This window comes from Streptomyces sp. NPDC088794, assembly GCF_044750545.1.
GTDB lineage: Bacteria > Actinomycetota > Actinomycetes > Streptomycetales > Streptomycetaceae > Streptomyces.
The window spans coordinates 170,735-228,405 of sequence record NZ_JBIVKB010000015.1 but is presented as its reverse complement, the minus strand read 5'-3'; the positions used below and the strand labels follow the sequence as shown (position 1 = coordinate 228,405).

At 71.8% G+C, this 57,671-nt stretch carries 47 protein-coding genes (1 of these 47 cut by a window edge); 22 read left to right on the top strand and 25 right to left on the bottom strand.

Annotated features, from left to right (window positions below; translation table 11 throughout):
- The 4 genes from ACIP6U_RS35685 to ACIP6U_RS35670 form a co-directional block, all read right to left on the bottom strand.
- On the bottom strand, positions 1-598 hold the beginning of the coding sequence (locus ACIP6U_RS35685; RefSeq protein ID WP_401726754.1) for a PP2C family protein-serine/threonine phosphatase. 668 nt of this gene lie to the left of the window's left edge; the window shows 598 of its 1,266 coding nt (coding positions 1-598); it begins with the start codon at positions 596-598; its stop codon lies off the left edge, out of view.
- Positions 598-1,407, bottom strand: coding sequence for an alpha/beta fold hydrolase (locus tag ACIP6U_RS35680; RefSeq protein ID WP_401726543.1), 810 nt, complete (start codon positions 1,405-1,407; stop codon positions 598-600). The genes ACIP6U_RS35685 and ACIP6U_RS35680 overlap by 1 nt, the downstream gene beginning before the upstream one ends.
- 27 nt (positions 1,408-1,434) lie before the next feature.
- Positions 1,435-2,511 (bottom strand): AI-2E family transporter, encoded by a 1,077-nt coding sequence (locus ACIP6U_RS35675; RefSeq protein ID WP_401726752.1) that lies wholly within the window; start codon positions 2,509-2,511, stop codon positions 1,435-1,437.
- Positions 2,512-2,576: 65 nt separating this feature from the next.
- Positions 2,577-2,783 (bottom strand): hypothetical protein, encoded by a 207-nt coding sequence (locus ACIP6U_RS35670; protein WP_401726541.1) that lies wholly within the window; start codon positions 2,781-2,783, stop codon positions 2,577-2,579.
- Between the two features lie 224 nt (positions 2,784-3,007).
- On the opposite strand from ACIP6U_RS35670, the gene ACIP6U_RS35665 reads away from it, so the two are divergent.
- The 4 genes from ACIP6U_RS35665 to ACIP6U_RS35650 all read left to right on the top strand — a co-directional run bounded on the left by ACIP6U_RS35665 (position 3,008) and on the right by ACIP6U_RS35650 (position 8,222).
- Complete coding sequence (locus tag ACIP6U_RS35665) at positions 3,008-3,745, top strand: SAM-dependent methyltransferase (RefSeq protein ID WP_401726539.1); 738 nt, start codon at positions 3,008-3,010, stop codon at positions 3,743-3,745.
- 181 nt (positions 3,746-3,926) lie between these two features.
- A complete protein-coding gene (locus tag ACIP6U_RS35660) occupies positions 3,927-6,056 on the top strand; it encodes an MMPL family transporter (protein WP_401726537.1) in 2,130 nt (709 codons plus the stop codon).
- A 136-nt stretch (positions 6,057-6,192) separates the two neighbouring features.
- Entirely contained in the window at positions 6,193-7,554 is a 1,362-nt protein-coding gene (locus tag ACIP6U_RS35655) for a sensor histidine kinase (RefSeq protein WP_401726535.1), read from the top strand.
- Entirely contained in the window at positions 7,551-8,222 is a 672-nt protein-coding gene (locus tag ACIP6U_RS35650; protein ID WP_401726533.1) for a response regulator, read from the top strand. Before ACIP6U_RS35655 ends, ACIP6U_RS35650 begins: the two co-directional genes overlap by 4 nt.
- Before the next feature lie 52 nt (positions 8,223-8,274).
- Here ACIP6U_RS35650 and ACIP6U_RS35645 read toward each other — a convergent pair whose 3' ends face one another.
- The 3 genes from ACIP6U_RS35645 to ACIP6U_RS35635 all read right to left on the bottom strand — a co-directional run bounded on the left by ACIP6U_RS35645 (position 8,275) and on the right by ACIP6U_RS35635 (position 12,357).
- Positions 8,275-9,840 carry an MFS transporter gene (locus ACIP6U_RS35645; RefSeq protein WP_401726531.1) on the bottom strand — a complete coding sequence of 522 codons (1,566 nt, stop codon included), beginning with the start codon at positions 9,838-9,840 and terminating at the stop codon, positions 8,275-8,277.
- Between the two features lie 62 nt (positions 9,841-9,902).
- Positions 9,903-11,267: an alpha/beta hydrolase gene (locus ACIP6U_RS35640; protein WP_401726529.1), complete on the bottom strand. Its 1,365-nt coding sequence runs from the start codon at positions 11,265-11,267 to the stop codon at positions 9,903-9,905.
- 229 nt (positions 11,268-11,496) lie between these two features.
- Positions 11,497-12,357, bottom strand: a complete 861-nt coding sequence (locus ACIP6U_RS35635) for a PaaX family transcriptional regulator C-terminal domain-containing protein (protein ID WP_401726527.1) — start codon at positions 12,355-12,357, stop codon at positions 11,497-11,499.
- Positions 12,358-12,513: 156 nt separating this feature from the next.
- Between ACIP6U_RS35635 and ACIP6U_RS35630 the strand changes: the two genes are divergently transcribed.
- The 6 genes from ACIP6U_RS35630 to ACIP6U_RS35605 all read left to right on the top strand — a co-directional run bounded on the left by ACIP6U_RS35630 (position 12,514) and on the right by ACIP6U_RS35605 (position 18,296).
- Positions 12,514-13,179, top strand: coding sequence for a response regulator transcription factor (locus ACIP6U_RS35630; RefSeq protein WP_401726525.1), 666 nt, complete (start codon positions 12,514-12,516; stop codon positions 13,177-13,179).
- The gene (locus ACIP6U_RS35625; protein ID WP_401726523.1) at positions 13,172-14,629 is read left to right on the top strand and encodes a sensor histidine kinase; all 1,458 of its coding nucleotides are present in this window, start codon (positions 13,172-13,174) and stop codon (positions 14,627-14,629) included. The genes ACIP6U_RS35630 and ACIP6U_RS35625 overlap by 8 nt, the downstream gene beginning before the upstream one ends.
- A gap of 52 nt (positions 14,630-14,681) precedes the next feature.
- Positions 14,682-15,203: a hypothetical protein gene (locus tag ACIP6U_RS35620; protein ID WP_401726521.1), complete on the top strand. Its 522-nt coding sequence runs from the start codon at positions 14,682-14,684 to the stop codon at positions 15,201-15,203.
- On the top strand, positions 15,200-16,303 hold the full coding sequence (locus tag ACIP6U_RS35615; protein WP_401726519.1) for a peptidoglycan-binding protein: 1,104 nt from the start codon (positions 15,200-15,202) through the stop codon (positions 16,301-16,303). The genes ACIP6U_RS35620 and ACIP6U_RS35615 overlap by 4 nt, the downstream gene beginning before the upstream one ends.
- Positions 16,300-17,022, top strand: a complete 723-nt coding sequence (locus tag ACIP6U_RS35610) for an ABC transporter ATP-binding protein (RefSeq protein WP_401726517.1) — start codon at positions 16,300-16,302, stop codon at positions 17,020-17,022. Before ACIP6U_RS35615 ends, ACIP6U_RS35610 begins: the two co-directional genes overlap by 4 nt.
- Before the next feature lie 89 nt (positions 17,023-17,111).
- Positions 17,112-18,296, top strand: coding sequence for an ABC transporter permease (locus ACIP6U_RS35605; protein ID WP_401726515.1), 1,185 nt, complete (start codon positions 17,112-17,114; stop codon positions 18,294-18,296).
- Between the two features lie 84 nt (positions 18,297-18,380).
- Here the strand turns inward: ACIP6U_RS35605 and ACIP6U_RS35600 are convergent, their stop codons facing one another.
- The gene (locus ACIP6U_RS35600; protein ID WP_401726513.1) at positions 18,381-19,535 is read right to left on the bottom strand and encodes a hypothetical protein; all 1,155 of its coding nucleotides are present in this window, start codon (positions 19,533-19,535) and stop codon (positions 18,381-18,383) included.
- Positions 19,536-19,612: 77 nt separating this feature from the next.
- Between ACIP6U_RS35600 and ACIP6U_RS35595 the strand changes: the two genes are divergently transcribed.
- Positions 19,613-20,467: an alpha/beta fold hydrolase gene (locus tag ACIP6U_RS35595; RefSeq protein ID WP_401726511.1), complete on the top strand. Its 855-nt coding sequence runs from the start codon at positions 19,613-19,615 to the stop codon at positions 20,465-20,467.
- A gap of 41 nt (positions 20,468-20,508) precedes the next feature.
- Here the strand turns inward: ACIP6U_RS35595 and ACIP6U_RS35590 are convergent, their stop codons facing one another.
- Positions 20,509-22,251 (bottom strand): SulP family inorganic anion transporter, encoded by a 1,743-nt coding sequence (locus tag ACIP6U_RS35590; RefSeq protein WP_401726509.1) that lies wholly within the window; start codon positions 22,249-22,251, stop codon positions 20,509-20,511.
- A 102-nt stretch (positions 22,252-22,353) separates the two neighbouring features.
- Positions 22,354-23,157: a polyphosphate kinase 2 gene (ppk2, locus tag ACIP6U_RS35585; protein WP_401726507.1), complete on the bottom strand. Its 804-nt coding sequence runs from the start codon at positions 23,155-23,157 to the stop codon at positions 22,354-22,356.
- A gap of 48 nt (positions 23,158-23,205) precedes the next feature.
- On the opposite strand from ppk2, the gene ACIP6U_RS35580 reads away from it, so the two are divergent.
- Together ACIP6U_RS35580 and ACIP6U_RS35575 are read left to right on the top strand one after the other, a co-directional pair.
- Entirely contained in the window at positions 23,206-23,409 is a 204-nt protein-coding gene (locus ACIP6U_RS35580) for a hypothetical protein (protein WP_401726505.1), read from the top strand.
- A 32-nt stretch (positions 23,410-23,441) separates the two neighbouring features.
- Positions 23,442-25,163, top strand: coding sequence for a hypothetical protein (locus tag ACIP6U_RS35575; protein ID WP_401726503.1), 1,722 nt, complete (start codon positions 23,442-23,444; stop codon positions 25,161-25,163).
- A 78-nt stretch (positions 25,164-25,241) separates the two neighbouring features.
- Here ACIP6U_RS35575 and ACIP6U_RS35570 read toward each other — a convergent pair whose 3' ends face one another.
- The 7 genes from ACIP6U_RS35570 to ACIP6U_RS35540 all read right to left on the bottom strand — a co-directional run bounded on the left by ACIP6U_RS35570 (position 25,242) and on the right by ACIP6U_RS35540 (position 37,297).
- On the bottom strand, positions 25,242-25,883 hold the full coding sequence (locus ACIP6U_RS35570; RefSeq protein ID WP_401726501.1) for a cutinase family protein: 642 nt from the start codon (positions 25,881-25,883) through the stop codon (positions 25,242-25,244).
- A 95-nt stretch (positions 25,884-25,978) separates the two neighbouring features.
- Positions 25,979-27,235: a PucR family transcriptional regulator gene (locus ACIP6U_RS35565; RefSeq protein WP_401726499.1), complete on the bottom strand. Its 1,257-nt coding sequence runs from the start codon at positions 27,233-27,235 to the stop codon at positions 25,979-25,981.
- Positions 27,236-27,357: 122 nt separating this feature from the next.
- On the bottom strand, positions 27,358-28,338 hold the full coding sequence (locus ACIP6U_RS35560) for an alpha/beta hydrolase (RefSeq protein ID WP_401726497.1): 981 nt from the start codon (positions 28,336-28,338) through the stop codon (positions 27,358-27,360).
- 9 nt (positions 28,339-28,347) lie between these two features.
- Entirely contained in the window at positions 28,348-32,592 is a 4,245-nt protein-coding gene (locus tag ACIP6U_RS35555) for a beta-ketoacyl synthase N-terminal-like domain-containing protein (protein WP_401726495.1), read from the bottom strand.
- Positions 32,589-34,331: a fatty acyl-AMP ligase gene (locus ACIP6U_RS35550; RefSeq protein WP_401726493.1), complete on the bottom strand. Its 1,743-nt coding sequence runs from the start codon at positions 34,329-34,331 to the stop codon at positions 32,589-32,591. The genes ACIP6U_RS35555 and ACIP6U_RS35550 overlap by 4 nt, the downstream gene beginning before the upstream one ends.
- A gap of 103 nt (positions 34,332-34,434) precedes the next feature.
- Entirely contained in the window at positions 34,435-36,003 is a 1,569-nt protein-coding gene (locus ACIP6U_RS35545; protein WP_401726750.1) for an acyl-CoA carboxylase subunit beta, read from the bottom strand.
- Between the two features lie 127 nt (positions 36,004-36,130).
- On the bottom strand, positions 36,131-37,297 hold the full coding sequence (locus ACIP6U_RS35540; RefSeq protein WP_401726491.1) for a diaminopropionate ammonia-lyase: 1,167 nt from the start codon (positions 37,295-37,297) through the stop codon (positions 36,131-36,133).
- Positions 37,298-37,456: 159 nt separating this feature from the next.
- Between ACIP6U_RS35540 and ACIP6U_RS35535 the strand changes: the two genes are divergently transcribed.
- Entirely contained in the window at positions 37,457-38,056 is a 600-nt protein-coding gene (locus ACIP6U_RS35535) for a GNAT family N-acetyltransferase (protein WP_401726489.1), read from the top strand.
- Positions 38,057-38,106: 50 nt separating this feature from the next.
- Here ACIP6U_RS35535 and ACIP6U_RS35530 read toward each other — a convergent pair whose 3' ends face one another.
- Together ACIP6U_RS35530 and ACIP6U_RS35525 are read right to left on the bottom strand one after the other, a co-directional pair.
- Positions 38,107-41,490 carry a S8 family peptidase gene (locus tag ACIP6U_RS35530; protein ID WP_401726487.1) on the bottom strand — a complete coding sequence of 1,128 codons (3,384 nt, stop codon included), beginning with the start codon at positions 41,488-41,490 and terminating at the stop codon, positions 38,107-38,109.
- A 53-nt stretch (positions 41,491-41,543) separates the two neighbouring features.
- A complete protein-coding gene (locus tag ACIP6U_RS35525) occupies positions 41,544-42,323 on the bottom strand; it encodes a DUF3152 domain-containing protein (RefSeq protein ID WP_401726485.1) in 780 nt (259 codons plus the stop codon).
- A gap of 200 nt (positions 42,324-42,523) precedes the next feature.
- On the opposite strand from ACIP6U_RS35525, the gene ACIP6U_RS35520 reads away from it, so the two are divergent.
- From ACIP6U_RS35520 to ACIP6U_RS35510, 3 genes are read left to right on the top strand one after another with little or no spacing between them, the layout of a single operon-like run.
- Positions 42,524-43,216 (top strand): response regulator, encoded by a 693-nt coding sequence (locus ACIP6U_RS35520; protein WP_401726483.1) that lies wholly within the window; start codon positions 42,524-42,526, stop codon positions 43,214-43,216.
- Positions 43,213-44,706, top strand: coding sequence for a sensor histidine kinase (locus tag ACIP6U_RS35515; RefSeq protein WP_401726481.1), 1,494 nt, complete (start codon positions 43,213-43,215; stop codon positions 44,704-44,706). Before ACIP6U_RS35520 ends, ACIP6U_RS35515 begins: the two co-directional genes overlap by 4 nt.
- Positions 44,703-45,287 (top strand): hypothetical protein, encoded by a 585-nt coding sequence (locus ACIP6U_RS35510; protein ID WP_401726479.1) that lies wholly within the window; start codon positions 44,703-44,705, stop codon positions 45,285-45,287. The genes ACIP6U_RS35515 and ACIP6U_RS35510 overlap by 4 nt, the downstream gene beginning before the upstream one ends.
- Positions 45,288-45,326: 39 nt before the next feature.
- Here the strand turns inward: ACIP6U_RS35510 and meaB are convergent, their stop codons facing one another.
- From meaB to ACIP6U_RS35490, 4 genes are all read right to left on the bottom strand, one after another.
- Positions 45,327-46,316: a methylmalonyl Co-A mutase-associated GTPase MeaB gene (gene meaB / locus ACIP6U_RS35505; protein WP_401726477.1), complete on the bottom strand. Its 990-nt coding sequence runs from the start codon at positions 46,314-46,316 to the stop codon at positions 45,327-45,329.
- A 7-nt stretch (positions 46,317-46,323) separates the two neighbouring features.
- Complete coding sequence (gene scpA, locus ACIP6U_RS35500; RefSeq protein ID WP_401726475.1) at positions 46,324-48,498, bottom strand: methylmalonyl-CoA mutase; 2,175 nt, start codon at positions 48,496-48,498, stop codon at positions 46,324-46,326.
- Complete coding sequence (locus ACIP6U_RS35495; protein WP_401726473.1) at positions 48,498-50,306, bottom strand: methylmalonyl-CoA mutase family protein; 1,809 nt, start codon at positions 50,304-50,306, stop codon at positions 48,498-48,500. The genes scpA and ACIP6U_RS35495 overlap by 1 nt, the downstream gene beginning before the upstream one ends.
- Positions 50,307-50,405: 99 nt before the next feature.
- Positions 50,406-51,107 carry a hypothetical protein gene (locus ACIP6U_RS35490; protein WP_401726471.1) on the bottom strand — a complete coding sequence of 234 codons (702 nt, stop codon included), beginning with the start codon at positions 51,105-51,107 and terminating at the stop codon, positions 50,406-50,408.
- 256 nt (positions 51,108-51,363) lie between these two features.
- Here ACIP6U_RS35490 and ACIP6U_RS35485 point away from each other — a divergent pair, with 256 nt between their 5' ends.
- Positions 51,364-52,737: an ABC transporter substrate-binding protein gene (locus ACIP6U_RS35485; RefSeq protein ID WP_401726469.1), complete on the top strand. Its 1,374-nt coding sequence runs from the start codon at positions 51,364-51,366 to the stop codon at positions 52,735-52,737.
- 27 nt (positions 52,738-52,764) lie between these two features.
- On the opposite strand, the gene ACIP6U_RS35480 is transcribed toward ACIP6U_RS35485, so the two are convergent.
- On the bottom strand, positions 52,765-53,349 hold the full coding sequence (locus tag ACIP6U_RS35480; protein ID WP_401726467.1) for a TetR/AcrR family transcriptional regulator: 585 nt from the start codon (positions 53,347-53,349) through the stop codon (positions 52,765-52,767).
- A 119-nt stretch (positions 53,350-53,468) separates the two neighbouring features.
- On the opposite strand from ACIP6U_RS35480, the gene ACIP6U_RS35475 reads away from it, so the two are divergent.
- From ACIP6U_RS35475 to ACIP6U_RS35460, 4 genes are all read left to right on the top strand, one after another.
- Entirely contained in the window at positions 53,469-54,488 is a 1,020-nt protein-coding gene (locus ACIP6U_RS35475) for a zinc-binding dehydrogenase (protein WP_401726465.1), read from the top strand.
- A 22-nt stretch (positions 54,489-54,510) separates the two neighbouring features.
- On the top strand, positions 54,511-55,131 hold the full coding sequence (locus ACIP6U_RS35470; protein ID WP_401726463.1) for a nuclear transport factor 2 family protein: 621 nt from the start codon (positions 54,511-54,513) through the stop codon (positions 55,129-55,131).
- Positions 55,128-55,967 carry an NAD(P)-dependent oxidoreductase gene (locus ACIP6U_RS35465; RefSeq protein WP_401726461.1) on the top strand — a complete coding sequence of 280 codons (840 nt, stop codon included), beginning with the start codon at positions 55,128-55,130 and terminating at the stop codon, positions 55,965-55,967. The genes ACIP6U_RS35470 and ACIP6U_RS35465 overlap by 4 nt, the downstream gene beginning before the upstream one ends.
- A gap of 66 nt (positions 55,968-56,033) precedes the next feature.
- Entirely contained in the window at positions 56,034-56,774 is a 741-nt protein-coding gene (locus tag ACIP6U_RS35460) for an SDR family NAD(P)-dependent oxidoreductase (protein WP_401726749.1), read from the top strand.
- 125 nt (positions 56,775-56,899) lie between these two features.
- Here the strand turns inward: ACIP6U_RS35460 and ACIP6U_RS35455 are convergent, their stop codons facing one another.
- Positions 56,900-57,457 carry a DUF3455 domain-containing protein gene (locus tag ACIP6U_RS35455; RefSeq protein ID WP_401726459.1) on the bottom strand — a complete coding sequence of 186 codons (558 nt, stop codon included), beginning with the start codon at positions 57,455-57,457 and terminating at the stop codon, positions 56,900-56,902.
- Positions 57,458-57,671: the final 214 nt, after the last annotated feature.

The window sequence follows — 57,671 nt, the reverse complement described above, 5'->3', positions numbered from 1 at the left end:
ACGCGATGTGGTAGTACGCGGCCACGTCCAGGCCCGGAACGTTCGCCAGGGTGGGCGGCAGCAGCGTCTTCTGGAGGGTGGCGTTGAGGCGCTTGAGGCGGTCGCGTTCCAGGTCGGCTTCCTTGCGGGCGCGCAGCAGTTCCGTCTCGTAGGCGCGGCGCTCGCGGGCGTCGAAGAGGGTGGTGCGGATCAGGAGCGGCTGCCCGTCGCTGCCCGTCTTGACCGTCGAGGTGACCAGCACCGGCAGGCGCGAGCCGTCGGCGGCCTTGAGCTCCAGGGCGATGCCGCTGACCTCGCCCTGCATCATGAGCAGCGGGGCGAAGTGGGTCTCGTGGTAGAGCCGGCCGCCGACGGTCAGCAGGTCGGAGAAGTGCCTGCGGCCCACGAGGTCGTCGTGCTCGTAGCCGAGCCAGTCCAGCAGCGTGGTGTTGACCTTGGCGATCCGGCCGTCCAGCAACGTGGAGAGGTAGCCGCAGGGCGCGTGCTCGTACAGGTCCTCGGCGCTGTCCTCCAGCAGTGCGGAGAACTGCGCCTGCTCATCGCGCGGTTCGCGCTGTTCGTTCGGGCTGCCCTCCTCCGCGTCGCTGGTCCCGCACATCATCCGCCCGCTCTGACGAACCCGGCGATCGCCGCGGCGGTCTCCTCCGGGGCGGCGAGCTGGGGGCAGTGTCCCGTCGCGTCCAGCGTGACCAGGCGGCTGCCCGGGATCTGCGCGTGCACGAACGCGCCGACCTCGGGCGGGGCGATCGCGTCCCTGGAGCACTGGGCGACCAGCGTGGGCACGCTCACCCGGGCCAGGTCCCGGCGGTTGTCGGACAGGAACGTCACCCGGGCGAAGACCCGGGCGATCTCCGGATCGGTACGGCAGAAGCTGTTGGTCAGCTCCTCGCCCAGCTCGGGCCGCTCCGGGTTTCCCATGATCACCGGTGCCATGGCGCCCGACCAGCCGAGATAGTTCGCGTCCAGCGACTCGAGCAGCTCGTCGATGTCCTCGGCGCTGAACCCGCCCCGGTAACCGGTGTCCGGATCGTCGACGAAACACGGTGAAGGAGCCAGCAGCACCAGCCCGGCGAACGCCTCGGGCTCCCGCGCGGCGGCCAGCACGCCCATCATCGCGCTCACCGAATGCCCCACGAACGTGACCGGGCCGAGGGCGAGTTCGCGGCACAGCTCCAGCACGTCGTCGGCGTACCCGTCGAGCGACGAATAGCGCTCCCGGGTCCATGCCGACGGGTCCGACTTCCCCGACCCCACGTGGTCGAAGAGGACCACGGTGAAGTCCTTCTCCAGCGTCGGTACGACCAGCCGCCACATGTTCTGGTCGCATCCGAAGCCGTGCGCCAGCACCACCACCGGCCCGTCGACCACGCCGGTCACGGTCACATGGTTCCTGCCGCGCACATTCATGCGGCACATCCTCGCAGACGGCACGGATCAGCCTTCGGGCGTCGGCTCCTGTGCCGGCTCGCTGAGCTCCTCGCGCACGTAGTTCCACACCACCGCGATGAGTGCCGCGACCGGTACGGCGAGCAGGCTGCCCACGATGCCGGCCAGACTGCCTCCCAGCGTCACCGCCAGCAGGATCACCGCCGCGTGGAGGCCGAGCCCACGACTCTGGATCATGGGCTGGAACACGTTCCCCTCCAGCTGCTGCACCACCACGATGATGGCCAGCACGATCAGCGCGTCCGTCAGACCGTTGGAGACCAACGCGATGAGGACCGCGACGAAACCGGCGAACAGGGCGCCGATGATCGGCACGAACGCGGAGACGAAGGTGAGCACCGCCAGCGGGAGCACCAGCGGCACGCCCACGATCCACAGGCCCAGGCCGATCAGCACGGCGTCGAGCAGACCGACGGCCGCCTGGGACCGTACGAAGGAGCCCAGGGTGGTCCAGCCGCGCGTGGCCACGGTGGGGATGTCGGTGGCGAGCCGGCCGGGCAGCTGACGGGCGAGCCACGGCAGGAAGCGCGGGCCGTCCTTGAGGAAGAAGAACATCAGGAAGAGCGCCAGTACGGCGGTGACCAGGCCGTTGACGATGGTGCTCACCCCCGTGATCACCGTGGTGACCATGCTGCCGACGCTGTCCTGGGCGCTGGCGACCGCGTTGTCCAGGGCCTTGGTGATCTGGTCGTCGCCGATGTTCAACGGCGGTCCGGACGCCCACTCGCGCAGCTTCTGGATGCCGTCGACCACGCCGTCGGTCAGCTCACCGGACTGGGACGCCACCGGTACGGCGATCAGCGCCACGACGCCGAGCGCGACCAGCAGGAAGAGCACGGTCACGGCCGATGCGGCGAGCGCGGGCTTCCACCCGTGACGTCGTAGGAAACGGGCGACCGGCCAGGTCAGGGTCGTCAGCAGCAGGCCGACGACGAGCGGCCACACCACCGACCACATCCGGCCCAGAAGCCACAGGGTGACTGCGAGCATCGCGAAGATCAGCAGCAGCTCCGCGGAAAAGCGCGCGGAGGTGCGGATCGCGGCACGGGCCTTCGTGGAACTCAGGGTGGCAGTCACGGGGGAACCCTATGGGTAGGGCCTGCGGCCACGGGATCTGGGTTGTGGAGTGCCTACGGCAGCAGGGGCAGGGGCGGGAACTCGTGGTGCTCCCAGAGCCGTCGGGAGTTCTCCTCGGGGTGGGCCGCGACGGTGGGCCGCGCGCCGAACACCTGGGTGAGGCGGTGTTCGGGGTCGAAGGCGGGCCAGCCCGGGTCGCCGGTGCCGGCGAAGGCGGTCCATGCCGTGCGGAAGCGGGCCGAGATTGGTGTCGGTGGCATGGGCGGTCGTGGAGCTCGCCTTTGTCCTCTGTCACGGAACTTCTCTGTCACGGAACTTCTCGCAGCGAGGTCGCCACACGCATAAGTGGAGAGCTCTTGTCCAGGAGAATTGATGTTTTTTACGACGGTGGCAAGAGCGCGATGTGACTTCACAGGTTCGGGCCCGTGCCGTTCGCGACGGAAAATGAGATGTGCGGGGCCTGCGCCGCTGGCAGGCTGCGCCGGTGAACCGTGAACAGATGTCCCGCATCGCCCACGCCGGCCACCCGATCAAGTCCCCGCTCGACGACGATTCCGTACGCCGGCTGCTGGAACGCGGCGCCCCGCGTGGCGACGAACGCGTGCTCGACCTCGGCTGCGGCGGCGGGGAGTGGCTCCTGCGCGCCCTGGCCATGGGCCCGCATCTGCACGCCGAGGGCGTCGACATCTCCGAGGACGCCCTGACACAGGCACGCCAGGCAGCGAGCCATCTCGGTGTCGAGGAGCGGCTCGTCCTCCACCATCAGGAGGCCGCGGGCTTCGCCTCCCCGCAACCGTTCGACCTGGTGCTCAGCGTCGGTGCCGCGCATGCCTTCGGCGGTCTGCTCCCGACCCTCGCGGCGGCACGCAAGCACCTCGCTCCCGGCGGCCGTGTCCTGGTCGGTGACGGATTCTGGGAGTGCGAACCCACCCCGGAAGCCATCGAGATGCTCGGGGACTTCACCGACCTCGCGACCACCGTGGACCGTGTCGTCGCCGACGGTTGGACCCCGGTCGACGGACACGTCAGCACGCGCCGCGAGCTGGACGACTACGAGTGGGCGTGCTGGGGGTCGCTGGCCGAATGGGCCCTGGACCATCCCACCGACCCCGACAGCACGGACGTACTCGCGACAGCCGGTACCCGCCGCTCCGAATGGCTGCGCGGCTACCGGGACAGCTTTGGCTTCGTCTCGCTGATCCTGCGCCGGACGTCCGACTGACGGACCGGGCCGCGTGCCCCTCGCGCGGCACGCCGTCCGCGGATTACTCCCCAGGGAGTAATCCGCACCCGCGGTCGCCCCCGGCAGTACGCGTCACCTCGCCCTCCCGCCCGACGAAAGCCGTGATTCTCGGCGGAAGTCTGGGGACCGAAGCAGACGTCACCCGGAGGGAGATCGGTCGATGAGGGCCGGAGAGACAACCACTACGACGAGGCTGGGGCCGGGGCGCGGGCGAGCCGTTCCATGGGCGGTGCTCGGGCTGTGGATTGCCGTGATCGCGCTCGTCGGGCCGTTCGCGGCGAAGCTCGCCGACGTGCAGCACGACAAGGTCACCGACTACCTGCCGGCGAGCGCGGACTCGACGCAAGTGGCGAAGATCGAGGAGAAGTTGCCCGGGGGCGAGACCACCGAGATGGTGCTCGTCTACCACCGGGACGGCGGGCTCAGCGCCGCCGACCGGAAGACCGCGGCCGGGCAGGTCGCGGAGATCACCCGGCAGCACGAGCTGATCGGCGGCGCTCCCAAGGGGATTCCGTCCAAGGACGGCACGACCCTGATGTACCCCGTCGCGAGCAACGAGCCCGGGGCGAACGAGGAGGAGCAGGACAAGCTCGTCACCGACATCCGCGAAGTCGTCCGGGGCGAAGGCGGGTTGAGCGTCGACGTGGGCGGCACCGGCGCGCTGGCCACCGACTCCGGCGCGGTCTACGACTCGCTCGGCGGACCGCTGCTCTACACCACCGTCGCCGTCGTCGCCGTACTGCTGATCCTGATCTACCGCAGCCCCGTGCTGTGGCTCGTGCCCCTCGTCGTCGCCGGCATCGCCGACTACATGTCGATGGGTGTCGCCTACGGCCTCAACCAGGCCTTCGGCACGACCGTCTCGGGACAGAGTTCGGGGGTGATGACGATCCTCGTGTTCGGGGCGGGCACGGACTACGCGCTGCTGCTCGTCTCGCGCTACCGGGAAGAGCTGCGGCGCTTCGAGCGACCGTACGAGGCCATGGTCGCCGCCCTGCGCGGCTGCGGGCCCGCCGTGCTCGCCTCCTCCGGCACCGTCGCCGCCGGACTGCTGTGCCTGCTCGCCGCCGATCTCAACAGCAGCCGGGGCATGGGCCCGCTCGGCGCCGTCGGCGTGCTGTGTGCGCTGATCGCGATGATGACCCTGCTCCCCGCCCTCCTCGTAGTGGTCGGACGGCGGGTGTTCTGGCCGCTCGTGCCCGCCTTCGGGAGCACGCCCAAGCAGCGGCGGAGCCTGTTCTCGGCGATGGGCAGCTCTGCCGGACGCAGGCCGCTGACCGTACTCGCGAGCGGTGCCGTACTGCTCGGCGCCCTGGCCCTGGGCTCGCTCAACCTGCCGGGAGCGCTCAAGCAGGAGGACTCCTTCGTCAACAAGCCGGAAGCCGTCGTCGCGATGGAGACCCTTGCCAAGGCCTATCCGGGGCAGGGCAGCCAGCCCATCGACGTGATCACCCCCCAGGGGCGCGCCGACGAGACCCTCGCGGCCGTCCGCGGCACACCGGGCGTCGACAGCGCGGAGAAGGGGCGTACGGGAGACGGCTGGACCGAGATCTCCGTCTTCGCCAAGAGCGCACCCCAGTCGGCGGGGGAGACCGCCACCATCAAGTCCCTGCGGGACGAACTGAAGGGCTCCTATGTCGGCGGGGACAGCGCCCAGCAGATCGACCTGGAGGTCACCAACGCCCGGGACACGAAGATCGTCGTACCGCTCGTCCTCGTCTTCGTGATGCTCATCCTGATCGGGCTGCTGCGGAGTCTGGTCGCACCGCTGCTCCTGGTGGTCGCGGTCGTCGCGGTGTGGGGCGCCTCCCTCGGGATCGGCGGACTGGTCTTCGAACCGCTCCTCGGCCTCAAGGGCACCGATCCGGGGCTCGGACTGCTGTCCTTCGTGTTCCTGGTCGCCCTCGGCGTCGACTACGGCATCTTCCTCATGCACCGGATGAGGGAGGAGTCCCTGGCGGGAGCGGAACCGGCCACGGCGGCACTCACCGCGCTGCGCACCACCGGCGGCGTCATCGCCTCCGCCGGACTCGTCCTCGCCGCGACCTTCGCCGTGCTGACGAACATGGGCCTGGTGCAGCTGGTCCAGCTCGGCTTCGTGATTGCCGTCGGCGTCCTGCTCGACACCTTCCTCGTACGGACGTACTTGGTGACCAGCGCCAGCGTCGCTCTGGGCCGGAAGGTGTGGTGGCCGGGCGTGCTCTCACGGGAGCCCGACCCGGCCGAACGGACCGGACCGGCCGGACCGACCGAGCCGCCGCGGCGGACGGAAACCGTCGGCGCACCCTGAGCACACTGATCGAACGCGTCGATCGAGCACACTGATCGAGCACGCTGATCGAGCCCCTTGATCGGGCGGGCCCGCCCGGGTGCCTCTCCTTCCGGAAGGCACCCGGGTTCCCGTACGAGTACCGGAAGATGGAGCCGTGGACGAACGGGGAACGACCACAGAGGTACGCGACCGGGCGGCGGCGGAGACGGCGGCCGGTGGCGGCGGGCGGTCCCGTCGCGTCGAGCGCGTCATGTCCGCCATCAACCGCGACCCGCTGACCGCACCGCACCGCACCCGCAACGACGCGGTCCTCGCACTGGGTGTCGCCGTGCTGGCCGTGGCCATCACCCTGATGGGCGGCGAAGGGATCCGGCCCGACCATCTCGGCTGGACGCTGCTGCTCGCCGGGCACGTGCCCCTCGTCTGGCGGCGCCGCCGTCCGGTGATGGCCCTGCTCGGTGTGGTGGCCTGCATGGCTCCGTACTACGCCTTCGACTACAACCCCGCCCCACCCGTCCCCGCGATCGTCCTGGCGCTCTACACCGTCGCGGCGACCGGCGCCGTACGCCGCACGCTGCTCACCGGTGTCGCCGTCCTCGGCTCGACAGTGATCAGCAACGGCATCACCGACCAGGACGAGGCGCTGGACTCCCTGGAGATCTCCGGCTGGATCATCTCGGTGCTGGTCGTCGGTATCGCCGTCCGCTACTACCGCTTGTACGTCGCCTCCATCGTCGAGCGGGCCGAACGGGCCGAACGCACCCGGGAGGAGGAGGCCAGGCGCCGCGTCGCCGAGGAACGGCTGCGGATCGCCCGTGACCTGCACGACCTGCTCGCCCACAGCATCACGCTCATCGGCGTGCAGACGTCCGTGGCGGCGCACGTCCTCACCGCCGACCCCGAGCGCCTCGACCGCAAAGCCGTCGCCCAGGCACTGGACGACATCGCGGGGACCTGCCGGACCGCCCGGGGGGAACTGCGCACGACGCTGGAGGTGCTGAGGGCGCATGACACGGTCGCGGTCGCGGATCCGGGAGCGGGGGCCGGCTCCGTGTTCGGTTCTGTTTCCGGGGCCGAGGACATGCGGGGGCCGCTGCCCGGGATCGACGGACTGGCCGGTCTCGCGGAGACCGGCCGGGTGGCCGGAGCCAAGGTCGAACTGTCCGTCCGCGCGGACGGCATCCCGCCCTCCGTGGGCGCCGCCGCGTATCGGATCGTGCAGGAGGCGCTCACCAACGCCGTACGTCACGGTGGCCGCGAGGACCTCACCGTGCGGGTGGGTCTGTGGACCGCGGACGGCACACTGCGGGTGAGTGTCAGGGACGACGGGACGGGCGGGGACGCCGGCTCGGGCGGCGGGGCGGGCCCGTCCGACGGCGGGCCGGGGTTCGGGCTCGTCGGAATGCGGGAGCGGGCCCGTAGCGTGGGCGGCACACTGGACGCCGGTCCGGGGCCCGCCGGGGGCTTCGAGGTGACCGCCACACTGCCGCTGTCCCGGGAGGACGAGGTCCGATGACCATCCGCGTACTGCTGGCCGACGACCAGAACCTCGTACGGGCCTCCTTCGCGATGCTCGTTTCGTCGGCCAAGGACATGGAGGTCGTCGCCGAGGCGGGCACCGGGCGGGAGGCCGTGGCGCTGGCCCGGTCGGCGCGGGCCGATCTCGTCGTGATGGACATCCGCATGCCCGACCTCGACGGGATCGAGGCGACCCGGCTCATCGCCGCCGACGAGGATCTCGCGGGGGTGAAGGTGCTCGTCCTGACGACGTACGAGACCGACGAGCACATCGTCGAGGCACTGCGGGCCGGGGCGTCCGGCTTCCTCGTGAAGGACATCAGGCCGGCCGAACTCCTCGACGCTATCCGGACGGTGGCCGCGGGGGAGTCCCTCCTCTCGCCCGGTCCCACCTCGCGGCTGATCGCCCGTTTTCTGCGCGCGCCCAACACCGGGACGACCTCCGCGGTGGGCGGGCCGAGCGGGCTGTCCGAACGGGAACGGCAGGTGCTCGCGCTGGTCGCGCGCGGTCTCAACAACACCGAGATCGGCGACGCGTTGGGACTCAGCCCGCTGACCGCGAAGACCCATGTCAGCCGGATCATGGGCAAGTTGGGGGCGCGGGACCGGACACAGCTGGTGATCGTGGCGTACGAGTCGGGGCTTGTGGTACCTGGGACCGTCTGAGTTCGGGCCGACTCCGGGGCATGCGCCACCAGGTCTTTCTCACCGACACTCCCTACGGCGAGTCCTCGCGTGAGGCGGCTCGGCCGCGGAGTGCGACGAGGGCCAGCAGGGCCGAGAACAGTGCGGCCGAGCCGCAGACCACGAAGCCGATCGAGTAACCGTGCCCGAGCGCGTCCAGGGCCAGCGGGTGCAGGTCGGCCAGCTTCGGTGACGACTCCGCGGCGCCGTTCACCGCGAGCGGACCGCCCTCTTCCAGTACGGCCGTGCCCGCGCCCTTGAGCGCCCCCGGCAGGGCGGAGTCGTGCAACGACTCGGAGAAGCTGCTCGCCGCGCGGCTGAGGGCGACCGCGCCGATGACCGCCGGGCCGAGGGTGAAGCCGAAGTCGCGCAGCAGGTTGGTGGTGGCGCTGGCCATGCCGGCCAGCTGAACCGGCACGGTGTTGACGGCAGTTGCCGTGATCGATGAGACGGTGACGGCGAAGCCGAGGCCGACGAGACCGAGCGGCAGGATCAGCGACGTGAAGGCGGTGTCGGTGATCGGCAGGGTGGCCGCCAGGTAGTCGCCCGCCGCGATCAGCAGCAGTCCCGCGCCCAGCAACAGCCCCGGTGCCACCGTGCGCAGCAGGCGTTCCGTCACGGGCAGCATCGCCAGCGCGATGCCGTTGAGCAGGACGAAGGCCAGGCCCGTCCGCATGGGTGCCTGGTCCTGGACCGGGCCGAGGCGGATGCTCACGGAGTAGGCGGTGCCCAGGAAGGCGAACATGCCGACCACGGCCACGATCGAGGCCACCGCGAAGGCGCGGTTGCGGAACAGATCGAGGCGCAGCAGTGGGGACCTGGCGTGCTTCTCGGCCAGGACGAAGGCGGCGAGGAACACGGCCGCCAGGACGAACGCGATGACGATCGACGGCGAGGCCCAGCCGTCCGTCGGCCCCTGGATGATGGCGTAGAGCAGGGCGAACAGACCCAGACCGATGGTGACCTGGCCCGCCAGGTCCAGTGAACGTCCTTCGGGCGCACTGGAGTTGACGGCGAACCGGGCGCTGACGACGGCGCTGGCCGCGGCGACGACCGTGACGACGACGAAGGACCAGCGCCACGAGCCGTAGGTGGCGGTGACACCGCCGAGCAGGGGCGCGAGGAAACCGCCGGTGGACAGCAGGGCCGCCCACATCGCGATGACCCGGGCGCGTTGTGCGGGCGAGGTGGTGCCGGCGGCCAGGATCGCCAGCGAAGTGGGGAAGAGGGCGGCCGCGCCCAGGCCGGCCAGGGCCTGGCCCGCCCAGAGCTGGTGGACGCCGGACGCGGTGGCGCTGACCACCTCGCCGACGGCGAGCAGTGCCGCGCCGCCGACCAGGAGCCGCTTGCGGCCGAAGAGGTCGCCGAGCAGACCGAAGGTCAACTCCAGTACGGCGACCGGGAGCAGGAACGCGTCGGAGATCCAGGTGAGTTGTGAACCGACGGGGTGCAGGTCGGACTGGAACAGGCCGTTGAGGGTGGCCGGTATGGCCAGACCGATCTGGGCGAGACAGACGGCGAGGAGTCCGGCGACGAGAGTGCCGGTGGTGAGGCCGGGGCCGGTGGCCGTTGTCGCTGTGGGCTTGGTCGTCGTTGACACGAAGGGCTCCTGAGGGCGCGGGAGGCGTGGGGAGGTTCAGGCAGGAGAAGGGTGGTTCGCGGTCAGCGGGTGCCGGTCAGCTGGCTCGGCCGGTAGTCGGTGAAGGCCGCGCCGTCGAGGCCCAACTCGTCGGCACTGCGCTGGAGTTCGGCAGCCGTGGTGGAGTCGCCCCAGTGCCCCGTGTTCAGCCGGTGCTCCACGGCGTGCAGGCCGGCGACCACCTCGGCGGTGGTGAAGTTGCAGTGGCTCGGGCGTGCGACGTAGGCCTGACGCAGCAGTGCGGAGTCGCCGGCCCTGTGCACCCGCCCGGCGAAGGCCGACTCCTGCTCGACGGGAACGAGTTGGTCGGCGGTGTTGTGGATGTCCAGCAACGGCACGGCCAGGCCCTGTCCGGCGGTCGAGGTCTGCTTCAGATGGGCCACCGCGGCCGGGTCGGCCGTGATGTCGGCGCCGTGAGTGAGGTGGTTCAGGTCGGACCGCAGGTCGAGTCCGGCGTCGCGGTAGAGCGCCTCGACCTGCTTGGCGTGCGCGGACCCGCGCAGCAGCCCGGCGTAGTCGACCCCCTTGTTCCACGAGGTGTTGCCGCCCGCGGACTGCTCCACCGACCAGCGCGCCGGAACGATGAAGCCGAGCAGCCCCTGCGCGAGCCACGCGTACTGCTGCTGCTCCTGCCCCGCGAAGTCCTCACGCGTGGGCGGGAGTTGGCCGGGCGCCCAGTCGGCAAGGTTGAGGAAGGCGGCGGCCAGCGCGATCCGGGCGCGCCCGGCAGTGGTCTGCTGCGCCGCCGTGACCGCCTGCGTGAGCCGGGCGGCGAGCGCGGCGCCGTCGGCCTGGCTGTCCAGGTTCACCAGTCGGTCGGCGTCGGCCGGGTCGAAGAACGTGGCGAGGGCGTACTCGGCGTCCAGTTGGTAGTTGTCCAGGTCGACACCGCCCGCGACAAGACCGCAGAGGCCGAGTGCGCCGTCGATGCGACCCGCGCCGTCCCGGGCGAGCCGCGCGTTGACCAGGCCGCCCATGGACTGGCCCACCGAGATGACCCGGCTCGGGGTGCCGACCTGGCGGCGGAACGCCTCGAGCGCGGCGAACTGGTCCCGCTCGGCCGAATCGAGCGCCCACATCGAGCCGTTCGGATCGTAGGAGGAGCCGGCGAGGGCGTACCCGCCGTCGAGCAGGGCCTGTTGCACGGCGGCGGACGGGGCGTCGGCGGCGGTGGTCGGGCCGAAGCCGTGGCTGAACAACAGCAGGGTGCCGTTCCACTGCGCGGGCTTGTCCGCGATCCAGGTGGCGCCGTCGGACAGCGTGCCGGTGAAGTGCTCGGCGGTGGTGGCCTGCGCGGCGGTCGCCGGTCCGAGAAGAGCGGCCGCGAGGGCGGTCGCGCAGGCGGCGGCGAGGATCGAAAGACGGGGACGGAGAAGGGGACGGGACATGGCGGCGGCTCCGCGGGTCGGGTGGGGACCAGGTGAGGACCGAGTGGGGGAGCGTGCGGGATGAGCGCTGCGAATGTAGGTCTCTTTTTTCATCGCCGTCAAGAGACTGACCAATAACGAAGCAGACGGGTCCCCGTACGGACGCGCGGCATCGAGGTGCGGAACGGCCCGGTGCCGGTCGGGTCGGCCCAGTGTCGGTCGGGTCGGCCCAGCATCGGAGCCGCTTGGGTCAGCTCAGCGTCAGCGTGTCCAGCAGTCGTGCCGCCGCCCGCGCGGCCGGCCGCTCCCAGCGGCTCGCCAGGCCGCGGAAGACGGTCTCCGCCTGCCCGGCGGGCCAGTCGCCCGGCAGGTGCTCGGCGGGCAGATGCGGGTCCCGTCGCACCAGGTCGAGCCAGTCGGTGTGCACCAGGAGCTGGCCCGCGAGCTCATCGCCGGAGGCGGTGGCGGGCAGCGGGTCGGTACGGTCCCAGCGCTCCAGGAAGGCCCGGTACCGCGCGCCGATCGCCGGCACGTCGAAAGCCTGCTCGAGCACCTCGCGGACATCGGTGGGTGACTCCACCTCGGCCCGGAACACCCTCAGATACGACTCCAGGCCGAGCCCCGCCACCATCGCGCGGACGTCGACGCGGGACGGGGCCACCCACAGGCCGTTCTGCAACGGGCCGAAGCCCGCCCAGATGAGACGGGAGCGCAGATCGTGCCGTTCCCGGCTCCACGCCTCGGGCAGCGAGAAGCCGACCATCGTCCACCGGCCGTCCCAGTCCCGGTTGACGGCGCCGGTGCGCCAGATCCGGTCCTTGCCGTCCGTCAGTACCTGGACCGCGTGCGGCGTCAGCCCGAAGTAGGTCTTCCGGCCCTGCCGGGTGCGCTCCAGCAGACCCCGTTTGACCATCCGGTTCAGCGTGGTCCGTACCGCCTCCTCGGTGCTGCCCACCCTGCCGAGCGCGGCGATCACACTGCCCGTCGACACGGCGACGGACCGTCCCAGCACATGTGCGCCGAAGAAGGTCAGCATCAGGGACTGGGTACGTGGTTCGGGGCCGCTCTCGGCGGTCGGTCCGGCGGCGACATCGACACTGGTCACGGGCACAGCGTAGGCCCGGGGCGAGCGGGCCCCGCCTTCGCCGCGCCAAGTGTGTCATTTCTGTGACGGCAATCTCAGAATGGCCTGATGTCGGCGTGACGTACCGATGTGCGGGCGGCGCCACTCAGGACGCGTTCAGGGTCGTGTGCCACCGTGGGCGCGATGCGGGTACTGGTGGTCGAGGACGATGCGCGGTTGGCGGACGTGCTGTTCGCCGGGCTGGTGGCCGAGGGGTTCGGAGTCGATGTCGTGCACGACGGCCTGGAGGGGTACTGGCAGGCGTGCGAGGGAGCGCACGACGTCATCGTGCTGGACATCTTGCTGCCTTCCCTCAACGGGTACGACGTCGCACGCCGGTTGCGGGCGGAGCGGGTCTGGACGCCGGTGCTGATGCTCACCGCGAAGGACGGCGAGTACGACGAGGCGGACGGCTTGGACGTGGGGGCGGACGACTACCTGCGCAAGCCGTTCTCGTTCGTCGTGCTGGTCGCCCGGTTGCGGGCGCTGGCGCGCAGGGGAGCCACACCCAGGCCGCGGCTGCTCAGCCACGGGGGCCTCACGCTCGATCCCGAGTCGGGGGACTGCACGGCGGGCGGGCAGGCGCTCGTGCTCCAGCCGCGCGAACGGGCCGTCCTGGAGGTCCTGTTGCGCAACCGGGACCGCGTGCTGTCGAAGGAACGGCTGCTCAAGGCGGTCTGGGGGCTGGACGCACCCGGGGACGCGAACCTCATCGAGGTGTATGTGTCGGGACTGCGGCGGAAGATCGGCGCGGCACGGATCGACACGGTGCGGGGGCTCGGGTATCGGCTGGTCGATCCCGATGCGTGAGCGTCGGTGGTCAAGTCTGCGGTACGCACCACGGGTTCGCCTGCGGCCCACTCCACGGGTTCGCCCGCGGCCCACTCCGCGGTTCGGGCTGCGGCCCACACCGCGGGTCCGACGGCGCCCCACCCTTCGCGTCACCCTCACCGCGCTCGTCACCCTGGCCGTAGGGCTCGCGCTCGCGCTCGCCTCGGTCGCGCTGGTCGCCGGCATGTCGCACACCCTCGTCGGCGATGTGAAAGCGGCGGCCGTTCGTGAAGTCGACCGGGTGGCCGCCGAGTTGGCGACCGGGAAGCCCGCGACCGAACAGCGGTACAGCCCGGCGGACGTGGTCACCGTGATCCGGGTCGAGGACGAGCACGGACGGGTCGTCCAGACACTGCCCGAGCTGCCGACCGAGCCGTCCCCCGACCGCCCGACCACCCCTCCCTCCGGGCAGGTTGTGCGCGTCCCCGACCGGGATCTGGTGGTCGCGTCCCGCACCGTCGGCACGCCCGACGGCGTACGGACCGTGTCCGCGGTGTCCCGGCTCGGGCCGATCAGCCGGAGCATCGACCTGGTGGTCCGGGCGCTGTGGATCGCAACGCCCTTGCTCACGGCGTTCGTCGGACTGCTGACCTGGTTCGCGGTGGACCGTGCGCTGCGGCCGGTCGAGGCCATCCGCGAGCGCGCCGAGGCGATCAGCCACTCGACGCTCGGCGAACGGCTGCCCAGGCCGCGGACCGGCGACGAGGTGGAACGGCTGACCACCACGCTGAACGCCATGCTGGACCGCCTCGACGAAGGCGCCCGCAGGCAGCGGGAGTTCGTGTCGGACGCCTCGCACGAGCTGCGTACCCCGCTCGCCGCGATCCGGGCGGAGCTGGAGGTGTCGCTGGCCCACCGGGGCGCCGCCGACTGGCAGGACGTCGCGGGACGCCTGCTGGCGGATCACCGGCGGCTCGACCGGCTCACCGGCGACCTGCTGATGCTGGCCCGCACCGACGACCCGACGGTGTCCCGGCGGGCCGAGTCCGTGCGGCTGGACGAGATCGTGGCGGGCGAGCTGCGTGCCGTGCGCGGGGCCGAGGTCGTCCCCTCGCTCGGCGAATCCGTCGAGGTCACCGGAGTGGTCGCCGAACTCGCTCGACTGGCCCGCAATCTGCTCGACAACGCCGACCGGCACGCGGCCAGCCGGGTGGAGGTACGCGTCGCGACGGCCGGTGGCCGTGCCGTGCTCAGCGTGGACGACGACGGACCGGGGATCCCCGAGGAGCAACGGGCGCGGGTGTTCGAGAGGTTCGTGCGGCTGGGGGGACGGCAGCCGGGCCAGGGGCGACGGGGGAGTCGGCCTCGGCCTCGCCAGGTGCGCGGCATCGCGCGCCGGCACGGCGGAGACGTCACGGTCATCGCGTCGCCGCTGGGCGGCGCCCGCTTCGAGGTTCAGCTGCCGCTCAGCCCGGCTCAGGTCGTCTGAAGGTTCCCTCGCCACCGTGGTCGTCCTCACACGACCACGGAGGTGAACGGCCATGTCGCGTTCGGTACGCGGTGGTTCGGCGGTGCTCCTGCTCGCCGGCGCCCTGCTTCTCGCAGGGTGCGGCTCGGGCGGAGGCACACAGTCCCAGCAGTCCGAGAAGTCGGGCCAGTCGGGCCAGTCGGGCCAGTCGGAGCAGTCCCAGCAGGACAAGACGCAGGACGTGATGCTGGCGTACGCCCAGTGCATGCGGAAGAACGGCGTCCAGGTGCCCGACCCGCGGGCCGACGATCCCGGCTCGCTGTACGACGGGGTCGACACCGGGTCGGCGGCGTTCAAGGCGGCCGACAAGAACTGCGCCCACCTCATCGCCGGGATCGTCCAGGACCGGGAGAAGCAGGATCCCGAGCAGGCGCAGCAGACCCAGGAGGAACTGCTCGCGCTCGCCAAGTGCCTTCGTGCGCACGGGATCGACGTCTCCGACCCCGTTCCGGGACAGACCGCAGGACCGTTCGGCAAGAGCCTGGACCGCACCGACCCGGCCGTGTCCAAGGCGCTGAAGGCGTGCCAGAAGTGAGGACGAGGAAGCAGGGCGAGAAGCCCGGGAAGACGGGGAAGCGACGTGTCGTCATGGCCGTACTCGGCGCCTCCGCCGCGATAACAGGCCTGTCGGTACTGCTCGTTGGGACACTGTCCGCGACGGACTCGTCGGACGGCGGCGACAGCGGCCAGGGCGCGCACACCACCGCCGAGGCCGCAGTCCGCGATCTGACCCTGACCCAGACGCTGAACGGCGTCGTCGCCTACCAGAACCTGCGGGCCCTGTCGCCGGGTCGGAGCGGCGTGGTCACCCAACTGCCTCAGGTGGACGCACAGTTCGGCTCGGGCGAGGTGCTCATGCGGATCGACGACCGTCCCGTGGTCCTGCTGACGGGCAAGGTGCCCGCGTGGCGCGACCTGCGGCCGGGGATGTCCGACGGCACCGATGTACAGGAGCTGGAGACGGCCCTGCTCGCGCTCGGGTACGGCACGAAGGGCGACGGATTTCCGGACGGCCACTGGGACGCGCGTACGACGAAGGCGGTCGAGGAGTTCCAGGGGAAGACCGGCGCGGTGGTCGACGGTGTGGTCTCCCTGGGCGATGTGGTCTTCGCGCCCGGCCCGATCCGGGTCGCCAAGCTCGACGCCCACCCGGGTGGTCCGGCCGTACCCGGCACGTCGGCGATGAAGGTCTCCGACACGGTACGGGTGGTGATGCTCGACCTCGATCCCCTCGACCGGAACCTGATGAAGCAAGGAGCCCCGCTGGAGGTCGAGTTCCCCTCCGGGGACAAGGTCGCCGCGACGGTGCGGTCCATCAGTACGACGCTGGAGATGAACGCCGACAACAAGGGGGTCTACAAGGTCACGGCGAGCCTGAGGAAGCCGTCGGCGGACACGGACCTCGTGCTGGCGCCGGTGACGGTGCACTACACGACGGTCGTCGCCAAGGACGTGCTCTCCGTCCCGGCCACGGCGATCATCGGGACACCCGGGGGCGGCTACGCGGTGGACGTGGTCTCGGGGAACGGCGGCGCCCACAAGAGGACTTCGGTGCAGCTCGGGGCATGGGGCGACGGCTTCGTCGCGATCACCGGGGGCGTCCCGGCCGGCACCGAGGTGGAGGTACCGAAGTGACCGGGCCGACCGCACCGACCGCCCCGGGATCGGACCCCGGGCCGGTGCTCGAACTCGTCGATGTCGTCCACCAGTACCAGGGATCCCCGCCCGTACGGGCCCTCGACGGCGTCAACCTGACCGTCACGGCCGGGGATTGGGTCGCGATCGTCGGCCCGTCCGGCTCCGGCAAGTCCACGCTGCTCAACCTGATGGGCGCGCTCTCCACGCCCACCTCCGGTGTCGTACGCGTCGACGGCCACGACGTGACCCGACTGAGCGACGGCCAACTCTCCGCGCTGCGCGGGCGGGCGCTCGGCTTCGTCTTCCAGTCCTTCCACCTGCTCCAAGGACTCACGGCGCTCGACAACGTGGCGACCGCCCTCCTGTACCGGGGGATCCCGGCCGGGCAACGGCGGGAGCGGGCGGCGCGGGCGCTGGAGCGGGTGGGGCTCGGCCGGCGGCTCGGGCACCGCCCCTCCCAACTGTCCGGCGGCGAGTGCCAACGGGTCGCCATCGCCCGGGCGTTGGTGGGGGAACCGGCCCTGATCCTCGCCGACGAACCGACCGGCAACCTCGACTCGCGCACCGGTGAGGACATCATGAACCTGTTCGGCGAACTGCACACCGCAGGCGCGACCCTCGCGCTCATCACCCACGACGAGGACATCGCCCGCGCGGCCCCGCGCCGACTCCACGTCCGGGACGGCCGGATCGTCGCGCAGGGGGTGACGGCGTGAGGCCGGTGGATGGCGGCTCAAGGTCCGCGGACGGCGGCTTGAGGTCCGTGGACGGCGGCCCGAGGTCCGCGGACACAGGCTTGAGGTCCGTGCTCCGGCCCCGAGACGCGCTGGCCCTCGGTCTGCTCGGGGTGGTCGGCGGGAGCGGCCGACGGGGGCGGGCGTTGTTGACGGCCGTCGGCATCGCGATCGGCATCGCCGCCATCGTGGCCGTCGTCGGCATCTCGGCGTCCTCGAAGGCGAACGTCCTCGCCGTCCTCGACCGGCTCGGCACCAACTATCTGACGGTCACCCCGGGCCAGTCCCTGACCGGAGGCAGTGCCCACCTGCCGGCCCAGGCACCAGGCAGGCTGTCACTCCTCGACCAGGTCCAGGCCGTCGCCACGACCGCCCAACTGGACGTGACCGTACGGCGCAGCGACCGGCTGCCCGCGACCGACACCAGGGGGACGGCCGTACTGGCCGCCGACGACGGGCTGTTGAGCACCCTGGGCGGTGAACTCGCCACCGGACACTGGCTGGACCAGGGGGCGAGCGGATACCCCACGGTCGTGCTCGGCACAACAGCGGCGCGACTCCAGGGAGTCGACCCGAGCAGAGGCGATCAGTTGGTCTGGCTCGGGGACCAGTGGTTCACGGTCGTCGGCGTGCTCAAAGCGATGCCGCTGGCGCCCGAACTCGACAACACGGCGATGATCAGCACCGAGATCGCCGAGCAGAAGTTCGGCTACGAGGGCTCACCCACGACGGTGTATCTCAGGACCGACCCGCGGCACGTCGACTCCGTGTACGAGGTGGCCGCCGGCACGGCCGACCCGCGCGGCCCGGAGGAGGTCGAGGTCACCCGGCCGTCGGACGCGCTGGAGGCACGGGCCGCCGCGGACACGTCGTTCACGGCACTGCTGCTCGGGCTCGGCGGGGTCGCGTTGCTGGTCGGCGGGGTCGGCATCGGCAACGTCATGGTCATCTCGGTGCTGGAGCGGCGCGGCGAGATCGGGGTACGCCGCGCGCTCGGCGCCTCACGACGGCACATCAGGGCGCAGTTCCTGGTGGAGGCGCTGGCCCAGGCGGGAGCGGGCGGACTCGTCGGGGTGGCACTGGGGGCCGCGATCACCGTCGGGTACGACGTCGGCGCGGACTGGCCGGTCGTGCTGCCCGCCCAGGGGCTGGCCGGTGGCGTACTGGCCGCGCTCACGGTCGGCGGCCTCGCCGGCCTCTACCCGGCGAGTCGCGCGGCCCGCCTCCAGCCGGCGGAGGCGGTGCGGCCGGTCTGACCCCACACTCCGGTCCGGCCTCACACTCCGGTGCGGCCGGTCCGGCCTCGCGGACACCTTCCCGCCGCCACCCGGATACCGCCGCTAACCGCGCTGCTCGTACCGCTGCCACTCACGTCCGCCGTCGCGCGACGTCCACAGCCCTTCGCCCTTGACCAGGTCGTACGAGGGGGTCGTCGCGTCGGCGATGCCGTAGAGCGTCGTGCCGTGGACGGCGAACGACGTGAAGGTCGCCGGCGTCTTCAGCTCATGGAAGGCGCCGGCGGTGCGGTCGTCGGCGAGCCAGTACCGGCCGCCTTCCTCGCCGACCAACAGCCGCCCGTCCGTGAGCAGTTCCAGGACCCCGAGGTCCGAGAAGTCCTTGAGCTTCTTCCAGGGAATGCCGCCGCCGAGGACCGTCCGCCAGTGCTCGCCGTCGTCCGTGGTCACCAACAGGCCACGCACGCTCTGGCCTACGTCCTCGCCTTGGAGGAGTGCCAACGCCGCGGTGCCGCCCCGCGCGGTGAGGACGCCTCCGAAGTACGGCTCGGGGACGGCCGTGGAGCCGAGGGTGCGACCGTCGCGCTGCCGTACGACGCTTTCGGGGACGTCGGTCAGGGGCTGGCGCAGACTCCAGACCGTGCCCCGCTCGTCGACGACGACTTGGTTGACGTCGTCCAGCGCTCCGGACACGGGAGCGACGGTGTGCGTGGCGGGGCGGTAGACGAGGGTCGGGTACGGGTCGCCGAGCAGGATGTCCCCGGGGCGGGTGCCCTCCGGGGTCTTGCTCACCACGACCTTCATGCGCTTCCCGCGCACGTCGAGGGCGTACATCCCGTCGCCCGACTCGTCCGACGGCATCAGCACGAAACCCCCGGGCACCCCCTGATACCTGGGCGGCACATTCTCGGCGTCGGCGTGTTCCGCGTGCTCGGCGACGGTACGGCCGTCCGGGCCGACGATGCGCCAGGCGGTGGCGGCCGGACCCTCGTCGTCCTCGACATTGCCGGCGTTGTACGTCAGCAGCAGCGAGCCGTCGTCCGCGCGGACCACATCGTAGGGCGCACCGGCCGCCTCGATGACGTCGGCGGGGCTGGGGTGCGGATCCTTGAGAACACGCATGTACTTCGCCTCACGGCCGCCGGAACTCCCGTCGCCCGAACTTCCGTCCTCCGTGCCGCAGGCGCTCAGCGTCAACGCGGCACTCGCCACTGCCGCGAGCCCGACCGTCCGCCACCTGCGTCTCCTCAGCCACCCCATGGCCCCATCCTCACATGAGCGCGAAGCGGCCGGACGTCATCGGATGGACAATGGGCGGCCTCGGAAGGAGGACGGCGATGGCTGAGCGCATGATCGAGGTGGACGGCGTCGAGCTGTGCACCGAGTCCTTCGGTGACCCGTCGGATCCGCCGGTCCTTCTCATCATGGGCACCGGAGCCTCGATGCTCTGGTGGGAGGAGGGCTTCTGTCGGCTGCTCGCTGCGGGTGGGCGCCGCGCGATCCGCTACGACCACCGGGACACCGGCCGATCGACCACCTACGCACAGGGCCGGCCCGGCTACACCGGCGCGGACCTGGCCGGTGACGCCCTGCGCGTGCTCAACGCGTACGAGATCCCGGCCGCCCATGTCGTAGGCGTCTCGGCAGGCGGAGGGATGGCGCAACTGCTCGCGCTCGAACGCCCCGACCGTGTTCTTTCGCTCGTCCTGATCAGTACGTCCCCCGCCGTGTCCGTCGACCGCGAACTGCCGCCGCCGACCGAGGAGTTCATGACCTTCGTCTCGACCGCGCAGGCCGATTGGTCCGACACCGAGTCGGTGATCGACTATCTGGTCGACTGCGCACGGGTGCTCGCGGGTGGCCGGCGCCCGTTCGACGAGGCCGCCGCGCGCGACCTTGTCCGCCGCGATGTCGAGCGCGCACGCGATGTCGCCGCGGCGACGAACCACGACGTGATCGACACGGGCAAGCTGCCGGAACAGCCTCTGTCGTCGATCGCCGTACCCACGCTGGTCGTGCACGGCACGGCGGATCCGATGTTCCCGCTCGCGCACGGCGAGGCGTTGGCCCAGGAGATCCCGGACGCGAGGCTGCTGGTCCTGGAGGGGGCCGGCCACGGGGTCGAGCGCGCGGACTGGGACGCGATCGCCGGCGCGATCGTCGAGCACGGCGCAGGGGACGGGACCGGTTAGCGCTGCGGCAGGAACGTATCGGTCGGACGGCGTCCGCCGGTCTATTGATCGCGGGACCACGCGCGGTACGCGGCCACGGCCGTCGGCAGGGTGGGGAAGATCAGGTCCGAACCGACGGAGGCCGCCAGGCCGTACACCTTGAGGTCGTCCATGAGGTCCTGCTTGACGCGTGCGAGGGCGAACACGATGCCGCGGCCGGTGAGTTCGCGGCGCAGTTCGTCGACCGCGTCGAGGGCGGTGATGTCGACCTCCACGTTGGCCTCGGCGTTGAGGACGAACCACCTGACCGGGTCGGTCTGTTGGGCGACGGCGGCCAGGGCGCGGCGCTTGAAGTTCTCCGCGTTGGCGAAGAACAGCGGTGAGTCGTAGCGGTAGACCAGCAGGCCGGGGACGGTACGGGCCTGTGGGTAGTCGTCCACGTCGTGCATGCCGGCGACACCCGGCACCAGTCCTTCGACGGCGTCGTGCGGACGGGCCACCCGTGTCAGCAACTCGGCCACGGACAGGCCGACGGCCACGATCACGCCGTAGAGGATGTCAAGGGCGAGCACACCGGCCAGGCAGCCGAGGGCGAGCAGGAGTTCGCGGCGGCGGAAGGTCGCGAGGCGGCGGAAGCCCGCGAGGTCGATCATCCGGACGGCGGCGTACACGACGAGTGCGCCCAGCACGGCTGACGGGGTGCGATGCAGCAGCGGGCTGAGGAACAGGAGCACCGCCAGCACCACCGCGCCCGCCACCAGGGAGTACGCCTGGCTGCGGGCGCCCGCCGAGGAGGCGAGCGCGGTGCGGCTGGCGCTGCTGCTGACGGGGAAGCCGTGCAGGACGCCCGCGCCGAGGTTGGCGGTGCCCAGCGCCAGGAACTCCTGGTTGGGGTTCAGCCCCGGTTCCTCGTCATCCTGTCCGGTGAAGGCCCGCGCGGTCAGGATGAAGTCGGTGTACCCGACGATGAGCACGCCGAGGGCCGGCAGCACCAGGTGCGGCAACTCGCCCAGGTCCGGCCAGGCGAGGCTCGGCAGACCCGACGGGACCTCGCCGATCACCTTGATGCCGTACCGGTCGTCGAGGTCGAACGCCACCACGGCGACCGTGCCGAGGACGACGGCGAGCAGGGGACCGGGCACGGCACGGACGTACCGGGAGACCGTGAAGAGGAACGCGAGCACGGCGGCGGACAGGACGACCGTTGCCGGGTGGGCGTCGGACAAGTGCCTGATGGCGGACCACAGTTGAGGGAAGAACTCCGAGCCGGTCGTCTTCACGCCCGTGAGCTTGGGGAGCTGGTCCACCATCATGATCAGCGCCACACCCGCCAGGTAGCCGATCAGGACCGGGCGGGAGAGCAGGTCCGCGAGGAAGCCCAGCCGCACCGCCCATGCCACCAGGCACAGCAGTCCGACCGTGACCGCGAGGGCGGCCGCCAGGGTGGCGTAGCGCCCGGGGTCACCCGCGGCGAGCGGGCCGACCACGGTGGCGGTCATCAGCGCGGTCGTGGACTCGGGGCCCACCGAGAGCAGCCGCGAGGACCCGAAGAGCGCGTACAGCGCGAGGGCGGGCAGGATCGCCCACAGACCGGCGACCGGCGGCAGCCCGGCCACGCCCGCGTACGCCATGACCTGCGGCACCAGGTACGCGGCCACCGTGACACCGGCCAGCAGGTCGCCCCTCACCCAGGCACGCCGGTAGCCGGCGAGGGCGACGGCCCCGGGCGCCAGGGTGCGCCACCTCGGTGTACGGATGCCCGCCTGCCGTCTCCCCGCGTGCTGTCCGTCCGCGTCCTGGGACATGTGCCACCTCTCCCCGTTCGCTCCCAGGATCCACCGGCAAGGTCACCGTCGCGCCGGGATCACGCCCGGTGCCGGCGTCGCGCTGCGCTTCGCCGCCGGCCCTCAGAGGGTCGCGGCGTGGTCGGGGACGTAGGTCTGCAGGTCGCGCGGCGGACGCTCGTAGCCGGTCGACGCGGGCCGCTGCGGGAGCTCCAGCACCGGCGGGGGCACCTCGCGGTACGGCACGGACGACAGCAGGTGGGCGATCATGTTCAGGCGCGCCCGGCGCTTGTCGTCGCTCTCGACGACGTACCACGGAGCCTCCGGGACGTCCGTGTACACCAGCATCTGGTCCTTGGCCCGGGAGTAGGCCTCCCAATGGGTGATCGACTCCAGATCCATCGGCGAGAGCTTCCAGCGCCGCAGCGGGTCGTCCAGCCGCTGGCGGAACCGTTCCTGCTGCTCGGTGTCGCTCACCGAGAACCAGTACTTGCGCAGCACGATCCCCGACTCGACCAGCATCCGTTCGAAGGTCGGGCACTGGCGCAGGAAGAGCTGGTACTCCTCCTTCGTGCAGAAGCCCATCACCTGCTCGACGCCGGCCCGGTTGTACCAGGACCGGTCGAACAGCACGATCTCCCCGGCGGCCGGCAGATGCTCGACGTACCGCTGGAAGTACCACTGGCTGCGTTCGCGCTCGGTCGGCTTCGGCAGGGCCGCGATGCGCGCCACGCGGGGGTTGAGGTGCTCGGACACCCGCTTGATGGTGCCGCCCTTGCCCGCCGCGTCCCGTCCCTCGAAGATCACGACCACTCGGGCGCCCTCCGCGCGCACCCACTCCTGCAGCTTCACCAACTCCGTCTGCAGACGCAGGAGTTCCTTCTCGTACGCCTTGCGCGGCAGCCGTGCCGCGTCCTTGCCGGCCATGCCGCCTCCACCGCCCGTTGTGCACACCGATGATTTCCGGAGCCCCTGATGCCCAAGGTCGAACACCAGGGCAGCACCGTACTTTCCGACGACGAACTGCGCACTCCGGCCGCCCACCTCAACCGCGTGATCGGCGCGGGGGATCGACGCGCCGGATCCACGAGGCAGACGGCCGACGCCCGTACCCCCGGTTCTCTGCGGCCCGGTGACAAGGGCGTCCGCAAGCGCTGCGTTCTTGTGAGCACCGCCTGAACCCGGAGTCCCGACCGCCCTACGGTCCGGCCATGAAGACGAGCCGCAGCAGAGCAAGGACGTGGCGCGGTGCCGCGCTGGCGGTGCTGCTGACCGCCGGTGCGCTGACCGCGGCCGCGCCGCAGGCCCAGGGAGAGAGCGCGCGGACCGAGACCTCCGTGGTGTCGACCCGTCCGGCGGACGGGGTGGCCGAGTCGGTGGTGCGGGTGAAGGTGCCGTTGCCGCAGTCGTTTGGCGCTCGTCCGGGGACGTGCGACTGGCTGTCGTACCTGCGCTACCGCGCCACCGACGGGCCGCGCGCGTCCGCCGACGCCGACCGGATCCTCGTCGCCCAACCGGGCATCCTGGAGGGGGCCGGAGCGTTCGACAGCGTCGCCCGCAACACCGTCTCCCGAGCCGCCGCGAGTGGGCGGCACATCGAGTTCTGGGCCCTGGACCGGCGCTCCAACTGCCTTGAGGATCCGACCGGTATCGCCTCGGGCGACCAGCACACCGCCGTCGACTACTACTACCGGGGCAAGGCGGTCGGCGGCCGGACCTTCGCCGGGTTCGTCGGCAAGGACCGGCTCGGTTGGATGGCCAGGCTCGGCATCGAGCAGACCGTGCGGGACGAACACGACCTGCTCGTCGCCGAGTTGCCCGATCAGGGAGTGCGCAGGAGCAAGGTGCTGTGCGGGGGGCACTCGCTCGGTGGTGTGATCACCGGGTACTTCGCGACGGCCGACTTCGACGGGAACCCCGCCACCACGGCCGACGCGGGGCAGAACCAGTGCGCCGGGTACTTCGCCCTCGACACGACGGTCTCCACCTCGCTGGCGGACCTGAGCGGATCCATCCCGGACGACACCAACCTGCCGGACATCGGGCTGGGTTACGCAGTTGTCCAGGCCGGGCTCGACAGCGGCGTCCTGTCCCGTTCGCTGTCCGCGCCCGTGCTGCTCAACCCCGAGACCATGACCCTGCTCGCCATCACCGGGCTGGGGGCCGTGCGGGATCCGGACGGTGAGGCGGACCTGCCGTCCTATCTGCCCTCCAACGTCAACATCGAGGCCACCAATCGCTTCCTCTTCTCCAAGGACACCGCCACCTTCCTCACCGGCTCACCCGCGGTGAAGGACTTCCGGCTCACCAACGACGCGGTCCTCGGGGCGCTGATGGACGACAACTCCGTACCGCTGGCGTTCCTGCAGAGCAGCGTGGGCTTCTTCGACGGCGGACCGATCGTCGACAAGGACTTCCCCGCCGCCAACGGCAGTTCGGGGCAGTCGCAGCTGTTCGGCGTCGAGTACAAGGCCATCCCGGCGCAGCCGCACGGGCCGCTCTACACCTGGCGCAATTACGACCGTGTGGGCGCCGCCGACGATCCCGGGTACCGGTCGGCCGACGGCACCCCGTTCACCGGCGCCGGCAAGGAGGTCACCGACATCCACGAGCTGGCCCGCAGCATGGGGGAGCAGCCGTTGGACTTCACCGAGCAGTACTTCCCGACCAAACTGGTCACCGACATCGAGTTGGCCACATCGCCGCAGGTGAAGCAACTCGTCGTACATCCAGAGGGGTTGACGGCTAACCCGACGCTCACCGTGCTCGCGGGAGACGGGTTGCTGGCGGGCCGCATCCCGGCCGACCTGCACCCCGTGATCGCGCCCGGCTACCAGCACCTCGACGTACTGACCGCGGCACCCGTCCAGAACGACGGCCGACCCGAGGTCGTGTCCACCAGCCTCGCCGCGTTCGCCGCGACGCTCAAGTAGCAGTCGACGCACACCCAGTAGGGCCCGGGAGGATCAGCTCCCGGGCCCTACGGCGTCGCTGCGGCTCAGAGCCGCGGATCAGACCTTGCCCGCGGCGAACGTGGCCGCCGCATCCGCGTTCGCGGTGTAGCCGAGGTGGGCCAGGACGTCGGTTCCGCCGTTCTGGCAGATGGGGTCACCGTTGGCGCAGAAGTCGATGGTGCGGCTCTGGTAGGTGCCGGTGACGCTCCTGCCGATGGCGCGGATCGGATTGCCGAACAGCAGCACCGCGGCGACTCGCGGTCCTACGGCGGCGGGAATGGTCGCCACGATCGGGCTGCCGACCACCGCGCCGTCGCTGCTGATTCCGATCGAGTTGTCGACGACGTTCGCACCCTGCGAATAGCCGACGAGAATGAAACGCTGATTCGGACAGGCAGCGGCTTGCGCGTTGACGTGGTTCACCAGATCCGCGTTTCCCTGCGCGGCCGACGTCAGGGAAAGGCCGGCGGGATAGTTCACCGCGTAGCTGGAGAGACTCTTTCCCGTGATTTTCTTCTGGAGCGCGGAGAACACCGGGTCGCCGACGATCAGACCGAGCGTGCCCGGTTCGAAGGTGCCGCGCGCCGCCACGACGTCGATGTCCGAGCAGGCGGCGGCCGATGCCGTGGGCGCGGTGAGGGTGGCGAGGCCGGCCCCGCCGACCAAGGAGAGCGCCGCGAGGCACAAGCGAATACGCATGGGAATCCTTTGAGGGTGGGGCGCGTGGAACGCGCCTGTGGAAAGGACATCCCGAAGGTATTCGCGTTGTCTTACCTGGTGTTATGGACGGGAATTCAGAAATTCCCCTTGTTTTTGTCGGCGCGTGAGTCGTCGCCCTCGTCCCGCGACGCGGCGGAACGCAGTGCGAGGATCAGGTCCAGGCGGGTGTCGGGGGAGTGCAGGGAGTCGCCGAAAAGCTTCTCCAGCTGCCGCAGGCGATAGCGGACGGTCTGCGGATGGATATGGAGGCGCGCGGCGACGTCGGGGACGTTGCTGCCACTGAGCAACCACGCGAGCAACGTCTCGGCCAGTCGCGCCCGTTGGCCCTCGGAGGCGGCGTCGAGCGGTGCGAGGGCGCGTGCCTCCAACCGGGCGAGCAACGGCTCGTCGCTGTGCAGCAGCAGGGTCGACAGGTGATCAACGCACAGCACCACGCCCTGCCGGGGCAGCACTCCGCGCCCCATCAACCCCAGCGCCCGCGTGGCCCACCGCAGGGACCGCGCCGCCTGGTCGACCGGGACCGTGGGCCCGATCGCCGCCGGGCGGCCGGCCAGGCCCAGGAGGAACGACCGCCCACCGAACCTGCCGTACCCCTCCGGATCCGGCACCAGCACACGCGGCGGGCGTGACTCCATGTCCACCAACGCGCCGGGCATCGCGGGCACTTGGTCCTGCGACCGCGGGTCCGCGGGGCCCGCCAACGCGACGACGGCGACCCTCGACGGCACCCGCCACCGTGCGCCGTGCGCCAAGTCCTGGACAGCCTCCAGCGACACCGGCCCCTCGCCCAGCAGCAGTTCGAGCAGCCGTCCGCGCCGCCGTTCCAACTCGCCGGCGCTGTGCGACTGCGCCTCCGCGTAGCCGGCCGCCGCCGCCTCCGCCACCTCGTGCACGGTCCGGAACGCCAGCTCCCCGAGCGTGGCCACCACCGCCGAATCCAGGCCGAGTTCCTCCGCCGTACGCCCCATCAGCCGCCAGGCATGCATGCCGCCCACGCGTAACGCGGACTGCAGCGCGTCCAGACTGCGGCCCTCCAAGGCCTCGCCGCGCCCGAGTTCCTCGTAGTAGGCGGCCGCCATCGCGACCCCCTGGGCACGTGGGTCCGCGATGTGGTCGACGAACAGCGTGAGCGCCTGCACCACCCCGGACCTGAGGTTCTCGCGCTGGGTCCCGTCCGTCGGCCGCGCGTACTCGGGGACCTCGTTGCGGACCACCTGCGCCACTTCGTCGGCGACGACCGGGAGTTGGGCGCGCAACAGCTCGGCCAGGTCGGGCGGTACCGACGCGGCCGGGGGGTCGACAGGTACACCGCGCGGGGTGGGGACAGCCACGACGGACGCTCCTTTCCCCCGGAGGCGACTCACCCAAGGGCCGTTGCCCGTGGGATGAGGGGGACGTCCCGTGTTGGACGGACGTCCCCTGCGCTCCGTTCCGTGCCCCGGCGGCACCGACATCACTCCGGCAGCCCCAGCGCACCGGCGAGCATCGGCCACGCGGCCGTGAACTCCCCTTTCCAGTAGGCCCAGCTGTGTCCTCCGCCCGCGTAGTAGTGGGCGGTCACGGGGATGGAGAGAAGCGCGAGGGTGTCGGTGAAGCGGTGCGCGGAGGGCCACAGCAGACTCTCCAACGCCTCCGGCAGCCAGTCGCCGACACCGCCGACCACCCCGCTGCCCTGGGACACGTACAAGGGTGTGCCGCGCAGCCCCGTGGCACGGGCGCGCGGATTGAAGTCGCGCCAAGTGAGCGCGCCGAGAAGGGGATTGCCCCACAGGGAGCCGGGCGCCAGGTTCTCTCGGGCCACGATCGCGTCCACGAGGGGCGGCACGCCCAGGGCCGTGGTGTCGAGGATGCCGCTGAAGGAGGCCGCCGCGGCGAACGCGCCCGGGTGACGGGCCGCGTGCGCCATGGCGCCGTAACCCCCGGTCGACACGCCCGCGACGGCCCGCACCCCGGACGCCCGGTAGTCGCGGGCGAGCAGTGCCGGCACCTCCTGGACCTGGAAGGTCTCGTAGTCGGGACCACCGCGCCAGGCACTGGGGATGCCGGTCGGGCCCGCGTCCGGCATGGCCACGATCAGGTCGCGGCCCGCGGTGAAGGCCTCGATGTCCGTCTCCCGGGTCCAGGACGTGTAGTCGTCGTGGGCGCCGTGCAGCAGATACAGCACGGGGTACGTCCGGCCGGTCCGCGCGTCGAAGTCCGACGGCAGGATCAGCCGCACGGGCGCGCTGCGGCCCAGCGCGGGCGAGGACACGGCCACGTCGAAGGTGCGCGCTCCGACCTGGGTGGCCGCCCGGGCACGTCCGGCACCGACCGTGACGCCGAACAGGGCGGCCAGGCCGGTGGCCGCGACGGCTTTGGCGACGGCGCGGCGGGACACTCCGGCGGTCGAGGCCGTGGGGGCGGCTCCGTCGGTTCCGGCGGGATGGTGCGGCATGGCGGCTCCTCAGTCCGGTTCGGCGGGGGCGCCCGGCGGGGCAAGCAACTGCCGAAGATGGGCGGCGATCTCGTCGACGTGCGGCGGGTCGAGCAGCGACAGGTGATGCCCCGCCACCGGTACGACCGTCAGACGCGGGCACAGCTCGTCCCAGCCGAGCGCGTCGTCGTCCCGTTCGTACGCCAGGTCGCGCACGGTGTGCGGAGCCGGTTCGGTGGCCCGGAACAGGACCACGGGACCGTCGTAGCGGTCCGGCCGATGGGCCTCGCCGATCCGCAGGTCCAGATAGGAGGCGCGCTGGTGCTCCAGCGCGGCGGGCGGCACTTCGGCGACCCCGCGCAGGGCCCGCAGCACGAGGTCGATGCGCTCGTGGTCGTCGTCCATCGCCACGAGTTCGTCGTAGGGCAGCGGCAGTTGGACGCCGTAGGCGTCGGCGACGTGTCGGGCGAAGCCCGTGAGGTGCGCGCGGACGCGATCGGCGGGTGTGCGGCCGGGCTGGGGGAGGGGGCGTACGGAATCGATGAGCGCGACGAGTTCCACGTCCCGTCCGGCGGCGGTGAGTTGACGCGCCGTCTCCTGGGCGACGAACCCACCGAAGGACCAACCGCCCAGCACACAAGGTCCGTCGGGCTGGACGGCGGCGATCGCCTCGGCACAGCGGCGCGCCTTCTCCGGCACGGTACCGGCGTCCTCGATCCGGTCCAGCCCGTGCACGGGCCGGTCGGCGCCCAGCCGTTCGGCGAGCGCGCGGTAGACGTCGGTGGATCCGCCGGCGGCGTGGAACAGGAAGAGCGGGGAGCCCGTGCCGCCTTTGTGGAGCGTGCGTAGGGACAGAGGCGTCTCGGTCAACTGGCCGATCTGGTCGGCCAGTTGACCGACCGTGGTGGCGTCGAACAGGTCACGCAGCCGCAGTTCGATCCCGAAATCGCGCTCCAGGGCGGTGCGGATGCGGACGGCCATCAGGGAGTCCAGGCCGAGGTCGACCAGCGCCGTAACGGGTGTGATGCGGGCGGCCGGATGGCCGGTGACGGTGGCGATGTGGTGACTCACGCGGGCGGCCACCGAGGCCGCCGCCTCGCGCGGGGGTGTCGCGGACTCGGCCCAACGGGCAGTCGTGGAGGCGGCTATGGGGGCCCGGCCGTCCGTCCACCAGTACCGGACGTGCCGCCAACGCGGTGCCGGAAGGTCGATGACCCGGCCGGCCGGCGCCGGCAGCGGCAGCCCCGCCGTGTACAGAGCGCCCAACTCGGAGAGGAACGCGGCGGATCCGTCCGCGTCGCGCCGCAGCGAGCCCACCGCCAGTGCTCCGGATACGTTCTCGGCGATGGATCTGGCCAGCACCGGATGCGGCGAGAGCTCGACGAAGGCGGTGTGACCGTCGGCCGCGGCTGCCGCGAGGGCCCGGTCCAGACGCACGGGCCGGCGCAGGTTGGCGGCCCAGTGGGCGGCGTCGAACGCGCAGGCGCCGCGTGGATCGTCGAGGACGGTGGAGTAGACGGGGATGCGCGGAGCCCGGCCCCGGACGTCCGACAGGGCCTCGGTCAGCTCCGGCAGCAGGGGGTCCACCTGGGCGGAGTGCCCGGCGCCGACGACGCGCATGGCCCGGGCGGCACGCCCTTGCTCCTCCAGCCAGTGCACGAGCCGGGCGACCGCCGCCTCGTCGCCCGTGACGACCTTCTGCCGGGGCGAGGAGTGAACGGCGACCTGTACACCGGGGAAGTCCCGCTCCAGGGTGGGCAGTTCGGCGTCCGCCAGATCCACGACGGCCATCGCCCCGCCGTGCAGCCCGCCGAGCAGGCGAGCCCGTGCGGTGATGACCCGAGCCGCGTCCGCCACGTCCAGCGCGCCCGCGCAGACGGCGGCGGCCACCTCGCCCATGGAGTGGCCGATCACGGCGACCGGTTCGACGCCGTACGAGCGCCACAGCTCGGCGAGCGCCAACTGGAGCCCGAACAGCACGGGTTGGGAGACGTCGAGGCGGTCGAGGTCTCCGGCGGAGGTCAGGTGCTCGTGGAAGGAGAAGCCGAACTCGCCGGCGAGTCGTGCGTCGAGCTTCTCCACGGCGGCGGCGAAGGCGGGTTCCTCGGCGAGCAGTCGGCGCCCCATGCCGGGCCACTGGCTCCCGTACCCCGAGAACACCCACACCGGGCCGCGCCCCACGAGATCGCGGTCGCCGGTGGACACCCGCGTATCCGCGCGGGCCCCCGCCAACGCGTCGAGGGCGTCTGCCAGTTCGGACCCGTCACGGGCGACGGCGGCGGCCCGCACGGGTCCGCGTCCCGCGCGTCCCGCGAGCGTGCGGGCCACGTCGGCGGGGTGGGCCGCGCGCCCCTCGGGTGTGCGAAGCCACGCGGCGAGGCGGACCGCGGTGTCCCGGACCCGCTCGGTGTCGACGTCGGAGAGAAGGTGGAGGCAGGCGGCCGGTCGGTCTGTCGACGGCGGCGGGAGGATTCCGGGGCGCCATTCCTCCAGTACGGCATGGGCGTTGGTGCCACCGAACCCGAAGCCCGAGATCCCGGCGGTGGCTGTGCCGCCGTAGCGGGGCCAGGGTTCCGGCTCGGTCACCACCCGCAGCCGGGGGTCCGTCAGGGCGCTGCCGCCGGCGTGCAGCGACGGCGGGACGAGGTCGTGGTGGAGCGCGAGGACCGTTTTCACGAGACCGGCGAGGCCCGCCGCGCATTCCAGGTGGCCGAGGTTCCCCTTCACGGAGCCCAGCAGCAACGGCTGTTCGAGGTCGCGGCCCGCGCCGAGCACCGCGCCGAGCGCGCCCGCCTCGATCGGGTCGCCGAGCGGGGTGCCGGTGCCGTGTGCCTCGACGTAGTCGATGTGAGCCGGGGGCAGCCCGGACCGTGCGTACACGGACGCCAACAGGGCCTGCTGGGCGGCCGGGTTGGGGGCCAGGAGGCCGTTGGAGCGGCCGTCGGAGTTGACGGCGGTCGCGCGGATGACGGCGAGGACGCGGTCGCCGTCCCGCTCCGCGTCGGACAGTCGCTTCAGCAGCACCCCCACGCAGCCCTCACCGCGCCCGATGCCGTCGGCCGCCGTCGAGAACGGCTTGCAGCGGCCGTCCGGCGCGAGTGCGCCCGCCCGCTCGAAGGCGACGCCGACGGAGGGCGACAGCAGGACGTTGACGCCGGCCGCGATCGCTGTGTCGCTCTCGCCGGTGCGCAGGCTGACGCAGGCGTGGTGCAGGGCGACCAGCGAGGAGGAACAGGCGGTGTCGACGGCCATGCTCGGACCACGGATGTCGAGGACGTACGCCAGTCGGCCCGCCGCTACGCTGAGCGCCGCGCCCGCCGGGGCCCAGGGATCGACGGAGTCCGCGTCGGCGCCGGTGAGTTGGCCGTACTCCGGGGCCGAGACACCGACGTAGATCCCGGTGGCCGTGCCCGCCAGGGCGGTGGCGGGCACGGCGGCGTGGTCGAGCGTCTCGCGGACGACCTCCAGGAGGATCCGCTGCTGCGGGTCCATCACCGCGGCCTCGCGCGGGGTGATGCGGAAGAACTCGGCGTCGAAGCCGGCGATGTCGTCGAGGTAGCCGCCGTACGCGGGGGCGTCGGCGGGCGGGAACGCCGTGAAGTCGCCCCATCTGTCCTCGGGGACGCGTCCGATCGCGTCGACCCCGTCGATCAGCAGCCGCCAGTAGTCGCCCGGGCCGCGCACCCCGCCGGGCAGGCGGCAGCCGACGCCGATGACCGCGACGGGCTCGCCCGGCGCACCCGGGGGAGAGGCGCCGGACGAGGTTCGGGTGAACTGCGCGGCCGTACCGCACAGTTGGGCCACCAGCGCGTCCCCGGTGGGTGCTTCCCACACCAGGGTCTCCGGCAACTCGCGGCCGGTCAGCCGGGACAGCTCGCCGGCCAGCACGACCGCGTCCCGCGAGGACATCCCGAGGTCGGCCAACGGCCGGTCCATCGGGATGTCGTCGACGGAGGCGTCGTTGCCGTTCCACTCGGCGACCAGCTCCGCGATCCGGCGGCGCAGGGCTCGCGCGTCGGCGTCCCGCGCGCCACGGTCCGCGTGAGCCGCTCTCGGACCGCGGTCCGCGCCGGCTGCCCTCCTGTCACCGTCGGCGGCCCGCGCGCCACGGGCTGCGTCGGCGGCTCTCGTGTCGCGGTCTGTGCCGGCGGCTCGCGTGCTGTGGTCTGCGTCGGCGGCTCCCGGGCCGCACTCCACCTCCGCCGCCCCCGCGCCGCACTCGACGGCGGCCGCCTCCTGACCGCGCTCAGCGTCAGCGCCGTCGGCGGCCGTCATATCGCCGTCTCCGCGGCGTAGTTGCCCTCCAGGTACCGGGCCCGCGTCAACGCCCGCGACACCTTGCCGCTGGACGTCCGGGGCACGGTGCCCGGCGCGACCAGGACGACGTCCGCGAGCCGCAACCCGTGCCGGGCGGAGACAGCCGCACGCACGGCACGCGTCAGGGACGGTACGTCGATGTCGGTGAGGCTGGTGGTCCGCGCGTGCTCCGCCACGACCACCACCCGCTCGCCCCCGCCGCCCGGCACACCGAACGCGGCGAGCCGGTCGCGCCGCAGGGCCGGATGCGCGTCCTGGGCGGTGGCCTCCACGTCCTGCGGGTAGTGGTTGCGGCCGTCGACGACGATGAGGTCCTTGAGCCGGCCGGTGACGATCAACTGCCCGCTCAGGATCGTCCCGAGATCACCGGTGCGCAGCCAGCCGCCGGGCGCGCCCTTGCCGAGCCCGGCGCCGAACACGCGCCGCGTCTGGGGCTCGTTGTTCCAGTAGCCGCGCCCCACGTTGGGACCCTGCACCCAGATCTCGCCGACCTCCCCCTCGGCCAGGACGGCGTGGGAGACGGGATCGACGACACGGACCCGCTGGCCGGCCGGGGTTCCGCAACCGGCCAGCAGCACGGCTCTCGGGTCGTCGGGCCGCGCGGGCAGGGCCTTCCCGGCGGCGAGGGCGTCACGGTCCAGCGCGAACCGGTCGAGCGGCTCGCCCGGACGGGCGGCACTGACGAAGACGGTCGCCTCCGCGAGCCCGTACGACGGACAGTGGACCTCCGCCGCGAGCCCCCGCGCGGCGAACGCGGCGTGGAAACGGTCGACGGTGCCGGGCCGCACCGGCTCGCTGCCGTTGATCAACGCGGCGACCCCGTCAAGGCGCAGCTCCGCCTTCTGCGCCTCGGTGACGGTCGAAGTGCAGTAGTCGTAGGCGAAGTTGGGCGCGGCGCTCAGCGCACGCGGATGCGCGGCCAACAGTCGTAGCCAGCGCGCCGGTTCGTGCAGGAACGCGGCCGGGTCCATGAGCACCGACAGCAGTCCCCGTACGACAGGGGCCGCGACGCTGAGCACGAGCCCCATGTCGTGGTAGAGCGGCAGCCAGCCCACGCAGGTCACCGGGTGCGCGTCGGCGCGGTAGGCGCCCAGCGCCTGGCGGGCGTTGGCGACGACGTTGGTGTGGGTGATCTCCACTCCCGCCGGAGCGCGGGTGGATCCGGAGGTGTACTGGAGATACGCGGTCGCGCCGGGGTCGAGTACGGGCGCCCGCCAGTCCTCGGCGGCGGCATCGGGAACCCGGTCCGCCGCGAGGACCGCCACCCGGGCGCGCTCGCAGAAGTCCGTGACCTCCTCCAGGACGCGGCCGGTGGTCACCACGACCGCGGGACGGGCGTCGGCCAACACCCCGACGAGCCGGTCCCCGTGCCCCGGCAGACCGGGCGGGTACAGGGGTACGGCGACCATCCCGGCGGTGAGCGCGGCCAGGAAGGCGGTGATGTAGTCCGTCCCCTGTGGACACAACAGGGCGACCCGGGAACCGGGTTCGGCCTGTTCGGAGAGCCGGGCGGCCAACGCCCGTACGCGCAGGTCCAGTCGCTGCCAGGTGAGGGTGCGGTGCACCCCGCGCGAGTTCGGAGTGGGGTGGTCGACGAAGGTGAACGCCCGGCGGTCGGGGGTGGTTTCGGCCCAGTGCCGCACGTGGTCGGGCAGGGTCCGGTACGCGGGCGCGAGCGGGGGGCGGCGGCTGTCCATCGGGCGTTGCTCCTCACATCGCGGTGTCGGCCGGCGAGTCGGGCGGATCAGAGCGGTTGGACTGAACAGGGCGAACAGGCGGGAGAAGAGGTGAACAGGGCGGTCAGAGCGGGATGTTGCCGTGCCGGCGCTCCGGCATCGGGGCGCGCTTGCCGCGCAGTGTGCGCAGGGCGCGGCACAGGTGGGCGCGGGTGTCGCGCGGGGCGATCACCGCGTCGACGTACCCGCGTTCGGCGGCGAGGTACGGGGTCCCGTGGGTGGACTCGTACGTGGCGATCAGGCGGGCGCGCAGTGCCTCCGGGTCGTCCGCGGCGGCGAGTTCACGCCGGTGCAGCACGCCGACGGCGCCCTCCGCGCCCATGACGGCGATACGGGCCGTGGGCCAGGCGAGGTTGACGTCGGCGCCGAGGTGCTTGGAGCCCATCACCGCGTACCCGCCGCCGTACGCCTTGCGCACCACCACGGTGACTTTCGGGACGGTAGCCTCGGCGTACGCGTACAGCAGTTTGGCGCCGCGCCGGATGATGCCGGCCCGCTCCTGGCGGACGCCGGAGAGGTAGCCGGGGACGTCGGCGAAGGTCAGCAGCGGAATGCCGAACGCGTCGCAGAACCGTACGAACCGCGCCGCTTTCTCGGACGCGTCGATGTCGAGGACACCGGCCGAGTGCAGAGGCTGGTTGGCGACGACACCGACGCTGCTGCCCTCGACGCGGGCCAGGGCGCAGATGATGTTCGGCGCGAACAGCTCGTGTACGTACAGGAGTTCACCGTCGTCGACGACCGCCTGCACGATGTCGCGCATGTCGTAGGCCTGGCCGGTCCGGTCGGGCACGACCTCGTCAAGACCGTCCCCGGCGGGCGTCGACCCGGGAGCGTACTGCGGGGGCCGGTCCAGGTTGTTGGCGGGCAGGTACGAGAGCAGGTCGCGTACGGTGTCGAGGGCCTCCTCCTCGTCGGCGGCGAGGAAGTGGGCGTTGCCGTTCACGGAGTTGCTGGTGCGGGCGCCGCCCAGGTCCTCCGCGGTGGTGTGCTCGCCGGTGACCGCCTCGATGACGTCGGGACCGGTGACGAACATGTGCGAGGCGCCGTCCACCATGACCGTGAAGTCGGTGATGGCGGGGGAGTAGGCGGCACCGCCCGCGCACGGCCCGAGGATGACCGAGATCTGCGGGATCACCCCGGACGCCTTCACATTGCGGCGCACCAACTCGGCGTACAGGGCGAGGGATGCGACGCCCTCCTGGATGCGGGCGCCGCCGGAGTCGTTGAGACCGACGACGGGGCAGCCGGTCTTGAGGGCGAGGTCCATCAGGGCCACGGTCTTCTCGCCGAACGCCTCGCCCATGCTGCCGCCGAAGACCGTGGAGTCCTGGGCGAACACACAGACCGGTCGCCCGTCGACCGTGCCGTACCCGGTGACGACCCCGTCACCGTAGGGGCGACCGGCGCCGTCCCCGGTGGATCTGGCCCGCACGAACAGACCGGTCTCCGCGAAGGAGTCCACGTCCAGCAGCCGTTCGATCCGCTCCCGCGCGCCGAAGGCTCCACGCCGTCTCGGCGTGGCCGGGGTCAGCGCCTGTGCCCGGCGGCGTTCCAGGTCCGTGATGCGCTCGGCGGTGCGGTCCGCCGCATGTGCCGCTGTCGCCCGGGATGTTGTCGCCTCACGCGTCACAGCCACCTCCGAAGGGGTTCTCGAATATGGCAGCGATTCGAGAGCGGTCCTGGGTGATGGCCGTTCTGTTTGCGGGAGTTGAGTCCTGGGCGACGGAGGTTCGTCCTGAGGTGACAAAGGGTTGCGGTCAGGACTGCGTTTCCTGGACGTGGGGGTTGGCGGCCGTGCCCTCGGTGCTGAGCAGGACGACCGTCGAGGTGGGACCGACGGCCAGGGCGGTACGGCGTTCGGCGGCACCCTCACCGGTCAGGGCGGCGCGGGCACCCGCCAGGGAGGCGGCGCCGCAGGGGCCGGCCGCGACACCGACGGCGGCGAGATCGCGCGCGGCGCCGGCGCTTTCGGCGTCCGTGACCGCGACAGCGGCGTCCAGACCGTCACGTAGAAAGGGCCAGGCCAGGCTGGAGACGGTGCCGCAGTTCAGGCCGGCCATGGTGGTGGCAGCGGTCGGCACACTGACCGGCGTCCGACGGCCGAGGCTGGCCAGGACACAGGCCGCGGTGTCGGGCTCGACGGACAGCAGCGCGGTCGGCGCGGGCCCGGCCGCTCCGCTGCGGTAGTGGGTGACGGCGGCCTGCGCGAGCGAGCCCACGCCCGCCGGGACCACCACCAGGCCGGGCGACCCGACACCCGCGGTACCGAGCTGCGCGTCGATCTCGGCGAACAGGGTCGAGTAGCCCTCCACGATCCAGCCCGGAATCCGCTCGTACCCCGGCCAGGCGGTGTCCTGGACGAGCACGGAGTCCGGCCTGCTCGCCGCCGCGTCGGCCGCCCGCCGCACGGCTTCGTCGTACGAGCCCGGCACGAGCGTGATGTGCGCGCCTTCCTCCTCGATGGCGGTCACGGCCGCCGGGTGGACGCCCCGCGGGACGAAGACATGGGAACGCTGCCCGAACAGCCGCGCCATCCGCGCCACGGCCCGGCCGTGATTGCCGTCGGTGGCGGTGACCAGCCGCACCTGGACGCCCGTACCTACTCCGCCTGTGCCGCCGCTGCCCCCGTTCGCCCGCCGCGCCAGCACCCGGTGAATCGCCCAGGACGCGCCCAGCGCCTTGAACGCGGGCAGCCCCAGACGCGAGGACTCGTCCTTGACGAACACCCGGCCGACCCCGAGTTCCCTTGCCAGGGAAGGGAGTTCGGCCAGTGCGGTGGGCGCGTAGCCGGGCTGCTCGGCATGGAAGTCCCGCACCTCGGCCGGGGGTGGCGCACAGGTCCAGGTCCTGGCGTCGGGTCGTACGAACCACGGCAGGTGGCGCGATGGGGTCGGGTTGCCGGCGACGAAAGGAATCTTGGACACGCGATCATCGTGTGGCCCGACCATGGAGTTGGTCCAGGGGCACGCGGCGCGCGTCCGATTGCACGTAGTCCTCGGCATCCTCGTCCGCCGGGTCCCTGCACGCGTGGACGTCGTCGTCATCCACGCGACGGATCAGTGAGCGGTTGGTAGCGTTCCGGCATGACCGAACGCGAGCACCGTGTCGTCGTCGAGGGGTCCCGGATCACCACGCCCCGGCTGGTCCTGCGGCCGTGGACCGTCGAGGACGCGGAGGACGCCCTGCGGGTCTACGGCACCGCGGACGTCGCCCAGTGGCTCGCCCCGGCGATGGCACGAGTGCCGGACGCGGCGGCCATGCGGACCCTCCTGGAGGAGTGGGGCGCCGGGAAGCTGGACGCCCCGCAGGGCCGGTGGGCGATCGAGTCGCGGGAGGACGGGGCGGTGGTCGGCGGGGTCGTGCTGCTGCCCCTGCCGCCGGACCGCCGGGACCTGGAGATCGGCTGGCAACTCGCGCCCGGCGCCTGGGGGAAGGGCCTGGCCGCCGAGGCCGGACACGCCGTGGCGCACTACGCCTTCGAGGCCGGCGTGGACGAACTCTTCGCGGTCGTACGCCCCCGCAACGAACGGGGTGCCGCGACGGCCAAGCGCGTGGGGATGGAATGGGTGGGCGAGACGGACAAGTACTACGACCTGCGCCTCCAGGTGTACCGGCTCAGGCCGGGCGACCTCGACGTCCCGGGCCTGCGCCCTGGGCAGGGGCCCGGCACTCGAGGAGCATGACGAAGGGGGCGCCGGTCTCGCCGACGCCCCCTCCGCCCAGCCGCGGAGACCTACTGGGTGATGAGGTAGGCGCGCTGGATCGTCTGGACCAGCTTGTTGCCGGCCCGGTCGGTCAGTTCGGCGCGCAGTGACACGGAGCCCGGCTGGGCCGGGTGCTTGAGCGTCAGATGCGTACCGCCGACGGCCTTGGCGGACTGCCAGGTCGCGCCGTCGTCGTAGGAGACCTGGAAGGCGAGCTTCGCGGGCTTCTGCCCGGCCGCCGCGCCCTTGATGCTGAAGGGCACCTTGAAGGTCGTACCCGCCTCGGCCGTGCTGGCCAGGGTCAGCTTCGGGGAGAAGGTGACCGTCGACAGCGGCAGCGCGGTGAAGTCGTCGTCGGGGGTCGTGGCCGAGCGGAAGGACCACTCCGCCTGGACGCGCGTGCTGACCGCGTACACGGCCGGGTCACGGGAGCTGTCCACGCTCAGCTTGTAGGCGGCGTCCCCGGCGGGGACGGTGTACTCGGTGAGGCCATCGGTCGGCGGAATGCCGTAGTCGTCGGCGATCTCCCGGCCGTCCACCGTGAGCGAGGTCTTCACCGAGGTGGTGCTCGCGTCACCCCAGTGTCCGGAGCCGTCGCCGAACTGCGGTACATAGGCCCTGATGGTGTTGCCCATCCGGGCGAGGCCCGGGAATCCGATGCCCGGTCCGAGCTCCCCGGGGCCGTTCAGCACCGGGCCGAAGACGCCGACGTTGAACTGCTCCTGGTAGGTGTGGCCCGCCTTCCAGATCCTCGGCATCCGCATCAGGAAGTTCTCGAAGACCGAGTCCCGGCCCTCGCCCGAGACCGACCACATACGGGCCGACCACTTCACGCCGTTGTCGAGGATGTACTCGGTGCTGCGCATCGGCAGATCGCCGCGCATGTCGGTGTAACTGGGCACCAGTCGGCCGTCGGGCCCGTGCGGAGTGACCTCGACCTGGACGCGCCGGCCCTCGACCGGCTCACCCGCCTCGAACTCGACCTTGGCCAGCCGCTTCCGCTCGACCGCGGCGGTGAAGCCGTCGATGTCGCCGTCCCGCTGCCAGGCCAGGCGGTAGTTGACCGGCCGCCCCGCCGCGTCCTGGCGGGACCAGGTGCCGGAGTACAGGGAGTACAGCCCGTCGACGGACTCGCCCGTGCCGAGCCGCCCGAACCGCAGGCCCTCGAAGTTCGGCAGCAGATACTGCAGGAAGCCGTCCCTCAGCCCCTCGCCCCGCTGGAAGCCGACCGCGACCGTCGCGTCGGTGCCCACGGCCGCCGTATCCGGCACGGTGATGTCCACCGGCTTCGCCTGCCGGGCGTCGACGGTGACGCTGGTGTCCCCGTCGAGCCGCAGCTTCGGCTGGACCAGTACCGCGTGCTTGTCGGCCTCGACGCTGGGGTGGATCACACCGCTGACGATGTAGTCGCCCTTGGGCAGCCTGACCGTCAGCTCACCGTCCTGTTCATCGGCGTAGTCGGCATAGAAGTCGCCGTCGAAGTCCGAGACGGAGGTGACGGCGTCCCCGGTCGGCGCGCCGTTCTCGTCGATGTGCTTGAGCGTCAGGTCGTACGACTCCACCTCGCGCTGCACGCCGACCGCGGTCCGCACCTGGACCTTGTCGTCGGACGAGGTGGCCGAGACCGAGCCGCCGAAGCTGCCGTCGGCGGTGCCCGCGCTGGTGTCCGCCGTGACCTCGGCGCTCGCCTCGCCGCCCGCCGGGACGGTGACCGTCCGGGGCGAGACGGTGAACATGCCCTCCGCGGCGGGCTTGCCGTCCGCGGTGTAGGCGTCCACGGAGAGGTCCAGGGTGACCGGCTCGGTGCCGAGGTTCCGGTACGTGAGCTGCTTGGTAACCGGCTTGTCGTCGGCGTGCGGCCACTGCTGCTCGCCGAAGCCGATCGACTGCTGCTCGGTGACGACGCTCTGGTCCAGCGCCCGCACCAGGTCGGTGCGTCCGGTGCCCTGCTGGAAGGAGCTGTACGCGCCCGGCTTCGCGGAGGCCGTGAGGACCTGCTTGATGCGCTCGCCGGTCCAGTCCGGATGCTGCTGGGCGAGGAGAGCGGCGGCGCCCGCGACATGCGGGGTCGCCATCGACGTACCGTCGAGCGTGAGATAGCCCGGGGTGTCGGAGGGGAACTCGCCCTCCAGGAAGCTGCCGGCCGCCGCGGCGGCCGTGATGGCGACACCGGGTGCGGTCAGATCGGGCTTGACCCCGCTGTCTCCGACGCGCGGGCCGCGGCTGGAGAACGAGGCCAGCTGGTCGGACTTGTCGACCGCGCCGACGGTCAGCGCCGCGTCGGCGCTGCCGGGCGAGCCGACCGTCTGCTCGCCGAACTCGCCCTCGTTGCCGGCCGCGATGACGAACAGCGTGTCGGACTCGGCGGAGAGCCGGTCGACCGCCTCCTCCATCGGGTCGGTGCCGGGCGAGTCCGTACCGCCGAGGCTGAGGTTGGCGACATCGGCGCCCTGCGCCACCGCCCACTCCATGCCGGCGATGATCCCGGAGTCGTAGCCGGAGCCGTTGTCGTCGAGGACCTTGCCGTTGATGAGCTGCGCGCCCGGCGCGACGCCCTTGTACTTGCCGCCGGACTTGGCGCCCGTCCCGGCCGTGATCGACGCGACGTGCGTGCCGTGGCCGAACTTGTCGCCGGTGCTTCCGGAGTCGGAGAAGTCCTGCGCCGCGACCACCTTGTCCGCGAGGTCGGGGTGGCCGGTGTCGATGCCGGTGTCCAGGACGGCGATCTTCGTGCCGGTGCCGTCGTACCCGGCGGCCCAGGCGGTCGGCGCGCCGATCTGCGGGACGCTCTGGTCGAGGCTCGCCTTGCGCCTGCCGTCCAGCCAGACCTTCTCCACCGCCGTGGAGTTGGTGAACTCCGTCGTGCCGCTGTCGCCCGCGGAGTCGGTCACGGCGTTCCAGAAGTCGTCGGCCCGCTTCTTGACGGGGCGTATCGCCTTGCCGTTGACGACGGGCAGCGCGCGGCCCAGCCGGGCGCCGGCCCCGGTGAACGGGCTCATCGAGGGCGCCTTCCTGCCCTTGAAGGTGACGATCAGCGGTACGTCGGTGCGGCCCGCGTCGTCGTACCCGTCCGCCACCAGCTGGGTCACGTCGAACAGCCGGACGTCCAGCTTGCCCTGCGCGATGAGCAACTCCGCGTCGGAGGGCACCACTTGGGTGTGCTCGCCGACCGTGCGGATCGAGAACGTGCCCCGCTCCCGGCCCTTCGCCCGCTCGACGCCTGCGACCTTGCCGGCGGCGTCCAGCAGGACCCGGTCGCCGGTGACCAGCGTGACGGTCCTGACCGCGGCGGCGGTTCGGGCCGCGCCCGTGTCGATCGGCCCGGCTCCGGACGCCGTACCGGCGGGCAGGCCGGCCAGGACGAGGGCCGAGGCGGCGACCCCGGCTGCGAGGACGGCATGTCTGTGCTTCACGCGTAACTCCACTTGTGCTCCTGGAAGTTGGGAACGGTCGAACGGGGTGGTGGTCAGGGAACGGCCGGCCCGGTGATGTACCGGCCGTCGGCGGTGTAGGGCCAGACGTTGGGGACGCAGCCGTGCATGCCCTTGATCTGCTGCATCATCGCGGGGGCCGGTCCGCCCTTCGCGGGGCAGGTGACATGGCCGTGGCCGAGGAAATGGCCCACCTCGTGGTTGACGATGAGCGCCCGGTAGGACGTGACGTCCTTGGCGTAGACGGGAGTTGCCTCTTCCCAGCGCTTGAGGTTGACCATGACGTTGTGGGCCACGCTGCAGTTGACCTCGCCGCCGGTCTCCAGTCCGTACTGCCCGCAGACCTTGTCCACGGTCCCGGGAGTGGCGACCTTGACCACGAAGTCGGTGGCGCCGGTGGAGACCCGCTGGAAGCCCGAGTGTCCGTCGGCGGTCCAGCCGCGCGGGTCGGCGAGGATGCGCTCGACCTGCTCGGCGATGTCCTCGGGGGACAGGTCGATGCCGTTCTCCACCTCGACCTTGTAGCGCAGGGCCTTGCCCTTCCCGACACGCCCGCTGCCGCCGGACGCGGTGACGAACGTGCCCGGACCGTTGCGGGGGATGGCGGGGCCGGAGGAACTCGGCGTCCCCTCGGCCTTCCCCGTGGCGCTCGCCGTCGGCTCCGTCGGCGTCCTCGGCTTCGGTGACTCGGAGGTGGGCCGCACCGACGGGTCGCGCTCGGCACCCGCGTCCGGACCGGCCGCCGTCGGCGACCGCTTCGAGTCGGCCGGCAGCCAGGCCACCACCGCGCAGCCGACGACACCGAGAGCGGCCAACGCGGCCAGTCCCCCCGTCAGTTGTCTCCGCCCGTTCCGCCTGGCGGCGTGGGCGGAACCTGTCCGACGACGGCTGGGGGACTTCTCGTTGTGCGCTTTCACGATCGTTTACGGTGCGACCGCAATGTGATCGGATCTGGCCCGGAAGATAACGAGACGATAACGCCCGCCTTGGTCATCTCCCTGTGGATACTGTGCGTATGTCACGAGTACTGCTGATCGAGGACGACCGCGCCGTGCGCGAGGGCGTCGACCTGGCCCTGCGCCGACAGGGCCACGACGTCGCCGCCACCGCGACCGGGGAAGAGGGCATGGACCGGTTAAGGAGCTTCCGGCCGGACATCGTGGTCCTCGATCTGATGCTCCCCGGCATGACCGGTCTTGAGGTGTGCCGGGGCATACGCGCCGTGGACCAGACCCTGCCGATCATCATCGCCACCGCGCGGGGTGACGAGGTGGACATCGTTGTCGGTCTGGAGGCCGGCGCCGACGACTACGTGGTGAAGCCGGTGCTGGCCCGGGTGCTCGACGCCCGCATACGCGCCGTCCTGCGCCGCGCGGGCGGGGCGCAGGGCGGGACGGGACTGCCGAAGATCGACACCTACGGTGAACTCGCCGTGGACCGCGCCGGGTTGACCGTCACCCTGGGCGGTACGCCGATCGCCCTCGCCCCCTCGGAGACGCGGCTGCTGCTCACGCTCTCCGCCTCGCCGGGGCAGGTCTTCAGCCGACAGCAGCTGTTGGAGGCGGTCTGGGAGCACGACTACCACGGGGACGCACGCCTGGTGGACGCCTGCGTCAAACGCCTGCGCACCAAGATGTCCGAGCCGCCCAAGGCGCCGCGGTACATCCACACCGTACGCGGCTTCGGCTACCGATTCGCGGCGCCGTGAGGACGCGTGGGACGCGCCGCACGCGCCGACTGCGAGGCCTGCGCCCGCGCCTGGTGGTCGCCTTCGGACTCGTCGCCACCGTCGCCGCCGCCACGACCGGCGCCCTGACCTTCCGGGAGGCCCGCACCGGAGTGCTCCAGCAGAGCCAGGACGCCACGATCAGACAACTGCGCACCCAGATCAACCAGCGCGCCCCCGAACTCGGCTTCCCCCCGGACCAGTCGGCGCTCCAGCGCTTCGCCGCCGACGTGGCCGCCACCGAGGCACCCGGCAACTGGCGCGTCCTGGCCACCTACGGAACCCTGCGCGCCGCCTCCGCCGCCGGCGACACCTTCCCCGAGCTGACGCCCGACGTGCGCGAGGCCGTCGCCACCAGCCGGGCCACCGTGTTCCAACGGGTGCGCGCGAGCGGACACACCTCGCTCGTCGTCGGCATGTCGGTCACCTTCGGCGTCCCCGACCGAGCGCAGACGGCGTCCGGGGTCCGGGTGTTCCTGGTCGTGCCGCAGACCGAGGAACAGGCCTACGTGGACGCCCTGGTGAGCTCGGTCGAGCGGGCCATGGTGCCGGCGCTGCTGCTCGCCGTGGTGCTCGCCCTGTTCGCCGCGCGGGGCGTACTGCTGCCGGTACGGGCGCTGCGCGACGCCACCCGCAGCATCGCCGAGGGGCGCCTGGACACCCGGCTCGCGGTCAACGGATCCGACGAACTCGCCGATCTCTCCCACACGTTCAACGAGACGGCCGCCGCCCTCGAGACGTCGGTGGCGGAGCTGCGCGGCATGGAGGCACGGGCCCGGCGCTTCGCCGCGGACGTCTCGCACGAACTGCGCACCCCGCTCGCCGCGATGTCGGCGGTCACCGACGTTTTGGACGAGGACGCGGCCCGGTTGGACCCGGACACGGCCACCGCGGTCCGGCTCATCAGCGGGGAGACGGTCAAACTCGCCCGCCTGGTCGACGACTTGATGGAGATCTCCCGGTTCGACGCGGGTGCGGCGGAGCTGCACCTGGACGAGATCGACCTCGCCGAGTCGATCCGGCGCACCCTCGCCTCCCGGGGCTGGTCGGACACGGTGGAGACGCGGCTGCCGCCGCCCGACGCGGTGCGCGGGCGGGTCGACCCGCGCCGCCTGGACGTGGTCGTCGCCAATCTGGTCGGCAACGCCCTGCGGCACGGCACCCGTCCGGTGCGCGTGAGCCTGGCGGCGAGCGATGACCTCGCCGCCGGGCGCCTCGCGGTCATCGAGATTCGGGACGGCGGCCCCGGCATCCCCGAGGACGTACTGCCGCACGTCTTCGAGCGGTTCTACAAGTCGGACACCGCGAGGACCCGCTCCGAGGGCAGCGGTCTCGGTCTGTCGATCACCGCCGAGAACGTACGCATGCACGGCGGAACCGTCCGCGCGGCCAACCATCCGGCCGGTGGTGCCGTCTTCACGGTCGAACTGCCGTTGCGGCGGGACGAGTCGTCCGAGGAGAACCCGTCATGAAGGCCACACACCGGCTCCCGCTGCTGGTGGCACCGTCCCTGCTCGCGCTGTCCGCCTGCGGGATCCCCGCGACCGGGGTGGTGGAGGCCGGCGGTCCGGCGAGCGGCATCGCCTCGCTCACGTCGGTCTACTTCGTCCGGGACGGCGGCGCACTCGTCGCGGTCTCCCGGGCGACCGCCGAGCCCGGGGACGCCGGGGCGGCCCTGGACCTGCTGCTGCTCGGCCCGACCGACCGCGAGCAGTCCGAGGGCCTGGCCAGCGAGGTGCCCGGGCTGCCGACCCTCGCGCCCGTCCCGACGCCCAAGGCGGACGCGGTCACCGGGGAACCCGCCGAGCCCGCGGAGAACGTGCCGACCGTGACGGTGCGGGACGACACGCTCTCCATCGAACTCCCCGGCGCCATGGGCAGGTTGACCGACATCGCGATACGGCAGCTGATCTGCACGGCCGCCGCCGCGCACCGGGTCGCGACCCAGACCGTCGGCCCGGTGACGGTCGACGTGACCAGCGTCTACGGACAGCACACCAGGAACTCCGACAAGGGCTGCCCCGATCGGGGAGCCAGGCTCCCCGATCCGTGAGCCCGGCGCCGTGTTCCGTTAGCCCGGCGCCGTGGCACCTCAGTCCGTCGTGTCCCCGAACGCCTTCAGGATCCGCTCGGCGGCCAGTGTCGCCGTCAACTTCCCCTCGCGCACCTGCTGTTCGAGTTCGGGAGCGAGCTCCCGCACCTTCGGGTCGGCGTGCAGGCGGCCCAGGAGCGTGTCGCGGACCATCGTCCAGGTCCAGTCGACCTGCTGGTCCCGGCGCTTGGCGGCCAGCCGACCGCTCGATTCGAGGAGCGCCCGGTGCTGTTCGAGGCGCTCCCAGACGGTGTCCAGGCCGGTCCGCTCGCGGGCGCTGCAACTGAGTACGGGCGGTGCCCAGTACACGTCCTTGCCGTGCATCAGCCGCAGCGCGCCAGCCAGTTCACGTGCCGCCGCCTTGGCGTCACGCTCGTGCGGACCGTCGGCCTTGTTCACGGCGATGACGTCGGCCAGCTCCAGCACACCCTTTTTGATGCCCTGCAACTGGTCGCCGGTACGGGCCAGGGTGAGCAGCAGGAAGGAGTCGACCATGTTGGCGACGGCCGTCTCCGACTGGCCCACACCGACCGTCTCCACCAGCACCACGTCGTAGCCCGCCGCCTCCATCACCACGATCGACTCGCGGGTGGCCTTGGCGACCCCGCCGAGCGTCCCGGCGGTGGGGGAGGGCCGGACGAACGCGGCCGGGTCCACGGCGAGGCGTTCCATCCGGGTCTTGTCGCCCAGGATCGAGCCGCCGGTACGGGTGGAGGAGGGGTCGACGGCGAGCACCGCCACCCGGTGGCCCTGCGCGGTGAGCATGGTGCCGAAGGTGTCGATGAACGTCGACTTGCCCACCCCGGGCACCCCGCTGATCCCGATCCGCCGGGCCCGGCCGCTGTGCGGGAGCAGTTCGGTCAACAGCGCCTGGGCCAGGGCCCGGTGGCGGGGGTGGGTGGACTCGACGAGCGTGATCGCCCGGGCGACCAGCGCCCGCTTCCCGTCGAGGACACCCTTCACATACGTCTCGAGATCGATCGCTGCCATACCGGCGCTACAGATCGTGGCCGAGGTCGGTCGCCAGCCGTTTCACCAGGTCGTGGGCCGCGTCCGGGATCACCGTGCCGGGCGGGAAGACGGCCGCCGCGCCCATCTCCAGGAGCGTGGGCACGTCCTGCGGCGGGATCACTCCGCCCACCACGATCATGATGTCCTCCCGGCCCTCCTCGGCGAGCGACTCCTTCAACGCCGGTACGAGGGTGAGGTGTCCGGCGGCCAGCGAGGACACCCCGACGATGTGCACGTCCGCCTCGACGGCTTGGCGGGCCACCTCGCCCGGGGTCTGGAACAGCGGGCCGACGTCGACGTCGAAGCCGAGGTCGGCGAAGGCGGTGGCGATCACCTTCTGGCCCCGGTCGTGGCCGTCCTGGCCCATCTTGGCGACCAGGATGCGCGGCCGGCGCCCCTCGGCCTCCTCGAAGGCGGTCACCAGGGTCCGGGTGCGGTCCACGGAGGGGGACTCGCCTGCTTCGTTGCGGTACACGCCTGAGATCGTACGGATCTGGCTCGCGTGCCGTCCGTACACCTTCTCCAGCGCGTCGGAGATCTCGCCCACGGTCGCCTTGGCGCGGGCCGCGTTCACGGCCAGCTCCAGCAGGTTGCCCTCGCCGCCGGCCGCCCGGGTCAGCGCGTCGAGCGCGTCCTGGCAGGCCCGCTCGTCCCGCTCCGCGCGCAGCCGCCGCAGCTTCTCGATCTGCTGGGTGCGGACGGAGGAGTTGTCGACCTTGAGGACGTCGATCTCCTCGTCGGTCTCCACCCGGTACTTGTTCACGCCGATGACCGGCTGACGGCCGGAGTCGATACGGGCCTGGGTGCGGGCCGCGGCCTCCTCGATGCGCAGCTTGGGGATGCCCGCGTCGATGGCCTTGGCCATCCCGCCCGCCGCCTCGACCTCCTCGATGTGCTGCCAGGCCCGCCGGGCGAGGTCGTACGTCAGCCGCTCCACGTACGCGCTGCCGCCCCACGGGTCGATCACCCGGGTCGTCCCCGACTCCTGCTGGAGCAGCAGCTGGGTGTTGCGGGCGATGCGCGCGGAGAAGTCGGTGGGCAGCGCGAGCGCCTCGTCGAGGGCGTTGGTGTGCAGCGACTGCGTGTGGCCCTGCGTCGCCGCCATCGCCTCCACGCACGTACGCGTGACGTTGTTGAAGACGTCCTGCGCGGTCAGCGACCAGCCCGAGGTCTGCGAATGGGTGCGCAGGGACAGGGACTTGGCGTTCTGCGGGTCGAACTGCCTGACCAGCTTGGCCCACAGCAGGCGCGCCGCCCGCAGCTTGGCGACCTCCATGAAGAAGTTCATGCCGATCGCCCAGAAGAACGAGAGCCGGGGCGCGAACGCGTCCACGTCCATTCCCGCGTCCCGACCGGCCCGGATGTACTCCACGCCGTCGGCGAGGGTGTACGCGAGCTCCAGGTCGGCCGTCGCGCCCGCCTCTTGGATGTGATAGCCGGAGATGGAGATCGAGTTGTAGCGGGGCATCCGCTGGGAGGTGAAGGCGAAGATGTCGGAGATGATCCGCATCGACGGCTTCGGCGGATAGATGTAGGTGTTGCGGACCATGAACTCCTTGAGGATGTCGTTCTGGATGGTCCCGGCCAACTTCTCGGGCGGCACGCCCTGTTCCTCGGCGGCGACGATGTAGAGCGCGAGGACGGGCAGCACCGCGCCGTTCATCGTCATCGACACGGTCATCTTGTCGAGGGGGATGCCGTCGAAGAGCTGGCGCATGTCGTAGATCGAGTCGATCGCCACGCCCGCCATGCCGACGTCACCGGTCACGCGCGGGTGGTCGCTGTCGTAACCCCGGTGCGTGGGCAGGTCGAAGGCGACCGACAGACCCTTCTGACCGGCCGCCAGGTTGCGCCGGTAGAACGCGTTGGACTCCTCGGCCGTGGAGAAGCCCGCGTACTGGCGGATCGTCCAGGGCTGGTTGACGTACATCGTCGGGTACGGGCCGCGCAGATACGGCGCGATGCCCGGGTACGTCTCCAGGAAGTCCAGGCCCTCCAGGTCGCGGCCGGTGTAGAGCGGCTTGACCGCGATGCCCTCCGGGGTCTCCCAGAGCAGGTCGGAGCCGTCGGCGGCGCGCTTCACGGACGCATCCCACTCGTCCGTCCCCCCTTCGGCGCGCGGGGTCCCCAGGTCGATCCCGGTGAAGTCGGGGATTCCCATCACGACACTCCCATGCGGTCGAGGGTGGCGGAGAGCACGGCCACGGCGTCGCAGCCCGCGAAGACGTAGGCGTCCACGTCGGTGTACTGCCCCGGACGGCCGGCCAGGAACACGTGCCCGGCGCCCGCGGCCCGCAGTGCCGTGGCGGTCCGCTCGGCCTGCTCCTCGTAGAGCGCGTCGCTGGAGCACAGACAGGCCTCGGTGGCTCCGCTCTCCTCGAAGCCGCCTGAGGTGACCGGCTCGATGCCACCGGCCTGGAAGAGGTTCGAGGCGAAGGTCGAGCGCGCGGTGTGAGCCGCGGCGGGGCCGATCGTGGCCAGGAAGATCCGCGGCCGGGAGCCGGTGGCGGCGAGGTGCGCGTCGGAGCGGGCGCGCAGTGCCTCGTACGCCTCGTCCCGGCGCACCCGGGGCAGTCCGCCGGACGGCGGCTCGGGTGCGGGGGCGCGCTGTACGGGCTTCTCGCCGAGGTTGGGGAACTCGCTGACGCCGGTGATGGGTTCACGGCGTTTGGCGAGCTTCGCGCTGCGTACCGCCCAGGTCTCCGCCAGGTCCTCGGCGAGCCGTCCGGAGCGCAACGCGGCCGCCTGGCCGCCGAGTTCCTCGATGTGCCGGAAGAACTCCCAGCCCGCGTGGGCGAGTTCGTCGGTGAGCCGCTCCACGTACCAGGAGCCGCCGGCCGGGTCGATCACCCGGGACAGGTGCGACTCCTCGACCAGGATCGTGGAGGTGTTGCGGGCGATGCGGCGCGCGAACGCGTCCGGGAGGCCCACCGCGTGGTCGAAGGGCAGCACGGTGACGGAGTCGGCGCCACCGACCCCTGCGGCGAGCGTGGCGATCGTCGTACGCAGCATGTTCACCCACGGGTCGCGCCGGGTCATCATCACCGGCGAGGTCACCGCGTGCTGCACCTGACCGCCCGCGCCCGGCGCCCCGCACACCTCGGCGACCCGCGCCCACAACCGGCGCGCCGCGCGCAGCTTGGCGATCGTCAGGAACTGGTCGGCGGTGGCCGCGTACCGGAACTCCAGCTGCCCACAGGCCTGTTCGACACCGATGCCGGCCCGGGTCAGCTCGCGCAGATAGGCGACGCCGGTCGCCAGCGAGGCACCCAGTTCCTGCGCGGCCGAGCCGCCGGCCTCGTGGTACGGCAGCGCGTCCACGGTCAGCGCGCGCAGCCCCGGGTACTCCTCGGCACACCGCCGCGCGAGGCCGGCCACGTCGGCGAGGTCGAGCGCCTCGCCGGTGCGGGCCTCGTGGCCCAGCGGGTCGGCACCGAGGTTGCCGCGCGCGGCCTCCTTGGCGACGCCCCGCTCCTCGTACAGCCGCAGCAGCTCCCGTGCGGCGGCCTCCGTGTCCCGTCCCGCGTCGAGGACGACCGGCGCCAGGTCCAGGTAGACCCCGTCGAGCACCCGGCCGAGCGAGGACACCGGAATGCCGTTCTCACCCACGGTCAGCCAGAGCGAGGTGACGCCGTTCTCCAGGTCCGCGAGCACCGCGTCGCCGGTCGGTGAGGCGTGCCGCTGCCGTACGTCCCAGCCGCCGAGGGCGGTGCCCTCGGGCCGGCCGCCGCGCGCGAAGGGCGCGAAACCGGGCAGGCCGGGCTCCGGGGCGGTGTCACGCGGGGTGTACAGGGGGCGGGTGCGCAGCCCGTCCTCCAGAGTGGTGGACAGGGCGTCTTCCGCTGCCGTACCCGAGACCTCCTTGCCCGACTTGCGCAGAACGCCCTCCACCAGGCGTTGCCACTGCTCGTGCGTAGCGTCAGGGAACTCGGCGGCCAGGGAAAGCCCGTCGTCAGGCAGGACCGTCATGCTCGGATGCTAGGGCAGATCGCTTGAGCCGCACTAAGGCACACCGTGTGACCTTTCCCTCTGCGTCTGTGTGACCGGGACCTCTCCGGCGGGAAAGCCTCAGGAATCGGGCAGGGCGCGCGCCGTCGGGGTGTCTCCGAGGTCGTACAGCGGGGTGCCGTGGGCCCAGCGCTCCAGGCGGGTGCCGTCGATGAGGTGGACATGGCCCTGGCGGGCCGCCCAGCGGACGTCCCGGGCGGCGAACGTCCCCCGGTGCACGACCAGACGGAGGTCGGGGCCCGCCCTGCCGCGCCCCTTGGAGCGACGGCGCCACACCGGTTCCTCGTCGGGCAGGGGCTCGGCCACCGGGCGGAACCCGACGACGAGCAGCCGCCCCTGGTCGTCGCGGGCGGCCAGGGCGGGCCGGTCCTGGGCGGGCAGCGGCAGTACCCGCCAGCCGTCCCTGCGGAGCATCCGCGCCACGGCGAGCACCAGCTCCGGCACGTCGAGATCGGTCAGCTCCTCCGGTGTGTAGTAGCCGCGCCGGCGGCGGGCCAGTGGGCGGCGCCGACGGTGGACGGCGACGGCCACGAGCGTGAGCAGGACGAGGATCGCGGCGGGCGCGACCGGGCCGAACGCGCGGTACGACAGGGCCAGCGCGGTGACGCCGGCGCAGACGGCGACCGTGAGTCCGGTGAGCCCGGACAGCACGTCGCGGAACCGGGGACCGTACCGCCCCGACCTGCGTAACTCGCGTACGGTCTGCCGGCGCCGGGCCCACCGTGACCGGCCCATCGCCGAGTGCTCCTCCGCCTGCGCCATCGCAGCCAGCTCCCCCCACCCCTGTCCACGTCGTCGTGTGAGAGATGGCTACCCGCCAACGAGCGCGAATCTGCGGGTAGTTGAGATCCGGCCAGGACCTGGCCCAAGTGCGCGGGACAACGGTCGGGGGGAGCCTTCGGCCAGCGAGTATCAGATTCTCTTGCGCGAGGACTTGATTGGCTCATTTGGAGAATGTACTTTCCGCGCGACGAGCCGAAGCCTTTCGGCGACGTCCGAACCTCCCCGAGGAGGCACCTTGCGCAAGCTCCTGATGGGCGCGGTCACCGCCGCCGCGGTACTGCTGGCAGGCTGCTCCGGCCATTCCGACGACGAGAGCGCCAAGGACGGAAGTGCCACTCCGGCCGCGGGGGCCTCCCGGGCGTCGGCCACCTTCGGCACGCTCAAGGACGTGTGCGGCCCCGGCACTGCCAAAGCCGCCAAGGTCCAGGGCGTCACCGACACATCGATCCAGGTCGGCGTCATGTCCGACATCGGGTTCACCAAGAACTCCGAATTCCCGGACGCCGCAAAGGTGTTCAGCTCCTGGTGCAACGACGCGGGCGGTGTCGACGGCCGCAAGCTCGTCCCCGTCACCCACGACACCAAGCTGCTCCAGGCCCGCGAGGGCGTCCTGGCCGCCTGCAAGACCGACTTCGCGCTGGTCGGCGGCGGGTCCGCACTGGACGGACTGGGTGTGACGGACCGGCTGAAATGCCTGCTGCCCGACTTCCCGGCCCAGTCCACCCAGGCCGTGGGCTCCGACCTCCAGGTCCTGGCCACCGGCGCGGGTGTCGGCTACTTCCCCTACGCCGGTTTCTACTCCTGGCTCCTCAAGGACAAGTACCCGGACTCGGCGGGAAAGGTCGGGATCATCGCCGGCGACAGTCCGGTCAGCAAGGTGTTCGCCGACCGGTACAAGGAAGCCGTCGGTGGACTCGGCGGCAAGGTCACCTACAACGACCTCTACCCGGCGGCCGGCGTCTCCGACTGGACGCCCTACGCCCAGTCCATCAAGAGCAAGGGCGTCCGGGGCCTGGTCTTCCTGGGCGACCCCGCGAGCCTCGCCAAGCTGGAGCAGGCGCTCAGCACCCTCGACTACGCCCCCGACTGGATCGACCCCAACAGCAACGCGTACGGCCCGGCGTTCCTCCAACTCGCCGGCCCGGCCCTGGCGAAGCAGCACAACTACGCCGAACTGTCCGCCACCGCACCGCTGGAGAGCGCCGCCGCCAACCCGGCGACCCAGCAGGTCATCGACCTGTTCAAGAAGTACGCCCCCGACAGCGCGGTCACCTATCCGGTGCTGCGCGCCTTCTCGGCCTGGCTGCTGTTCGCCACCGCCGCCCGCGACTGCGCCACGGTGACGCGCAAGTGCGTCTACGACAACGCGGTCAAGCAGACGGCGTGGACCGGCGGCGGGCTTCAGGCGCCGGCCGATCTGAGCCAGAACGACATCCCGCCCAAGTGCTACTCCATCGTCGAGGCGACGGCGAAGGGCTGGCAGGCGGCCGACTTCAAGCCCGACGACGGCGCCTACCGCTGCGACGCGCCCGTCTACAAGTACAAGGGGGACTACGGGAAGCCGAAGACGCTGGCGGACGTCGGCAAATCGCTGTCCGACCTGAAGTGATCCGCGTACGAGTGCGGATCGTGGCTCTCAACTCGCCGGTGCGAGCAGGCGGATGATCAGGTCCACGGTCCGCTCGACCGGTGTACGGCGGGCCGTGGCACCGGGCAGCAGGACGCGGGCCAGGATCGCGCCGAGAAGCATGTCGAAGACGTCGTCCGGGTCGACGGCGGGGTCGACGGACTCCGGCGGCGCGGCGCGCAGGATGGCCTGGAACTGGGGGCGGGCGGAGACCCTCAGGTTCAGCTCGGGCGAACGCGGCCGGGACGAGGACTGGTTGTGCGCCAGCAGCCCGGCCGCGGCCGCTCGGGCCACGGGGGTGGTGAAGGCGGCCAGGTAGGCACGCGCGAACCGCCGTAGATCGGCGCGGAGTTCACCGGTCGGCTCGACGGCGTGCCGGTCGAGGCCGGGAAAGGTGGCCTCCGCGATGAGTTCGATACGGGAGGGCCAGCGCCGGTACAGCGCGGAGGAGTGCACCCCCGCGTGTTCGGCGACGGACTGGATCGTCGTCGCCTCGAAGCCGCGGCTCACCAGCAACTCGCGCGTCGCGGCGAGCGCACGCTCGTCGATCGTCGTGTCGCGCGGGCGGCCAGGGCGTCGTCCGGTGTCTGCCACGGCCGCCATGGTAACGGCCCAGGTGGACCCCTCGCCGGACGTCAATTTCAGGAGACCGTCTTCTATAAATACGAGGTTGTGGCTAGAGTCCGAAGGCGACGCCCACCGAGGAGTGGCCCATGCGCGCTGCGGTGCTTCGGAACAAGACGGTGCGGGCGAGAACGATCGAGGACCCCGTACCCGGCCCCGGTCAGCTGCTCGTCCGCTCGCTCGCCTGCGGGATCTGCGCGTCCGACCTGCACTTCATGGACCATCCGGAGGCAGGTCTCGACGACGACAGCGGCATGTCGACCTACGACCCGGACGTCGACATCGTCATGGGGCACGAGTACTGCGCCGAGATCGTCGGCCACGGACCCGGCACCGAGCGGCGCATCCCCGTGGGCGCCCGGGTGAGTTCCCTGCCGATCCTGGTCGTGCCCGGCGGTCGGCGGATCATCGGGCAGAACCCCGAATCACCCGGCGGCTTCGGAGAGTTGTTCCTCCTCACCGAGGCACTGACCCGCCCGGTCACGTCCGACCTGCCCAGCGAACTCGTCTGCGTCGCCGACGCGATCGCCGTCGGCTGGTCGGCCGCCTCCCGGGCCCGCTCGAGCACGCGGGAGGTGCCGCTGGTCATCGGCTGCGGTGCCATCGGCCTGTCAACCGTCGCAGCCCTGCGGTCACTTGGCGTCGGACCCGTCGTCGCGGCCGACCTCGTGGCCTCGCGTCGCGAGACGGCCACCGCCATGGGCGCCGACGTGGTCGTGGATCCCGCCGAGGTGTCGCCGTACGAGGCGTGGCGGGAGGCGGCCGGGGCCGGTGACGTGGGGTGCGTCGTCTTCGAGTGCGTCGGGCTGCCCGGCGTACTCGACTCGATCATCAAGGGGAGTACGAGGGGCACCCGGATCTTCTCGATGGGTGGCCCGCCTCAGGGTGACGTCCTCCACACCCTCACCGCCAAACGCAAGGGCATCGGCATCCAGTTCGGCGGCGGGCCGACGCCGGACCACTGGAACGAGGCGTTCGAGGCGGTCTGTTCGGGGCGCCTCGACGTCCGGCCGATGCTGGGCCGGACCGTCGGGCTCGACGAGGTGCCCGCCGCGCTCGACGCCGCGCGGGCGGCGGACGCGCCGGCCCGCATCGTCGTCGTGCCGTGACCCAGGGAAGGGACCGCACCCCGTGAACGAGGTCAACGAGATCAACGAGATCGATGAACTCCGGTCCGCCGTCGAGGAGTTGACCGCGAAGGTCCGCGCACTGGAGGACCAGGCGGAGATCGCGCAGCTGGTCGCCCGGTACGGCCCCGCGGTCGACAGCGGATCGGGCGAGGCGGCGGCCGAACTGTGGACACGGGACGGTGTCTTCGACGTCGTCGGCCACTTCACGATGCGCGGTCACGAGGACATCAGCGGCATGGTCCAGGGCAGCGGCCACCAGCACCTGATCCGCAACGGCGCCGCACATGTGCTGACCGTGCCGCACATCCAGATCGACGGGGACCGGGCCACCGGCCGCGGTTACGCCCTCAACATCCGCTGGGACCCGGAAGCGGACCGGTTCCGGGTGGCCCGGGTGTCGGCGAACACCTGGCGCTGGGCGCGTACGGCGGATGGTTGGCGCGTCGTCGAACGCGTCAACGCGAACCTCGACGGCACCGCCGCGCACCGGGAGTTGCTGGCGCCGACGGCCGACTCTGCCTCCGCCTCCGACTCCGACCCAGGCCCCGACTCCGACCCAGGCTCCGACTCCAACCCAGGCCCCTTTCCCGTCCCCGTCCCCGGTTCCAAGGAGGCGAAGTGAGGATCGGATTCATCGGGTCCGGCCGCATGGGCCGACCCATGATCGACCGGCTGACGACCGCCGGACACGACGTCACCGTCCACGCCCGCACCCCCCGCACCCGTGCCGCCGCGACCGCCGACGGCCTGACCGTCGCCGACACGGTGGCGGCGACGGTCGAGGGTGCCCACGCCGTGTTCGTCACGGTGCTGACGGACGCGCAGGTGCGTGAAGTCTGCCTGGGCCCGGACGGCGCCGTCGCGGGCATGCGCCCGGGCGCGACCCTCGTCCAGCACACGACCTGCGATCCGGCCACCGTCGGCGCCGTCGCCGAGGCGGGCGCGGCGCGGGGCGTCGACGTACTGGACGCGGCTCTCTCCGGCGGACCGCACGACATCGGCGACGGCCGGCTCACGCTGTGGGTCGGTGGTGACGAGACCGCGCTGGACCGGGTGCGCCCGCTCCTCGACGCGTACGCCTCACCCGTCCTGCACGTGGGCGCGACCGGCGACGGGCAGCGGCTCAAGCTCGTCAACAACGCCCTGTTCGTGGCCCAGGTGGGCCTGGCCGTCGACGCCGTACGACTCGCGGAGTCACTCGGTCTGGGGGAGTCGACCGTGCTGGCCGCGCTTCAGCACGGCAGCGGTGCGAGCCGGGCCCTCCAGGTCGTGGCGCGCGGCGGGACCGTCGACTCGGTCGCCGACCGGCTGGCCGACCTGATGAGCAAGGACGTCGGCACGGTCCGCGAGGTCACCGACCGGGCGGGCGTGGACCTCGGAATCATCGGCACCGTGCTGGCCTCCGAGGCGGTCGAGAAGCGGGTGCTGCGCAAGTCGCCCGGTTCGAGCGGCAGTTGACGAACGGGAGTGGCCATCTTGACCAGCTCGACCACCAAGTATGAACGCCAGTAAGGGCCTTGGGGCATCGTCGCCGGAGGGTCCGACGGTGTGGGAGCCGCGTTCGCGAGGGCGATGGCCGCGCGTGGGATCCACGTGGTCCTGGTGGCCCGACGCGTGCCCGTCCTCAAGGAGCTGGCGGACACCATCGCGGTCGAGTACGGCGTCCAGGTCCGCACCGTCCCTCTCGACCTCGCGGCACCCGACGCCCTGGCCGAACTCGCCGCGGCCACCGCGGACTTGGAGATCGGCCTCTTCGTCTACAACGCCGGCAGCGACGACAGCACCGCCGACTTCCTCGACCGCGAGACGCCGGCCCACCTGAACCTGGTGCGCCGCAACTGCGTGACCGTCCTCGAAGCGGTTCACCACTTCGGCGCCCCGATGGCCGACCGGGGACACGGCGGTGTGGTCCTCGTGACGTCCGGGGCGGCCTGGGCCGGCGGCGCGACCCGTGCCACCTACGGCGCCACCAAGGCCTTCGGCCTGGTCCTCGCCGAGTCCCTGTGGGCGGAGTGGCGCGGACACGGAGTGGACGTCCTGGCGCTGGTGCTCGGCCGTACGGACACGCCCTCGCTGCGTCGACTCCTCGGCGACCGGGACGAGCACCTCGGCGCTCTCGCCGACCCGAAGGACGTGGCGGAGGAGGCGCTGACCCACCTGGCCGACGGCCCGACCTGGATCTCCGGCAGCCCGGACCCGGCCGGGGCGTCGCCCCTCGGGGCGCTGAGCCGCCGGGACGCGGTGATCGCGATGAGCCGGCGGTGAGTCGGCAGTGAGTCCGCGATGAGCCCGCGCTGAGGGTGTCCCTGCTCGCCGACCTGAGCACGGCGGCGGCAGCGGCCCCCTCGGGATCGTCCGGGGGGCCGCTGCCGCCGCGGCTGACTAGCGCGTCACGCGGCGGGCTTGTAGAACGCGTAAGTGGCGGTGTACTTCACGCTGACCTGGTCGGTTCTGGTGCAGGCCGTGGTGGGGGCGACACCGCCGTCCGTGTTCAGGCGCTGGATGTAGGAGACGCCGGCGAAGGTCCCGGTGCCGCGGGTGGCGGTGGCCTTCAGGAGAAGCTCCGGGATGGTGCCGGTTTTGGGGGAGTTGGCTATCGCGCTGCCGTTGACCGCGCTGCCGTCCACCGTGGAGACCCAGACGGGGCCGCGGGAGTGGAGGGCGACGGAGCGGTGCGTGCGGTCGTTCTTGGCCCACAGGGTGGCGGCCGGCTCCAGCAGCGTCCAGGCATCGTTGGTGCAGGTGTAGGTCTGGACGCCGGCGGCCGAGAAGACGCCGGTGAGCTTGTTGCCGTCCGGGACCTTCAGCGCGTCGGGAACGTCGACGGTGGTGACGGGACGCGCGGTCTGCGGGGTCGCCGCTTGACCGACCGTCGCGCCCAGGAACGTGCCGACGGTCGCGACGGCCACAGCCGCGGTGGTGAGAACCACACGCTTGCCTGGCTTCATTGGTGTACCTCCAGAGAATTTCTGAGCATGTTGCGCGGGAGTGGGCGCGGCGACCGTACGAGTCCATGCGCCGGAACCTCGCGCGTACAGAACCTGCGGGGCCGGTCAACGGGTCTTCGGCCCTCGATGCCGCAGTGTAGGCGTGAACTCCCTTTGCGGATCCGTCAATTGCTGACGATTCGGTGACGTGCCTGCCCTTTCGGTCCGTATCAAT

Excerpts from the sequence above, each read along its gene's own strand:
- ACIP6U_RS35680 (WP_401726543.1), bottom strand. The coding sequence starts at position 1,407 with ATGAATGTGCGCGGCAGGAACCATGTGACCGTGACCGGCGTGGTCGAC.
- ACIP6U_RS35670 (WP_401726541.1), bottom strand. The coding sequence starts at position 2,783 with ATGCCACCGACACCAATCTCGGCCCGCTTCCGCACGGCATGGACCGCC.
- ACIP6U_RS35660 (WP_401726537.1), top strand. The coding sequence starts at position 3,927 with ATGAGGGCCGGAGAGACAACCACTACGACGAGGCTGGGGCCGGGGCGC.
- ACIP6U_RS35650 (WP_401726533.1), top strand. The coding sequence starts at position 7,551 with ATGACCATCCGCGTACTGCTGGCCGACGACCAGAACCTCGTACGGGCC.
- ACIP6U_RS35640 (WP_401726529.1), bottom strand. The coding sequence starts at position 11,267 with ATGTCCCGTCCCCTTCTCCGTCCCCGTCTTTCGATCCTCGCCGCCGCC.
- ACIP6U_RS35630 (WP_401726525.1), top strand. The coding sequence starts at position 12,514 with ATGCGGGTACTGGTGGTCGAGGACGATGCGCGGTTGGCGGACGTGCTG.
- ACIP6U_RS35625 (WP_401726523.1), top strand. The coding sequence starts at position 13,172 with ATGCGTGAGCGTCGGTGGTCAAGTCTGCGGTACGCACCACGGGTTCGC.
- ACIP6U_RS35620 (WP_401726521.1), top strand. The coding sequence starts at position 14,682 with ATGTCGCGTTCGGTACGCGGTGGTTCGGCGGTGCTCCTGCTCGCCGGC.
- ACIP6U_RS35600 (WP_401726513.1), bottom strand. The coding sequence starts at position 19,535 with ATGGGGTGGCTGAGGAGACGCAGGTGGCGGACGGTCGGGCTCGCGGCA.
- ACIP6U_RS35595 (WP_401726511.1), top strand. The coding sequence starts at position 19,613 with ATGGCTGAGCGCATGATCGAGGTGGACGGCGTCGAGCTGTGCACCGAG.
- ACIP6U_RS35590 (WP_401726509.1), bottom strand. The coding sequence starts at position 22,251 with ATGTCCCAGGACGCGGACGGACAGCACGCGGGGAGACGGCAGGCGGGC.
- ppk2 (WP_401726507.1), bottom strand. The coding sequence starts at position 23,157 with ATGGCCGGCAAGGACGCGGCACGGCTGCCGCGCAAGGCGTACGAGAAG.
- ACIP6U_RS35580 (WP_401726505.1), top strand. The coding sequence starts at position 23,206 with ATGCCCAAGGTCGAACACCAGGGCAGCACCGTACTTTCCGACGACGAA.
- ACIP6U_RS35575 (WP_401726503.1), top strand. The coding sequence starts at position 23,442 with ATGAAGACGAGCCGCAGCAGAGCAAGGACGTGGCGCGGTGCCGCGCTG.
- ACIP6U_RS35570 (WP_401726501.1), bottom strand. The coding sequence starts at position 25,883 with ATGCGTATTCGCTTGTGCCTCGCGGCGCTCTCCTTGGTCGGCGGGGCC.
- ACIP6U_RS35560 (WP_401726497.1), bottom strand. The coding sequence starts at position 28,338 with ATGCCGCACCATCCCGCCGGAACCGACGGAGCCGCCCCCACGGCCTCG.
- ACIP6U_RS35555 (WP_401726495.1), bottom strand. The coding sequence starts at position 32,592 with ATGACGGCCGCCGACGGCGCTGACGCTGAGCGCGGTCAGGAGGCGGCC.
- ACIP6U_RS35550 (WP_401726493.1), bottom strand. The coding sequence starts at position 34,331 with ATGGACAGCCGCCGCCCCCCGCTCGCGCCCGCGTACCGGACCCTGCCC.
- ACIP6U_RS35535 (WP_401726489.1), top strand. The coding sequence starts at position 37,457 with ATGACCGAACGCGAGCACCGTGTCGTCGTCGAGGGGTCCCGGATCACC.
- ACIP6U_RS35520 (WP_401726483.1), top strand. The coding sequence starts at position 42,524 with ATGTCACGAGTACTGCTGATCGAGGACGACCGCGCCGTGCGCGAGGGC.
- ACIP6U_RS35510 (WP_401726479.1), top strand. The coding sequence starts at position 44,703 with ATGAAGGCCACACACCGGCTCCCGCTGCTGGTGGCACCGTCCCTGCTC.
- meaB (WP_401726477.1), bottom strand. The coding sequence starts at position 46,316 with ATGGCAGCGATCGATCTCGAGACGTATGTGAAGGGTGTCCTCGACGGG.
- scpA (WP_401726475.1), bottom strand. The coding sequence starts at position 48,498 with ATGGGAATCCCCGACTTCACCGGGATCGACCTGGGGACCCCGCGCGCC.
- ACIP6U_RS35495 (WP_401726473.1), bottom strand. The coding sequence starts at position 50,306 with ATGACGGTCCTGCCTGACGACGGGCTTTCCCTGGCCGCCGAGTTCCCT.
- ACIP6U_RS35490 (WP_401726471.1), bottom strand. The coding sequence starts at position 51,107 with ATGGCGCAGGCGGAGGAGCACTCGGCGATGGGCCGGTCACGGTGGGCC.
- ACIP6U_RS35475 (WP_401726465.1), top strand. The coding sequence starts at position 53,469 with ATGCGCGCTGCGGTGCTTCGGAACAAGACGGTGCGGGCGAGAACGATC.
- ACIP6U_RS35455 (WP_401726459.1), bottom strand. The coding sequence starts at position 57,457 with ATGAAGCCAGGCAAGCGTGTGGTTCTCACCACCGCGGCTGTGGCCGTC.